Here is a 54,574-nt window from a genome sequence, read left to right as displayed (position 1 = left end):
TGTGCCAGAGGAGCGGACGGGGCCCGACCATCTGCAAGGGCTTCGGGATGTCGTCGTTGCGGTCGTTGCGCATGCGCATTCCGTAACCGCCACAGAACAGTACGACCTTCATGCCAGAGCCTCCGATGTGTCGAGCCGCCCGATGTCGGCGGTGTGGAGAACGGGGAGTGGGAACACGACGCGCCCACCCCACTCGGCGACGTAGCTCAGCTGCTCGGTGAGCTCGCTCTCGAGATTCCACGGCAGGACCAGGACCACGTCCGGACGATCCGCCGCGATGCGATCGGGATGGTGCACCGGGATTCGCGTCCCCGGTGTGAACCGACCGTGCTTGTAGGGATTGCGATCGACGGTGTACTCCACCAGGTCCGTTCGGATGCCGCAGTAGTTGAGCAGGGTGTTGCCCTTGCCCGGCGCGCCGTATCCGACCACGCGTTCACCCCGCCGGCGACAGTCGAGGAGGAACTCGAGCAACGTCGCTCGGACCCCGCGCGCCGCCTTCTCGAGCCCGCGATAGCCGACCACGTGATGCAGCCCCGCGCGCTGCTCGGCCGCGAGCAGGTCGAGGGTGCGCTCGCTGGGCGGGCCGGCGTTCGCGGACGGTGTCGCCCAGATCCGGATGGAACCACCGTGGGTGGACAGTTCCTCGACGTCCACGACGGTCAGGTCGCCTCGGGCGAGCGCCCTCGTCGCCGTCAGGACCGTCCAGTACTGGAAGTGCTCGTGGTAGACCGTGTCGAACTGTGCGTCGGCCACCAGGTGGAGGGCGTGGTGCACCTCGATGCTGACCATGCCGTGGTCCGACACCAGCGTGCGCAGCCCCTCGGTGAATCCCGCGACGTCCGGGATGTGGGCGTACACGTTGTTCGCGACGACGAGGTCCGCCGGCCCGTGCGCGGCACGCACCTGCGCCGCGGTCGTCGGATCGAGGAACGCTGTCTCCGTCGGAACACCGGACTCACGCGCTGCCGCACCGACGTTCACGCTCGGCTCGATACCGAGGCAGCGGATTCCGGCGTCCACGACGTGCTGCAGGAGATAGCCGTCGTTGCTCGCCACCTCGACCACGAACGACTCGTCGGACAGATCCAGGCGGCGCACGGACTCCTGCACGAACGTCCGGGCATGGTCGACCCAGCTGCTCGAGAACGACGAGAAGTACGCGTACTCGGTGAACGTCTCGGCCGGCGACACGAGAGCCGGAATCTGCAACAGCAGGCACTCTCGGCAGAGACGCAGGTGCAGGGGGAAGGTGGGCTCCGGATCGTCGAGCTGCGCTGCGGTGAGGAACGATTCGCACGGCGGTGTCGCGCCCAGGTCGAGGACACTCTCGAGGTCGGCGGATCCGCAGAGACGGCAGTGCATGAGCATTCCTCACTGGCAGGCCGCGCGTCCGTGTCGGGCCCCGCCGACGGGGTGGACCGAACGCGCTGCTTTGTACGATTTGCACGTATTCTGCCACAGAAAAAGACCCTGTGCCGGTTTCCGGCTCCAAATCATTCGCTCGAACTACATCTCACCTCCGCTGCGTGTTGTGAGAACACACGGGCCATAGGGAACGATCCGGTCACTCCTCCGGTTCGGTGAGCCCCGCCCGCTCGTCGCGCTCGGCCCACTCGATCAGCGGGGCGATCGAGTACACGGCATCGTCGATTCCTGCGTGCAGATCACCGAGATCCGCGAGTCGGGACGGCACGGTGTACATGGTGAGGTCTCGCGGCTCCACGTCGACGATCTCGTCCCACGTGATCGGCGTCGACACCGTCGCGTCCTGATTGCCGCGCACGGAGTACGCGCTCGCGATGGTGTGGTCGCGGGCGTTCTGGTTGTAGTCGACGAACAACTTCGTCGGGTCGCGGTCCTTGCGCCACCACGTCGTGGTCACGTCGTCCGGCGCGCGCCGCTCCACTTCCCGAGCGAACGCCAGTGCGGCCCTGCGGACATCGGCGAAGCCCTGCTCCGGCGCGATACGCACGTACACGTGCAACCCGTTGCCGCCCGACGTCTTCGGCCACCCGACGGCACCGAGTTCGTCGAGCACCTCGCGCGTCACCGCCGCCACCCGGCGCACCCGGTCGAAGGAGCAGTCCGGCATCGGATCCAGATCGATGCGCCACTCGTCCGGACTCTCCACGTCGGCGCGCCGGCTGTTCCACGGATGGAACTCCACCGTCGACATCTGCACGGCCCAGATCACGTGCGCCAGTTCGGTGACGCAGAGTTCGTCCGCGGTGCGGTTGTAGCGCGGGAAGGTGACCCGCACCGTCTCCATCCAGTCCGGAGCGCCTTTCGGCAACCGCTTCTGGTGCACCTTCTCCCCGGCGAGACCGTCGGGGAACCGGTGCATCATGCAGGGCCGCTCCCGCAGCGCGCGCACGATGCCGTCGCCGACAGACAGGTAGTACTCGACGAGATCACGCTTGGTGGCTCCGCTCGCCGGGAAGTACACGCGGTCGGGGTTGGACACCCGCACCGTGCGTCCGCGGACGTCGAGCTCGATCGCCGGTGACGTGGCTGCCATGTTCGCGATACTAGTGCGGGCCGAGGGGGTACACAGGAACACGTCGGAGTTCGTACGAGCGAAGGAGCACCCCTTGATCTTCATCACCGCCAAGTTCCGAGTGAAGGCAGAGCACGCGGACGACTGGCCCGAGATCTCGCGAGCCTTCACCGAGGCCTGCCAGGCGGAGGAGGGATGCCTCTGGTACTTCTGGTCGCGCACACTCGACGATCCCACCGAGTACGTCCTCGTCGAGGCCTTCCGCGACCCGGATGCCGGTGCGACACACGTGCAGTCGGACCACTTCAAGCAGGCGCAGAAGGATCTCCCGCCGTACCTGCAGGAGACTCCGAAGATCGTCAGCACCGAGGTGGAGGGCACCGACTGGTCGGAGCTCGGCGAACTCGCGGTCTAGTTCCGCGCGTCCACGATCTCGGCGAGCGTGCGGACGGCGTCGGCGAACACCCCCGGCAGTTCCTGCGGCGGGTTGTGGCCGGCGTCGACCGCACGCACGTCGACGAGATCCGTGAAGTGCGCGCCGTGGTCGCGCGATCCGTACAGGGCGGCGACCGTGTCCTCCGTCGGATCGAGGACGACGGTCGGCACCGTGATCGACGGCTGCCCGGCGAGCGCGTCCTGCGTGGCCGCGTACCGCGGGTCCCCCGCCGCGAGTCCGTACCGGTGTCGATACGAGTGCACCGCGACGTCGACGAAGTCCGGGTTGTCGAACGATGCTGCGGTGGCGGCGAATTCGGAGTCTCCGAACCGCCACGTCGGCGACCAGTCGGTCCACAACGTCTGCGCGATCTCGGCGCGGTAGGCAGCGAGGCCGGCGCGGCCGCGCTCCGAGTGCAGGTAGTACTGGTACCAGTACCGCTTCTCGAGGTGCGGCGGTGCCGGCGTCGTCACGGCAGCCTCGATGTCCTGCACCAGGTAGCCGGACACGCTGACCAGACCCGACACCGACTCGGGCCACAGCGCCGCCACCGCGCACGCCGCGCGGCCACCCCAGTCGTAGCCGGCGACGATCGGACGGTCGAGTGCCATCGCCCCGATGAGGTCGTGCAGATCGTGCGCCAACGCGGCCTGCTCTCCCGACCGCATCGTGGAGTCCTCGACGAACCGCGTGGGCCCGAAACCGCGCAGGTACGGCACCACCACGTCGGCACCCGTGTCGGCCAGCAGTCGGGCGACGTCGTCGTAGGACCGGGTGTCGTACGGGAACCCGTGCAGCAACACGACCGACGGGCCGCTTGGGTCTCCGTACCGCTCGACGCCCACGTCGAGCGCTCCTGCGCGCACCAGCTCCATGCCCGCCATCATGCCGTGCGTCGGTTGCTCGCAGAAAGCACCAGGTCCGTGCAGTGGTCGACGAAGTGCTGCCGTTCCACCACGATCTCGCCGTCGAGGTACGCCGTGAACAGGGCCGTCAGCGACCCGACGACACCGGTCGCAGTCAGCAGGCGGTCGACGTCGTTCGACTCGGCGGGCAGGTTGTCGCCGATGAGCGCGACGAAGATCGGCATGGTGCGCCGCCCCCAGGTGCTCAGCGCCGGATCGGCGAACGGCGCCGACAACAGCACTCGGCCGTGTTCGGGACGGTCGATCATGAGCTCGACGAACGCGGTGACGGCGCGGCGTGCGCGCTCCTCCGGGCGGCGGGCCTGACCCACCGCGCGGACCAGTGCATCGCGCCCCTCCTCGGCCACCGCGGTGTACACCGTGCGGACGAACGAGTCACGGTCGCCGAAGTTCTCGTAGAAGTAGCGCTCGGTCAACGACGCCCGCGAGCACACCGCCCGCACACTCACAGCGGGACCACCGACCGCTCCCAGCAGATCGATCCCGGCCGTGAGCAGTGCCGCGCGCCGCTGCTCGCGTCGCGCCTCGAGCGTGGTCACGTCGATGACACCTCACTGTTGACTGCCGTGCTCGCTCGACTCTACGGTGACAACATGCGTAGTCAAACGCTCGGCCCCGACTCCCTCACCTGGCGATGGTTCGGGGACTGGCGCGGGATCCTGCAGGGACCGTGGGCCGGCTCGATGCAGAACATGCACCCGGGTCTCGGCGCGGCCGTCAGCGAGCACTCGACGTTCGAGGTCGAGCGCTGGGAGCGCGTCATGCGCTCGCTCTATCCCATCGGCGGCGTCGTGTTCGACGGTGACCGCGCACCCGAGACCGCGGAACGAATCAGGCGCTACCACAACGACATCAGCGGTCTCGATGCTCACGGGCGGCCCTACCACGCCCTCGATCCCGACATCTTCTACTGGGCGCACGCCACGTTCTTCGTGGGCACCATGCGCACCGCCGAATACTTCATGGGCGGCATCACCGAGGCCGAGCGCGAGCTGCTGTTCGACGAGCACCGACGGTGGTACGGCCTGTACGGCATGAGCATGCGCCCCGTGCCCGAGACGTGGTCCGACTTCCAGGCGTACTGGGACCGGATGTGCCGCACCGTTCTCGAGGACACCCCGGCCGCGCGCCTGGTCCTCGACATGTCGTCCGTGCCGGTGCCACCGTTCCTGCCACTACCCGAGTGGCTGTGGGCCCGGATGTGCCCGGTCGTCGACCGCACCTTCCGGCGCATCACCGTCGGGCTCTACGACCCGGCTGTCCGAGACCTGCTGGGCTACACCTGGACCGATCGGGACGAGCGCTGGCTGCGGCGGCTGGGTTTCCTGGTGAACGTGGCATTCCGGGCCGTGCCGGCGCGGCGGCGCAAGCATCCGCGAGCGCGCGCCGGACTGGACCGCGCCGCCGGCCGGATCCCCCCTACCGCCCCGCTGGTCGAGACCCCCGACCGCAACCTCCCGCCCGCGGGTCGTCGGCAGAACCCGCGGCACTACGTTCCCGGGCGCTGAGGCTGAGTCGTCGGAATCGCCCTCGATTGTGCAGAACCGCGACATCGATCATCATCGTGTGGCTCCACACGCAAGCTGGTGGATCTCGTTGTGCACGAACGAGCGCTTCGTCCACAGGCGCGGACCACCGCCAGACCTCGACAGCACGCGAGCAACTCACACTCGGCCGATGGGAGTCCACACCAGACGACAGCTGATCGCCGGGGGCATCAGCGGCGCGACCGTCGATCGCAGAGCAGCGCGCGGCGAACTGCACCGACTGCTGCCCGGCGTGTACTCCACCGAACCACCCACGTACGAGGACAGGTGTGCGGCGGTCCGACTGTGGAAACCGCACGCCGTCGCCAGCCACGACACCGCAGCCTGGATCTGGGGGCTGCTGCCCGCGGAACCCTCCACGGTCCACGTGACGGTGCCGCCGACGGGGTACGCGGGTGGTCCGAACTGGGTGCGTGTTCATCGCCGGGCTCTGACGAACGTCAGATGGTTGGGGGACATACCTGTCGTGTCCCTCGAACACGCGATCCTCGACGTCGCCGGCACGTTGACCCGGCCGCAGTTCGAGAAGGTGATCGACAGGGCGCTGTCACGGGCGGTGAGCTGGCGTTCCCTGGCTCAGCTGTGCGACGAGGCTGCCGGGAAGACAGGCATGCGGATGCTGCGCGAACAGTTGCGGCGAGCATGCCCGAACACGTTGTCCGAACCCGAGCGCATGGTGGCGCGAGCTCTCACCGCCCGCAACATGCACCTGGAGATCAATGGCAAGGTCGGCCCGTACTACGGAGATCTGGTGGACCGGCGCGGGCGCGTGGTGGTGGAGATCGATGGGCGTGAGTTCCACACGGCTGCAGACGTCTTCACCAGCGATCGTCGCCGACAGAACGCACTGGTGTTGGACGGCTGGCTGGTTCTGAGATACTCCGCTGTCACGGTGAAGGCGAGCGTGGCCGCAGTCGCGGACGAGATCATCGAGACGGTGCGCCGGCGACGATCGCTCGCGCGAGGGTGAGCACACACGATCACCGGTGATTCTGCGGATGCGCGGAATCGTCGACGATCATGTGGCTACAGCCGCATCGACGCCACCACCTCCCCGACAGCACCGTCGAACTGGTGCCCACCCCGCTGGTGCTCGACCACCCGAGCGCCCGGGAGCCGCGCGGAGGCCAGTGCCAGGTGCGCGAACGGCACCACGTCGTCGTCGCGGCAGTGGTGCAGCGTCAGGGAGACCTCCGGCGAGACGGTCGGCCACTCGTACTGGTGGACGTCCCAGCCCGCGGCACTCCAGTCGGGCATCGCGAGCAACGTGGCGGCAGGAACCGGGAGCGAGGCGAGCACGTGCAGCAGGACGGTGGCGCCGAAGGAGTGGGCGATCACGACGTCGGGACTCGCCACGAGGCCGCGGCGTATCGGTCCTGCCCACGCCTCGACGCTCATGTCGTCGCTCGGGATGCGGGGCATGTCGACCGTCGCGCCGAGCAGCGCGCCGAACTCCTCCGCCATCGGCTCGTCGTCGTCCTCGCCGCCGGCGCCGTGGACGAACAGGAGTCTCGTCATACCGATACCGACTCGACGGGGCGCCGGAACTCACCGCGGAACGCCGAGAGCCGGCCACCCGTGGGGGTGACCGGCTCTCGTGCGATCAGGGAGCGGGACTCAGAAGTCCATGCCGCCCATGCCGCCGGTCGGATCGCCCGCGGGCGCTCCGGCCTTCTCCGGCTTGTCGGCGACGACGGCCTCGGTGGTGAGGAACAGAGCCGCGATCGACGCTGCGTTCTGCAGTGCCGAGCGGGTGACCTTGACCGGGTCGTTGATGCCGGCGGCGAGCAGGTCCTCGTACTCGTTGGTCGCGGCGTTGAGGCCGTGGCCGAGGGGGAGGTTGCGCACCTTCTCCGCGACGACGCCGGGCTCGAGGCCGGCGTTGAACGCGATCTGCTTCAGCGGTGCCTCGAGGGCGACGCGAACGATGTTCGCGCCGGTGGCCTCGTCGCCCGTGAGGTTGAGGTTCTCGAGTGCGGGAGCCGACTGCAGCAGCGCGACGCCACCACCGGCGACGATGCCCTCCTCGACAGCTGCCTTGGCGTTGCGCACGGCATCTTCGATGCGGTGCTTGCGCTCCTTGAGCTCGACCTCGGTGGCGGCACCGGCCTTGATGACTGCAACGCCACCGGCCAGCTTGGCCAGGCGCTCCTGCAGCTTCTCACGGTCGTAGTCCGAGTCGGAGTTCTCGATCTCGGAACGGATCTGCGAGACACGACCCGCGATGGCGTCGGCGTCGCCGGAGCCCTCGATGATGGTGGTCTCGTCCTTGGTGACGACGACCTTGCGAGCCTGGCCGAGCAGCTCGAGTCCGGCACCCTCGAGGGAGAGGCCGACCTCTTCGCTGATGACCTCGCCACCGGTGAGGATGGCGATGTCGGCGAGCTGCGCCTTGCGACGGTCACCGAAGCCCGGTGCCTTGACGGCGACGGACTTGAAGGTGCCACGGATCTTGTTCACGACGAGGGTGGAGAGCGCTTCGCCCTCGACGTCCTCGGCGATGATCAGGAGCGGCTTGCCGGACTGGATGACCTTCTCCAGCAGGGGCAGCAGGTCCTTGACGGTGGAGACCTTCGAGCTGACGAGCAGGATGTACGCGTCCTCGAGGACGGCTTCCTGACGCTCGGCGTCGGTGACGAAGTATCCCGAGATGTAGCCCTTGTCGAAGCGCATGCCCTCGGTGAGCTCGAGCTGCAGGCCGAAGGTGTTGGACTCCTCGACCGTGATGACGCCTTCCTTGCCGACCTTGTCCATGGCCTCGGCGATGAGCTCGCCGATGGACGCGTCGCCTGCGGAGATACCAGCGGTCGCAGCGATCTGCTCCTTGGTGTCGATCTCCTTGGCGGACTTCAGCAGGGACTCGGTGACAGCGGCGACGGCTGCCTCGATACCGCGCTTGAGGCCGAGCGGGTTCGCGCCGGCTGCGACGTTGCGCAGGCCTTCGCGGACGAGTGCCTGAGCGAGAACGGTCGCGGTGGTGGTGCCGTCACCTGCGACGTCGTCGGTCTTCTTGGCGACCTCTTTGACCAGCTCTGCGCCGATCTTCTCGTACGGGTCCTCCAGCTCGATCTCCTTGGCGATGGACACACCATCGTTGGTGATCGTGGGGGCGCCCCACTTCTTCTCGAGTACGACGTTGCGACCCTTGGGGCCCAACGTCACCTTGACTGCGTCGGCGAGGCTGTTCAAGCCCCGTTCGAGGCCACGGCGTGCCTCTTCGTCGAACGCGATGATCTTGGCCATTGCGAAGTGATCCTCCGGATTGGGGGTGACACACGAAGCGACCGCGGGTGGGTCGCTCCCTTTCCACATCCGGCCGAGTCGGTGCCCGCGACGGACGACCAGGGGTGTCGATGATTCCCGATCTCACCTCTTCGACCTGGCACTCACAGTACGCGAGTGCCAACCAGATTTCTAGCAGTCGAGGTGGTCGAGTGCAAGGTCGTCGTCGAGTGGTCGCGATTCACACGGTGTTCACGTGCCGGAACGACGACCGACTCACGCGTGAGAAGAATGTGTGACGCGACCAGTTGTCGCGCGCCACAACAGAATCCACGCGAATCGGACATATACACCCGCCCACCCCTGCGGACGAAAGGACCACATCGTGTCCGATGCAGTCGACACCGGTTACGACAACTCGGCGATGGCACACGAGGAGGAGGGCTACGACAAGGGCCTGAAGCCTCGGCAACTGCAGATGATCGCCATCGGCGGCGCGATCGGCACCGGCCTGTTCCTCGGCGCGGGCGGCCGCCTCGAGTCCGCGGGCCCGGGCCTGTTCATCATCTACGCCGTCTGCGGCGTCTTCGTCTTCTTCATCCTCCGAGCGCTCGGCGAGCTGGTGCTCCACCGCCCGTCCTCCGGATCGTTCGTCTCCTACGCCCGCGAGTTCTACGGCGAGAAGGCCGCCTACGCGGCCGGGTGGATGTACTTCCTCAACTGGGCGATGACGGCGATCGTCGACGTCACGGCCGTCGCGACGTACATGCACTACTGGGGCGCCTTCAAGGGCATCCCGCAATGGACCATCGCCCTGATCGCACTGGCCATCGTGCTCGCCGTGAACCTGGTGTCGGTGAAGTGGTTCGGCGAGATGGAGTTCTGGGCGGCCATGATCAAGGTCGCGGCGCTGGTGACGTTCCTGGTCGTCGGCACCGTCTTCCTCGCCGGTCGTTTCGACGTCGACGGCCAGTCGACCGGCTTCGGCGTCATCTCGGGCAACGGCGGACTCTTTCCCACAGGGGCGTGGCCGCTGGTCATCGTCACGTCGGGTGTCGTCTTCGCCTACGCGGCCGTCGAGCTGGTCGGGACCGCGGCCGGAGAGACCGAGAACCCGGCGAAGGTCATGCCGCGGGCCATCAACTCCGTCATCTTCCGCATCGCGGTGTTCTACGTGGGATCGCTGATCCTGCTGGCGCTGCTGTTGCCGTACACGACTTACCGGGCCGGGGAGAGCCCCTTCGTCACGTTCTTCTCCCGCATCGGCGTCGACGGCGCCGGCACGATCATGAACATCGTCGTGGTCACCGCGGCGCTGTCCAGCCTCAACGCCGGGCTGTACTCCACGGGCCGCATCCTGCGGTCGATGGCGATGAACGGCAGCGCGCCGTCGTTCACGGCGCGGATGAGCCGGAACGGTGTCCCCTACGGCGGCATCCTGCTCACCGGCGCCCTGACACTGCTCGGCGTGGCGCTCAACGCGTTCAAACCCGGCGAGGCGTTCGAGATCGTGCTCAACATGTCGGCCCTCGGCATCATCGCCTCGTGGGCGACCATCGTGCTCTGCCAGCTGCAGCTCTACCGGTGGAGCCGCAAGGGCATCCTCGAACGGCCGTCGTTCCGGCTCTTCGGGGCGCCGTACACGAGCTACGCGACGCTCGCGTTCCTCGCTGCGGTGCTGGTGCTCATGGCGCTCGACGCGCCGATCGGGACGTGGACCGTCGCCACACTCGTCGTCATCGTGCCGATGCTCATCGGCGGCTGGTTCCTCGTCCGGGCCCGCGTCCTCAGCGTCGCCGAGGAGCGGATGGGCTACACGGGCAAGTACCCCGTCGTCGCGAACCGGCCGACGGATCCCGAGACGCCGAGCGACTAGCGACGTCGGTACCAGGGCCGGTCGGGCTCAGGTGGCGTGTGGTCCCTCAGGGCCCGCGCCACCGCCACGCTCAGGTCGTGGCACGACGCGAACCGGTCCGGCGGCTCCTTGGCCAGCGCGCGCTGCACGACGGCGTCGAGGCGGGTCGGCAGGTCGGCCCGACGCGAGCTGACGGACGGCGGGGTCCGCCTCAGCTGGGCGTCCATGACGGCGAACGGAGTGGCCAGCGGGAACGGCGGCCGTCCCGTGAGCAGTTCGACGAGGGTGGCACCGAGCGCGTAGATGTCGGTGCGGGCGGTGAGCGTGCCGCCCCGCAGCAGTTCGGGTGCCGCGTAGCCGATCGATGTCAGCACCGTCCCGTCGTCCGACACCAGCGGTGTCGGCGAGGACGTCGACCGGGCGATTCCCCAGTCGGACAGCAGAATCTGCTCCCGGGTGTCCGCATCGGCGACACTCGCGAGCAGGATGTTGGCCGGCTTGACGTCCCGGTGGACGATCCCGAGCCCGTGCGCGTGATCGAGGGCTCTCGCCACGCCGTCGACGATGCGGGCGGCTCGGTGGACGTCGAGTGGGATCTGTCCGCGCGCGACGAGGCGGGCGGCGCTGTACCCGTCGACGTGCGACATCGACATCCACGGCCGCCCGCGGAACTCGCCGTGATCGTGCGCCGCGACGATGTTCGGGTGCTGCAGCAGGGCCCCGATCCGCACCTCGGCCGCGAACGCGTCCCGCGGGGCGTCCGCACGCAGGATCTTCAGGGTCTCCGGCGGTGCCGATCCACGTCGGGCGAGATACACCTCGGCGGTGCCGCCGTGACCGAGCAGTCTCTCGACGCGGAACCCCGCGAACTCGGATCCCGGCCGCAGGACCACTACCGACCGATCTCCAGCACCGCCGGCAGGTCCGCGACGGAGTCGACGACGAACGCCGGTTGCATCGCGTACTGGTCGCGTGCGTGCCGGTCGAGGCGTTCCTGACGGAACTTGCCCGTGCGGACCAACATGCCGCGCATGCCGACGACCTGGGCGGCGAGCACGTCGTTGTCGAGATCGTCCCCGACCATCACCACCAGGTCCGGATCGACGCCCATGCGTTCCGCCGACGTCTGGAAACCGAGCGGCGCCGGCTTGCCGACGGCCGTCGCCGTGCGGCCGGACGCCGATTCCATGCCCGTCAGATACATGCCCGTGTCGATGCGCAGCCCCTCGGCCGTGGTCCACATGAGGCTGCGGTGCATCGCGACGACGGGCACGCCCTGACACATCCAGTCGTAGACCCGGCTGAGCGCCTCGTGAGTGAACTGCTCGCCGGCGCCGCCGAGCACAACCACGTCCGGATCGCTGTCGACCCACTCCACGCCGGGCAGATCGTCGGCGATCCGGCCGCTGTTGAGGAGGACGCACCGTGCACCGGGGTACCGCGTCCGCAGGTGGTCGGCGGTGAGAGTGGCCGCGGTGACGATCTCGTCGGCGTGCACCTCGATGCCCGCATCGGTGAGCGCCTCGGAGATCTGCTCCCGCGTCTTCGACGTGGTGTTGGTCAGGAACGCGCACGCCACGTCGTTGCTGCGCAGCGTGCTCACCGTCTCCGCGGCCCCGGGCACGGGACGCCAACTGGTCATGAGCACACCGTCGATGTCGAACAGCACCCCACCGATCGGACTCATGCGACGAGCCTAGTGCCGCTACGGGTTCGGGGCAGGATGGGCGGGTTCGACGTTCTCGGCCGCGCCCGCGGACCGGGCCAGGGACACCGCCGAGACCACCACGAGAATCAGGGCGACGACCAGCACCACCGTGACCTCACGATCGGCGTCGAGGTACTCGCCCAGCACGACGAATCCCAGCAGCGACGCGACCATCGGTTCCATCACGGTCGTCGCGGGCAGCGAGGCCTGCAACGCACCCACCTGGAAGGCCGACTGCTGCAGCGAGATCGCGACCACGGCCACGGCCACGAGCGCGTACGGCTCGAACGAGGTCAGCAGCGGCTGCGGTCCGCGTCCGGCGAGGTGGACGACACTCTTCGTCAGCACGGCCGCGACGCCGAACAGCGCACCGCCGGCCAGTCCCAGCAGCAGGGCGCGCCGGGACCGGGAGCCGCTGCGCGCGCCGAGAACACAGGCGAGAACGAACGGGATTCCGACGCAGAGAACGACGACCCAGTGCCGCGTCTCGGCGCGTTCCACGCCGGGCCGCGGATCGCCCACGACGACGAGGACCGCGATGGCCGCCGTCAGCGCGGCAGCCCACAGCCAGTCCTTCGCCGACACGGTGCGGCCGGAGAACCGAGCACCCAGCGGCAGCGCGAACAGCAGGGACAACACGAGGAGCGGCTGCACCAGGAGAAGGGATCCGAGCCCCAACGCCGCCGCCTGCAGGCCGTAGCCGCCGATACCGACGACCGTGCCGATCCACCACAGCGGCTCGCGGATCAGCGTGGTGATGGGTCCCAGCCGACCGACGGACTCGTCGGGGATCGACGCCGCCGACCGCTGGCGGACGACGGTACCGACAGCGATGCACACCGCCGCCCCGACGGCGCAGAGCACCGCCAGGACGGTGGCGTTCACGACGGTTACAGACCGGCGATGCAGGACCGCCCGGTGGAGAGGTCGAGAGCGAAGGAGTTGAGACCGGCGCAGTTCACGCCCGTGACCGTGCTGGCCGTCGCGCCGCCGCCGTACCCGGCGATGGCGACGGAGGTGGCTCCGTTCGTGGCGAAGGACTGCGAGATGCCGCCACCGAGGGAGTACGAGTACGAGGTACCAGCTCCCAGAACGGCACTCAGCGCGGTGCCGAAGCCGGTGGCGTTCGACGTCGAGCGCCCGCCGTCGGCGACGCTGACCGCGGTACCGCTCTCGGACGCCGACGACGTGGCGACGCCGGCGCCGGTGGCCTTGGCTCCGCAGCTGGCCGTGTCGCTCACCTGGATGTCGTTGGCCGCGGGCGGGGACACGCAGGTGACCGGAGCCGCGGACGCCACCCCGGTACCGAGGATCGCCCCTGCGGCGATGGTGGCGCCGACCGCGATGGCTGCGCCGAATCGCGTTGCACGAGAGGAACTTCGATCCGAGCGCGTGGCGTTGGAGAAGAAGGACGAGGTGGGGATGAACGACACGGACGGCTCCTGAGGCTGTGCGAGAGAATGCATCGTGCAATGCACCGCAGACCTTACCGCCCGCTCGTCCCTACCGGCGGGTAACTCCATAACGATTCGATGTTGGGTTCAGCGGACGTGGCGCTGCCAGTCCCAGGGGACCCGAGACGACGGTCCGGGCACCGTCTGGTCCATCGGATGATGCTGTGGCGCAGCGAGTTCGGGCCCGTCGAAGCCCTCCTCGGTGACGTAGTTCCAGAACCACGTCTCCCCGGGTTCGAACGACTGCACGACGGGATGACCGCTGGTCGCGGCATGGGCACTCGCGTGCTGCGACGGTGAGGAGTCACAGCATCCGACGTGGCCGCACTGAGCGCACCGACGCAGGTGCACCCACCACCCGTCGGTGGCGTCGCACTCCACGCAGCCCGTGCCGCTGGGCGGTACCGCGGTGTCGATTCCGTTCGTGCTCATCCGACTTCCTCCTCTGCGGTCGGCATCGGCGCCCCGGCCGGGCCGTCGATCGGTATTCGTACCTGGAACCGGGTGTCTCCCGGCTCCGACAGCAACCGTAGGTCGCCGCCGTGCTTCTTCACCACGATCCGCCACGAGATGTCGAGGCCCAGACCGGTGCCCTCGCCCACAGGCTTGGTGGTGAAGAACGGTTCGAAGATGCGGGACCGGATCGCCTCCGGAACCCCCGGGCCGGTGTCCCCGATCTCGATGAGGGCCGTGTCGTTCTCCCGCGCGGTGCGCAGAGTGAGCGTTCCTCGGCCGTCCATGGCCTGTACGGCGTTGTCGATGAGGTTGGTCCACACCTGGTTGAGCTCCGCGGCGTACGCCGCGACGGGAGGCAGCGCCGGGTCGAAGTCCTTGACCACCGTGATGTCGTCGCCGATCTTGCGACCGAGCATCACCAGGGTGCTCTTGAGCAGGACGCGCAGGTCCGCGCGCTGGAAGGGTGCACGGTCCATCTGCGAATACTGCTTCGCCGCATACACCAGCGTCGACACCCGCGTCGTCGAGTCGGAGATCTCGTTCATGAGCAGCTCGGTCTCGATGGTGTAGTTGAGCCACCGGATTGTGCTCTCGAGAAGGTCCTTGCCGGTGTCCGCGGCGACGCGTTCGAGCCAGTTCGAGTCGATACCTGCCTGGACGAAGGTGGGAGCCAGATCCCAGCCGTCGGTGATCCCGTGCTCGTCGAACCACTCACCGAGCACGTCCTCGCGATCGGAGGCCTCCATCGGACTCAGATCCGGTGCCTTGCCGACCAGCTCGGCGGCCTCGTCCTGCAGACGGATCAAGCCCGTCAGCGAGTCGGTGTCGTAGACACCCGAGGCGATGACGCCGAGTTTGCGGCGCATGTGCGACACCCGGTCCCGCAGCGCCGCCGTCGCACGGACCGCCGCGGCGGCCGGGTTGTTCAGCTCATGTGTCAGACCGGCCGACAGCGACCCCAGCGCCAGCAACCGCTCCCGCTGGTCGATGACCTGCTTGCTGCTCTGCTGACCGAAGAACAGTCCCTCGAGCATGTGGACCGCCATGGGGAACCACTCTCGAACCAGGTCTCCGAACCGCTCGGCGTCGAGCACGAAGAACCGGGACGGACGCGTCACGTCCATGCCCGACATGTACTTCTGCGGGGCGCGGTCCCCGAGGTACGCCTGCCACGCACCCGCGTAGACGCCCCGCGACGACGTGCGGTTCACCTCGATCTTCTCGCCGCCGGACATCTTGGTCAGCACCAGTTCCCCGTCGAGGAGCACGTAGAAGCACGTGGCGTCGTCGCCCTCCGCGAACACGGGACCGGCCTCGATCATCTCCACGTGCCCGTTGGCACACAGTTGCTCGAGCTGCTCGTCGTCGAGCGACTCGAAGAGGAACAGCGTCTTCAGTTCCTCGGTGCTGCAGTCGAGTTCGGTCATGATGATCCAGCTTCCGGGACGCGTGCGGTGGTCAGGGTTGGGCGAGATAGCGGTGGACGAGCATGACGGCCATCGCACCCTCACCGACGGCCGACGCGACGCGCTTGGCGGAGTCCGCGCGCACGTCGCCCGCCGCGAAGATGCCGGGCACGCTGGTCTCGAGATGGTGCGGTGCGCGGTCGACCGACCAGCCCGGCGGGCGGGCCCCGTCGACCGTGAGGTCCTGACCCGAGACGACGAAGCCGTGGCGGTCGCGCACCACCACGCCGTCCAGCCACTCGGTCCGCGGCGCCGCCCCGATGAAGAGGAACAGGTAGCCCGTGTCGACGGTCTCCTCGTCGCCGGAGACCTTGTCGCGCAGGGTGATCTGTTCGAGGTGGCCGTCGCCGTGCGCGGCGGTCACCTCGGTGCAGGGGCGGACGGCGATGACGGGGTTCTTCTCGATCTGCTGCACGAGGTAGTACGACATGGAGGCCTCCAGCGACTCGGCGCGCACCACGATGGTCACCGACCGCGCCCACTTCGACAGGTACATCGCTGCCTGACCGGCGGAGTTCGCGCCGCCCACGATGTACACGTCCTGATCGGTACAGCCGACCGCCTCGGTGACCGCGGAGCCGTAGAAGACGCCGCGACCGGCGAACTCGTCGACCCCCGGCGCCGGATGCCGGCGGTAGGAGACACCCGTGGCGAGGATGATCGAGTGCGCGGCGATCGCACTGCCGTCGGTCAGACGCACCACGCGCGCCGGCCCGTCGACCTCGACACCCGCGACCTCGCGGGTGGTGACGAGTTCGGCGCCGAACTTCTCGGCCTGCCGACGTGCACGCTCGGCCAGCTGTGCGCCGGACACCCCGTCCGGGAAACCGAGGTAGTTCTCGATGCGCGAGCTCTGGCCCGCCTGCCCACCCGTCGCGGTGCGCTCGACGAGGACCGTCCGGAGACCCTCGGACGCGCCGTAGACGGCCGCGCCCAGGCCGGCGGGCCCGCCGCCCACGACGACGAGGTCGTAGAAGTCCTCCGTCGGCGTGGTGCCCAGACCGAAGTACTCGGCCAACTCGGTGTCGGTGGGGTCGAGCAGACACGACCCGTCCGCGCACACCACCACCGGCAGCGTGCGATCGTCGTGACCCGCCGCCGCCAACAGACGCGCTCCCTCGGGCTCGTCCGCGAGGAACCACCGGTACGGCAGCCTGTTGCGGGCGAGGAACTCGCGCATCTCCGACGATCGAGACGCCCACCGACCCGCGATGATCTTGGTCTCCAGGATGGGCCGGATGTCGGCGGCGTGCCACGCGTCGAGCAGCGTGTCCACCACCGGGTACAGCTTCTCCTCCGGCGGATCCCACGGCTTGAGCAGGTAGTAGTCGAGGTCGACGACATTGATCGCCTCGATGGCGGCGTCGGTGTCCGCGTACGCCGTGAGGAGCACGCGGCGCGCGAACGGGAAGATGTCCATGGCCTGCTCGAGGAACTCGAGACCGCTCATCGACGGCATGCGGTAGTCCGCGAGCAATACCGCGACCTGGTCACCGCGCAACGCGATCTCTCGCAACGCCTCCAGGGCGGACTCGCCGGACTCCGCCCGGATGATGCGGTACTTCTCGCCGTACTTGCGCCGCAGATCGCGGGCGACGGCGCGGGACACCCCGGGATCGTCGTCCACGGTGAGGATGGCCGGCTTGCTCGCGCCGGCCGAACTTCGGGGAGCTGGGTCGCTCACGAACCCGCCTTTCCACTCGTCACGACGGCGACAGTATGTCAGCGTCGTCGGCGGGGCACCTGACTTCGCTTGGCGGCCGGCCCCGGAGCAGCTGCCTTCTTCTTCTTCCTCGGCGGTGTCCCGCGTTCGGACTCGGTACGCGAGCTGTGCGCGGCCCGTCCGCGCACCACCCCCAGGAACTCCTGCGGCAGGTCGAGTGTTCCCTCCTCGGGTGCGGCGACCGATGTGGGCCAGGCCAGGAAGATCCGGGTGGGGTCCGCGTCGGTGACGGGCCGGTAGAGCAGGTCCTTGCGACTGTGCAGTCGGGCCAACGAGTGCGGCACGAGCACCGGGCCGACACCTGCGGCCACCATCTCGAGCGTCGTCGGCAGCGTCGCCTCGGATCGGTCGGAGCCGTCCTGCAGCGACTCGCCCTCGAGATCACCGAGCGTGACGGCGTCGTAGGCCGCGGCCGGATGGTCCTTGGGCACCACCACGACGGCGACCTCGGAGTACAGCGGGACGCAGTGCAGCCCCTCCCGCTCGGCGGGCTCCCGCACGAAGCACATGTCGACCACACCCGTCCGCAGCGCGTGGAGCTGGTCCGACTCCTCGACGACGACCGTCTGCAGGTCGGTGCCGGGGTGGCGATCCGCCCAGATCCGGGTCCATTTCGTGACCGTCACTCCCGGAACGAAACCGACCCGCAGCGTCGGCCGCGCCGGCGCTGCCGCAGCTTCCTCGGCGCGGCGGCGATCGTCCTCCGCCACGATGTCGCGGGCCCGGTCGAGCAGAGCCCGTCCGGCCTCGGTGAGTTCGGTGGGCCCGTCGCCCGGAACGAACAGGGGTTCGCCGACCTCGTCCTGGAGTTCCTTGACCGCGGCACTCAGTCGGAGCCGGGAGATGTTCAGCGCCTTCGCCGCGCGCCCGAACGCGAGCGTCTCGGCGACCTCGATGTACCAGCGCAGGACGGTCGCATCGTTCACCGGGCCAGCGTAGTCCCCGCTGCGCTCGGCCGACTTCCCGCTGCGCTCGGCCGACTTCCCGCTGCGCTCGGCCGTGGTCGGCCGTGCGGGCGCTACGCTGGCGCGGTGAGCCAGGACCTGAACGCCCAGACGATGAAGCCTCTGACGGCTGCTGCCAAGCTCGGGATCTTCCTGCCGGCGGCGCCGGAGGAGTTCCGCTCCCAGCCCATCACGCGAGGCGACCTCGAGGCTCTGCGCCAGAACCCGCCGCAGTGGTTGAGCGATCTGTGGACGGCGGGGCCGTTCCCCCGCGACGTCGTGGCGCGCAAACTCGGCGTCACCAACACCGCACTGGCGCGCAACGACGTGTCCGACTCGATGACGCAGGCCGAGATCGACGCGCTGTCCGCCGAGGAACCGGACTGGCTGAAGGCCGAACGCGAGAACTACGCGGAGGTGCAGCGCGAGGCCGTCCGCGTGAAGGAGAAGGAAGAGGCGCGCCGGGCGCAGACCAACAGGCCCCCGAAGAACCGCTGACGGACGCGCGGCCCGACGAGCCGGGTCAGCCGACGAAGCGCTGGGCGACCACGTCGACCTGCGGAGCCTGATGCGCCGAGCGGCGCCGCCCGACCTCGTCGATGCCGCCCATGAGCGCGGCGACCAGACCTGCGGGGTCGGTGTTCCACTGGCGCTCGATGGCCTCGATCTCACCCGGCAGGAACAGGCCGGTGAACCGCAGATCGGACACCCACTGCCCGATGTCGCCGCACGAGATGGTGGTCAGGACGTCCTGGTCCACGCCGATCTCGAACTCGTCGCAGAAGACCGCGCGGATCATCTCGGTGTGGCCGGTGTTGACCGCGTGTGAGCGGTGCGCCAGAGGGTCGTGCATGTGGTTCTCCCCGACACGAGGGGCGTCGACACGACGCCGAATCTGTGTGTAACGAAGCGGGATCGTGGAGCGATACACCATCTCGTCCGTGGGCCGAAGCGTACGCGCCGGACGAGGGTCCCGGGGCTCCTGTGACAACTTCGTGAGAAAACACAACTGGTGCTGACCCCGTGCCGTGTGGCAGGTGCGGCGCATACTGACCGGCATGACCGCCGTCGCTGCTGTTCTGGCCGCTCTCGCCGCCGCGCTCCACGTGTACATCTTCGTTCTGGAGTCCCTGGTCTTCCGCACCAAGGGCCGTCACGTCTTCGGCGTGCGGGAGGACTCCCATGTCGACGTCGTCGAGCGGTGGGCCTTCAACCAGGGCTTCTACAACCTGTTCCTCGCGGTGGGTGCCGCGGTCGGCGCGGTGAACCTGGCGGCGGGGAATCACACCGTCGGCGCCGTCCTGGTCTTCGTGTCCGCGGGATCGATGGTCGGCGCCGGCAGTGTTCTGCTCGGCACCGACCGTCGGATGATGAAGGGCGCGCTCGTGCAGATCGTCCCGGCAGGACTGGCCGTCGTGGCCACCGCACTCGCGCTCTGAGCCGCGAGGGTCAGGCCGAGAGCAGTACCCGAACGCCGACGGCACCGTCGCCGACGACCGACGCGACCGCGCTGCGCACGTCCGTCAACTTCTCCGCCACGGTGCGCAGCGATGCGGACTCCTCGGCCCGCACCACCACGGTGATCACCGGGACACGGCGACCGTCGGACCGCTCGTGACGCAGACGCGCACGCGCGGACTTCACCCCGTCGACCTCGCGGGCGGTGTCGGCCGCCCTGTGAGCGACCGATCGCAGATCGACGGTCACGCGGCCGTCGGGATCGCCGGTGACCGGCAGCGACAGGGTGCGCCCCGCTGAGGACGGCAGCCTTCGTACCAGTGAGAACACCACGAGCAGCGCGATCAGCACTCCGGCGCCGAGGAGAGCCCACGGCCACCACTGCTGGTCCTGCGCGTCGGTCACCACCGACGCGTCGACCTCGGTGAGTTCGAACGGGAGTCGATCGCGCTGCCACAGTGCGGCGCCACCGCCGACGGCCACGAGCGCGAGTCCGATGATCAGGACACCGAGGCGGTCGAAGAACACCGTGGTCCGCTTCATTTCTCGCCTCCTGCGACAGTCGGGGTGGCCGTGGTCTCGGGTGCGGCCGCCACCGTGGGTTCCGGCTCGGTCACCTTCGCCAGGTCGGCCTTGTGCACCCACACGTCGTCCGCGATCCCGCTGGACCGGTACCGACGGGCGCGCCACTTGAGCGAGGCCAGGACGACCAGAACTCCGACGACCGCCACGGCGACGCCCGCGGGGAACATCCAGGACAGGGGTGTGAGTCCGTCGATCCAGTCGAGTGCGCTCGCCGTCCACTCTCGACCGCTGATGACGGAGAATCCGACCAGCGCGTCGCGGATCAGCACACCCGCCCCGGCGAGGAGCAGCAGCGACACCACGATCGCGATCGGGGTCGCGGCCGGAGCCGCGAGCGGCCGGGTGGTCGGCGCCGGAGTCGCGCCCGACGCCGGCGCGGCGGACGAGGACACGGAACCGAAGTCGCCGACGTGTACGTCGACGGAATCCGTGCGCAGGCCCGAGTCGGTCATGCCGCGCGCGATGTCGCGGCGGAGATCGTCGGCGACGGACGCCGCCGAGCGCGGCCACGCCACGGTCACGTCGACGGCGGCGCGTACGCGGTCGTCCTGCTTCGTCACCTTCACACGGGACGGTTTGCGGCCGAAGCTCCCGCCGGAGGTGACGACACCGTCGGTGCGACCGAGGGAGGCGTCGGCGATGGACTCGACCGCGCGATCGAGGACTGTGAGCGACCCACGCTGCGCGGGGTCGATCGTCCCGGGGTCGGCTCTGTCGGACAGGTCTTTCGAGACGGTGTCCGCTCCGTCCGCAGTGTCGCTCGGGGCGGTGTCAGCCACGGCCGCGACCTCGCAGGAGTGCCTCGGGGTCGAAGTTTCCGTCGCGGTACGCGCCGACGGCGAACCCGATCGCACCCAGGACGAGAGCGACGAGGAATCCGGTGAATCCGCCGGCTGCGGCAGCGACTGCCAGAAGGAGGCCGGCGAGAAGGCCGATGGTCGAGGAAGTCATGGTGCTCCGATCGTGGAGAGCGGTCAGTTCTCCCGGGAGGGAGAACGTGGGTCCGTGGGTCTGGGTGGCCGGTCGGCCGAGCTCGTGGGCAGGTCGACGTAGGTGCGCCGCGTGGGCAGCAGTCGACGGACCCGGGACAGGCGGCGAACGGCGAGCCGTCGTCGGGAGACGCCGACGACCACCTGCGTCGCGACGGTCCCGCGGGAGAACTTCGCGTCGATGTCGCGCAACGCACGGATGAGCGACTCGGCGTCGCCCCCGGCGTCGGGGTGGTGCGCTCTCGCCGCCGCACGCCGAGCCTCGCGATAGGCGGGGTCGGCGTGCGGCGGACGAGGCTGGGTCACGGGCGGAGAGTACCCCCGGGAGCCGAGGTCGACCCCGGCTCGGAGGACTCGGTCGGTTCCGGTCCGGAGGAACCTGTGTCGGCGCCGCCGTCCGACGGCGACGCCACGTCCTCGACCACGACGTGCACCGGGGCATCGACCACCGCACGGACGGCGCGGCGAACCGCGTCGGCCGTCTCGCGTACGACGGCGTCCGGGGTCACGGCGATGTGGATCTCGGTCCCGTCGTCCCGGATCGCGACTCCAGCGACGCGCCTACCGGGAAGGTAGGTGCCGATCTCGCCGAACATCCCGCCGTGCAACGAGGCGACTCCGTCCACCGCGACGACCGCGTCCGCGACGAGATCGGCGCGATCGCTGCCCGACGGTGCCGCGGGGCTCATCGAACGCGTGCGGGTGCTGCGTCGTCGCGCTCGTCTTCTTCCTCGAACAGGAAGACGTCGTGCACGGTGATGTTGACCTCGGTGACCTGCAGGCCGGTCATCCGCTCGACCGCGTCGATCACGTTGCGACGGATGCCCGCCGCGAGATCCGCGATGGACACGCCGTAGTCGGCCACGATGTCGATGTCGACGGCTGCCTGGCTCTCGCCGACCTCCACGGACACGCCCTGCGAGTGGTTGACCCGGGCGCCGGGGATGCGCTCGCGCAGTGCACCGATGGCGCGGGTCGCGCCGCCGCCCACGTCGTGCACGCCCTGGACCTCACGGGTGGCGATGCCGGCGATCTTGGACACGACGACGTCCGCGATGGTGGTGCGGCCGTCGGACGCGACCAGTGCACCGGTGGAGTCCGTCTTCTTGTCCAGCGCACCGTTCGAGCCGGTGGCGGTGGTGGACGTGGTGGATCCCTGTGCTGTCGTCATCTACGTCATCCTTTCGGGTTCGTTGTGTCGGGAGTAGGTCGAGTCGGACCGAGGAAAACGTATGCGAATGTGATGTATGCCACACCACTGTCGTTTCACACCCGCTGGTTCGAATCTGCTCCGTGGACAGCGATGCGGCTCTCGTCGACGCTGCGGTCATCGGTGACCGCGGCGCGTTCGAGGAGATCGTCCGCACGCACGGTCCCGCGATGTTTCGGTACGCCCGCAACATGTTGCGTGACGACGGCGTCGCGGAGGAGGTGGTCCAGGACGCGTTCGTCGCGGCCTGGAAGAGCCTCGGCAACTACCGGTCCGACTCGGCGCTGCGCACATGGCTGTTCGGCATCACCGCACACAAGGCCATCGACGCCGCGCGGCGCCGCATCCCCCGTCCGCACGAGGAGTGGCTGTTCGACGACGCCGTCAGCGACGTGTCGGACGATCCGGAGGTGCGGGCGACGGAATCGGGGTTCCTCGCCGAGCTGCGCGTGGCCCTCGGGGCACTGCCACAGATGCAGCGCTCGTGCTGGTTGCTCCGCGAGGTCGAGGGAATGACTCATGTCGAGATCGGGGAGATCCTGTCCATGTCGCCGTCCGCGGTGCGCGGTCAGGTCACCCGCGCACGAACCACTCTGAGCGAGAGGATGGCGTCATGGCGTTAGACACGGCGGACGAGCCGGACGATTCCGTGCTCAGCCGCGCCGCACAGGAACTTCGCGACGAGGAGGTGCCGTCCTGGGTCGAGGCCAGCACGGCGATCCTCGCCGCACTCCGCGCGACGGCTCGGCGGACACGCGCGCTGGACGCCTCGCACCCGGGCTTCGTCGACGGCGACTCGCTCCGGGTGGGCGACCACCTGGTGCTCCTGTCCATCGCCCGCGCCCTGTCGGAACTGCCCTGCGGGGTCAAGGGCATCGATCTCGACGTCGACGGACGCCGGTGTACCGGGGTGTCCCTGGACATCGCCGTGACGTACGGCCAGGACATGGCCGCGCTGGCGGTGACACTGACCGGGAGGACGGCCGACGCGGTGAACACCACGCTCGGCACCGCTCTCACGGCGGAGGACGTCGCGGTGCACGTCGTGGACGTCCTACTACCCTGACGGCGTCACCACCCAGCCTGCCTGAACACACCGGGAGAACTCCATGGCCACACCCCTGTCCGTCAGCGTCGACATCGATGCACCGCCGAGCGCGGTCTGGTCCGTGGTGTCCGACCTGAAGCGCACGGGTGAGTGGAGCCCCCAGTGCGCGGTGATGAAGGTGTTCGGCCCACTGCGCGTGGGCACCCGCACGCTCAACGTCAATCGGCGCGGACCCCTCGTGTGGCCCACGACGTCGCGGGTCGTGCGCCTCGAGCCCGAGCGACTGCTCGCGTTCCGCATCACCGAGAACCACACGGTGTGGTCCTACTTCCTGGAACCGACCGAGACGGGCACACGCGTGACCGAGCGTCGCGAGGCACCCGGCGGCACCACCAAGGTCTCCGACACCGCGGTGCGACTGGTGCTGGGCGGCACACGCAACTTCGAGGCCGAACTCGAGCGGGGCATGGCGTCCACCCTGGCGAAGATCAAGGACGCGGCCGAGAGTTCTGCTCGTACCGTGAAGTGATGACCCCTCGCGCCCGCACGACCCGCGCCCTCGCCGGCCTCGCCCTGTCCGCTGCTCTGGCGACGACGGCGTGCTCGACCACGACCGAGTCCGACGCCTCCCCCGCGGCCGGCACCCCCGAATCGCCGACATCGCAGGCAACGACACCGGGACCGATGTCCGCGGACGCCGCGAGCGCCGTCCCGAACGTCGTCGTCTCCTCACTGGCCACCGGGCTCGATCACCCGTGGGACGTGGTCCGGGCGCCGGACGGCACCGTGATCTTCGACGAGCGCCCCGGCCGCTTCACCGCGATCCGGCCCGGTGGTGAGCCGACACCGATCAGCGCCGATCTCGGCGATCTGTTCGTCGGATCGGAGACCGGTCTGATGGGCCTCGCACTGTCACCGACCTTCGAGACCGATCGGACCCTGTACTCCTGCCAGGGCATTCGAGGCGACGACCCCACCATCGGCGTGGTCGCATGGACCGTGGCCGACGACTACGCGAGCCTCACGCGTGAGCGCACCGTCGTCTCCGGGTTCCCGGTCACCTCCGGTCGCCACGGCGGATGCCGGGTGCTGGCGAACGCCGACGGCACCCTGTTCATCGGCACCGGCGACTCGGCTCAGGGCACCGTTCCGCAGGACCCGACGTCGCTCGGCGGCAAGGTCCTCCGGGTCGACGCCGCCACGGGCGCACCGGCCGCAGGCAATCCCGACCCCGCGAGCCCGGTCTTCACACTCGGCCACCGCAACGTCCAGGGACTGGCCGCCCGGCCCGGCACCGATCAGATCTTCTCCGTCGAACAGGGCACGTCGCGGGACGACGAGGTGAACCTCCTCGCGGCGGGCGGCAACTACGGGTACCGCCCGGACCGCGGCGGCGGCTACGACGAGTCCGTCGCGATGACCGATCCGGACCGTGTACCCGGCGCCCGGAACGCGGTGTGGAGCTCGGGCCCGAGCACCATCGCCACCGCGTCGGCCACGTTCCTCGACGGTGACGCCTGGGGCGCGTGGAACGGCATGCTCGCCGTCGGCGTGCAGAAGGGCCAGGAGGTCCTGCTCCTCGATCTCTCCGACGACGGCACCACGGTGGACGCGCAGTCGACGATTCCCGCTCTCAGCGAGTACGGCCGCATCCGCACGGTGTCGGCACAACCGGACGGGACGCTGCTCGTGACGACCGACAACGGCGACACCGACCAGATCCTGCTGGTCACGCCGCAGTAGGCCCGCCGTCACGCAGTCGAGGCCGGATCGTGATGTGCCGTCGTCCGACTTAACGTTTGCTGAGTATCGGGGCCGGGTACAGGAGGTCAGTAGTCATGCCCGGTCCACGGGCAGCAAAGCTGATCTGAAAGAGGTTCCATCATGTTGGGTCTGGGCATCATCGGTTGGATCATCATCGGCGGACTCGCCGGATGGATCGGCAGCAAGATCATGAAGACGGATGCGCAGCAGGGCATCATCCTCAACATCGTCGTCGGCATCATCGGCGGCCTGCTGGGTGGATTCCTGCTCCGCGCGTTCGGTGTCGACGTCCAGGGCGGCGGCATCATCTTCAGCTTCGTCACGTGCCTCGTCGGCGCGATCATCCTGCTGTTCATCGTCAAGGCAGTCACGGGACGCGGTTCGCGCGTCTGACGCAGACCCCACCTCTCGGGGCCCCTCACGTAATCTGTGAGGGGCCCCGAGTCGTGTCCGCACATCCCTCGGGCCGTGAGAGTGTGCCCGAATCGACGTAAGAGGAGCCCGTGGCCCGCAGACCTGTCCCCCCTGGTACGCCTGAACCGACCGGAGCAGGACACATCGTGGACCTGGTGCGGCGCAGCATTCCGCCGCTGCATCCCGCCGGTACCCCGTTCGTCGCGGTGCCGTTGGCGCTCGCCGGACTCGGCCGCCGCCACCGGGTCGTCCGCACCGCCTCGCTGCTCACCGCCGGAGCCATGGCGGGCTTCTTCCGCCACCCTCCGCGCGTCCCGCCGAATCGGGCCGGGGTTGTCGTGGCCCCCGCCGACGGTGAGGTCGCACTCGTCGACCACGCGGTGCCGCCCGCCGAGTTGAACCTCGGCACCGCTCCGCTGCCGCGGGTCAGCATCTTCCTGTCCGTGCTCGACGTCCACGTCCAGCGCGTCCCGGTGTCCGGCACGGTCGAGGCCGTGGTGCACAAGGCCGGACAGTTCCTGTCGGCCGACCTCGCCGACGCCAGCGAGGTCAACGAACGCACCAGCATGCATCTGCGCACACCATCGGGTCACGACCTGGCGGTCGTACAGATCGCCGGACTGCTCGCGCGACGCATCGTCAACACCACGTCCGTGGGCGATTCGCTCACCATCGGCGACACCTACGGACTGATCCGCTTCGGTTCGCGCGTCGACACCTACTTCCCGGAGGGGTCGCGGACGGCGGTGATCGTCGGGCAGCGCGCCATCGGAGCCGAGACGGTTCTGGCCGAGCTTCCGTGAGCGCGGCACGCGAGCAGGCCGACGAGTCCACCGGCCGCCAGGGCGCGGTCCGCCTGTTGCCCAGCGCCGTCACGGTGCTGGCGATGTGCGCAGGACTGTCCGCCGTGAAGTTCGCGCTCGACGGTCGACTCGGGTTGTCGCTGGCCATGATCGGCGCAGCCGCCGTCTTCGACGCCCTCGACGGTCGCATCGCACGCATGCTCGACGCGACCAGCCGGATGGGAGCCGAGCTCGACTCGCTCGCCGACGCCATCTCCTTCGGCGTCGCGCCGGCCCTGGTGCTGTACGTGACGCTGCTCGAGGGCAGCAGCGGCGGGTGGGTCATCGCCCTCATCTACGCGGTGAGCATCGTGCTGCGCCTCGCCCGGTTCAACACACTTCTCGACGACGACTCCCGGCCCGCGTTCGCCGGCGAGTACTTCGTGGGTGTCCCCGCTCCGGCGGGGGCCCTGGTCACACTCCTCCCGCTCGTTGCGGAGGAGCAGTGGGGCAACGGCTGGTGGTCCTCGTACTACGTCGTCGCCACCTGGGTGGTGCTGTCGGCCCTACTCATCGTCAGCCGTATCCCGACGATGGCGTTCAAGACCGTCTCGGTTCCGCCGAGAATGGCGACGTTGCTGCTGATCCTCGTCGGCCTGGCGGGCGCGGCACTGATCACGTTCCCGTTCGTGCTGCTCATGGTCCTGATCGTGTTGTATCTGCTCCACATCCCGTTCGCGGTGCGGTCGCAGCGATGGGTGGCCGCGCGGCCCGAGACGTGGGAGGCCAAGCCCGCCGAGCGACGGGCCGTACGACGAGCGATGCGCAAGGACCGCCCGGCACGCACCGGTATCGCCCGGCGGCGGCGTCCCGCCCGCGCCACGGCGAGTTCGGCTCGGCTCCGACTCCGGTCACCGAGCGCCCGAGCAGCCGACGTCCCGCCCCGCGACGAGATCTAGCGGGACACTCCCGCACGAGCGAGGACCGCGTCGATCAACCGGGAGCAGGCCTCGATGGAGGCCTGCTCCCGGCGCGCGACCTCCGCGCGGATCGCGGGGACGTCCACACTCGCCTCCACCTCTGCCCGCACTCCCCGTGCGTCCCACCCCTCGATCCACGACTCGAACACGTCGACCGTGATCTCCGGGTGGAACTGCAGACCGATGTGCGGTCCCGAGACGAAGGCCTGCAGTGCGGCCGCCGTGGTCGCGAGCGGCTCGGCGCCCGGCGGGAGCGTGAACGTGTCGTCGTGGAACTGCATCCACGGACCCTGGGGGATCAGCTCGTCGGACTCCGTCCGCACGGTCACGAATCCGTGCTCCGACTCGGCCGCACGCGTGACGGTCCCGCCGAGCACCCGCGCGAGCAGCTGACCACCGAAGCACACACCGAGAACCGGAACGCGCTGCGCGACAGCGTCACCGAGCCAGGTGATCTCCTCCGCCAGCCACGGGAGCGCATCGTCGTAGGCGGCGTCGGGTGAGCCCATCAGCACGATCAGGTCGAACGACGAGGCCGTGGGCCGGTCCGCGTCGCGGCAGTCACCCTCGAACGAGAAGGTCGTCGTCTCGAATCCGCGATCGCGGAGAGCCGGGCCGATCGAGCCGACGTTCCGGACGCCGAGGGCGTGGTCACGTTCGTGGAAGACGAGGGCGGCACGGGTCATGCGCGCAGCATAAACGGGCCAGGCTGCACACGCTGGAGCGAGAGCCCGGGCCGGTCGGCTCGATAGGCTCGGGGAGTGAGCACCCCCGATCTCGCCCTGACCGTTCGCCTCACCACCTCCGCCGCCGATGCCCGCCGCGGGGTGGTCCGTGTGCACGCGGAGGTGCTCACCGCGCTCGGACTGCGCGAGTGGGACGCCGTCGAGTTGATCGGCGCGAGGCGTACCGCCACCGTGGTGGCACAGGCACCGGCCGGAACGCCCACGGGGACCGTGCTGCTCGACGACGTGACGATGTCGAACGCGGGACTGACGGAGAACGCGTCGGTCGTCGTCGCTCCCGTCTCGGTGCAGGCGGCACGCACCGTCCTGGTGCACGGATCCGCGACGACCACCGCGCTCGACGACGCGACGCTGCGCCGAGCACTGCTGGGAAAGGTGGTCGTCGCGGGCGACGCCGTGTCGCTCCTGCCCCGCGACCTGGGGCCGGGCACCTCCACCGCGTCGGTCTCGCAGACGCTCTCGCGCACGGTCGGTGTCGCGTGGACCACCGAACTGCTCACCGTCACGTCGACCGACCCGGCCGGCATCGTCAGCATCCAGCCCACGACGGCCGTGACGCGCGGCGCCGCTGCCCGCGGACAGTCGAACGACCGCGCGACACCCCGACCCGTCGAGGCTCCGCCCCAGCCCGTGATTCCGGTGGACGACCTGGTCGGTGTACGCGACCAGGCGGCGAAACTGACGGAGTGGCTCGAACTCTCGCTCGATCGCCCCGAGCTGCTCCGCACTCTCGGCGCGTCGGCCCAGCTCGGCGTCCTGGTCACCGGGCCGGGCGGCGTGGGCAAGTCCACCTTCGTCCGCGCCGTCGCCGCCGGTCGCAGGCTGGTGGAGATCGACGGTCCGTCGGTCGGGTCGCTCGCCCCCGAGGACCGGTTGGCCGCAGTGGTCGCCGCGGCCGATCGACTGACCGACAGTCCCACCGGTGCAGTGCTTCTCGTCGGTAACGTGGATGCGCTGCTCCCCCTGTCCGCCGACGGACGGGGCTCTGCGGCGGATCCGGTGTCGACTCTCGTCCTCGATCGCCTGCGACAGGTGGTGCAGACACCGGGAACCGTCCTGATCTGCACGACGTCACGGCCGGACGCCGCTGATCCGCGTCTGCGCGGACCTGATCTGTGCGATCGCGAGCTCGCACTCCCGCTTCCGGGGTCGGTCGAGCGCGCCGCGTTGCTCGAGGCGCTGCTACGTGATGTTCCGACCCGGAAGATCACCCCTGCCGAGATCGCCCTGCGCACACCCGGATTCGTCGTCGCGGACCTCGCAGCCCTGTGCCGAGAGGCAGCCGTCCGGGCCGCGGTGCGTGCCCACCGGGACTCGGCCGATCCCGTTCTCACACAGGACGATCTGGTCGGGGCCTTGTCGGTGATCCGGCCACTCTCCCGGTCGGGCACCGAGGAACTCGCGGTCGGCAGCCTGACCCTCGACGACGTCGGCGACATGGTGGAGACGAAGCGTGCGCTGACCGAAGCGGTGTTGTGGCCGCTGCGCCATCCCGACTCCTTCGCGCGGCTCGGTGTCGAGCCGCCGCGGGGCGTGTTGCTCTACGGCCCGCCGGGGTGCGGCAAGACGTTCGTCGTCCGGGCACTCGCCAGCTCGGGGCAACTCAGCGTGCACGCCGTCAAAGGCGCGGAGTTGATGGACAAGTGGGTCGGCTCGTCGGAGAAGGCCGTCCGCGAACTGTTCCGGCGAGCACGAGACTCGGCACCGTCGCTCATCTTTCTCGACGAGGTCGACGCCCTGGCACCGCGCCGCGGGCAGAGCAGCGACTCCGGCGTCGGAGATCGCGTGGTGGCCGCGTTGCTCACGGAGATGGACGGCGTCGAGCCGCTGCAGGACGTCGTGATCCTCGGCGCGACCAACAGGCCCGAGCTCATCGACCCGGCACTGCTGAGGCCCGGACGACTGGAGAAATTGGTGTTCGTACCGCCGCCCGACGCCGAGGCGCGTCGCGCGATCCTCGCGACGGCCGGAGCCTCGGTGCCGCTGGCGGACGACGTCGATCTCGACTCTCTGGCCGAGAATCTCGACGGGTACTCCGCCGCGGACTGTGCGGCACTGCTGCGCGAGGCGGCTCTCGCCGCGATGCGCCGCGACGTCGACACCGCCGTCGTGACAGCGGACGACGTCGCGACCGCGCGCGACGCCGTCCGGCCGTCACTCGATCCGGTGCAGGTGGCCGCTCTCGAGGCCTACAGCACGAGGGACTAGGTCACGCCCAGTCGGCGAGCACCTCGTTCGCGCGCTCGGCGAGCACCATCTGGAAGATGGGGCCGAAGCTGACACGACCGACACCCAGCTGCGCGAGGGCGGACTTCGAGTTCTTCACCGGGTGGCCGATGGCGTTGACCGGCAACGGGAGCTCCGCGGTGAGTCGCTTCTGATCGTCGTCGCTGTGGAAGCCGACCGGGTAGAGCACGTCGGCACCGGCAGCGGCCGCCAGCTTCAGGCGGGCGATGGCGCGATCCACGCGATCGTTCTCGTCACCGATCTGCTTGACGAAGAGGTCGGTACGGGCATTGATCACCACGTGGACGTCGGTGGCATCCGAGGCTGCGCGCAGTGCACCGACGAAGTCGGCGTGCTCCTGCGCCTCACGCAGACGGCCGCCCTCGCTGTGCACGGTGTCCTCGATGTTCAGGCCCACCGCACCCGCGTCGATCAGTCCCTCGATGAGACGCTTCGGGTCCTCGCCGTAGCCCGACTCGATGTCGACGGAGATCGGCACGTCGACGGCGGCAGTGATCTGGCGGATGCGAGTGAGCAACTCGTCGAAGGTGATGCCCTCGTTGTCCGGCTTGCCGATCGAGTCGGACACCGGGTGCGAGCCGACGGTCAGGGCAGTGAAACCCGCGCTCACCGCGAGGTTCGCCGACCAGGCGTCCCAGACGGTCGGAAGGATCACCGGGTTTCCGGGGACGTGCAGTTCGAGGAGGGTCGTGGCCTTCGTTGCGATTGTCATGCTCGGGGCAACCGAGGGGGGCCGCTGTCGATTCCCGAAACCGGATGAAGACCGATAGGTTCGCCGCGTGAGCGCATCCGGTGGACGTCTCGACGCCGTGTCGACGCCGATCGCCCTCGTCGTCGGTGCGGGCACCGCCGTGCATGCCGTGACGTCGCCCGATCTCGTCGCCGACACCGGCAACGGCCCCGCAGCGGTGGTGGCAGCCGTGGCCGTGGCCGCGCTGCTCACGGGGCGATCGAGCAGAGCCGCACCCGCGGTCCTCGCTGCCGTCGGCGGCGCAGCGCTGGTTCTGGGCACTCTCGGATCCTCGGCCGCCCTGTCCCTGCTGGGGGCGCTCGGCAGTGGCGTCGTCCTCGGCGTGCTCGCGGTCCTCGCCTCGGTCCGACGCCTGTGGGTCGCCGCGTTCGGAGTCGCGTCGACCGTCTCTCTGGTCCTGAGCATCACCGTCGTCGCGATACCGCGGCGCTACGCCTCCTACGTCGACACCGACACGACGACGTCCCGCACCATCGCACTCGTCGCCGCGATGGTGGTGACAGTGCTCGCGATCGGTCTGCAGTCGAGGACGCAGCGCTCGTCCCGGAGTTCCTCGACTCGCACCGCCCTGACGGCAGTGATCGTCGCCCTCGTCGGACTCGTCCCGGTGCTGGTCACGAACCTGACGGCCGCCGCCGGAGCAGCCGGGCTGGGCGCGGTGACCACGACGGCCGCGTGGTCGGTGTCGACGATCGTCGTCACGCTGGTGCTCGTCGGTGTCGCTCTGGCACTGCCGAGCGGCGGCGTCCTCGTCGTCGCGGGCACCGTGCTGTGGTTGTCGACGCGGCCGGCCTCCGTCGTCGTCCTCACGACGGCAGGCACAACGGCCCTCCCCCTTCTCCTCGTCGTCGGGGTCGCACTCGCCTGCGCCGTGGGCGCCGCGGCAGGCGCCCGTGCACGACCCGCGGTGGGCACACCGCTGGCCATCCTGTGCTGCGCGGCCGTGGTGGCGGCGATCCACCTCGGGACGTCCTTCACCGGAGTGGCCGTCATCGCGGCGGCGCTCGCGACCGGCGCCGTCGTCGGGGCCGGCGCCGCGTCCGTCGACGTGCCGTCACCCGCCGCCGTCGTCGGCGCCGGCCTGCTCGTCCCCCTCGCTCTGACGACCATTCCATCGTCCCCGATCTCGGCGGACTTCGGCTGGACGGCGTACACGCCCCTCACCCTGCAGTCGGGGTCCGTCACCCTCACCGAGCCCACGGCAGGGACACTGGTGACGGTGACCTGCCTCGCTCTGTGCGCCGTCGGCGCCGAACTGATCCGACGGCGCCGCGGGTGAGACACCACATCGCCCTCGCCGCCTCCCTCCTCGCAGCCGCGCTCGTCGGAGCTCTCGGCGCTCTCGCGTGGTCCGGCCCCCGCAGCGACACGTGGCCGTTCGCGGCCACCGTCGACGATCTGATCGGGTGGTCGTCCACCCAGTCCACCGCCACCGTGGTCGGGCAGGTGCTGGTGGTGGTCACCGTCGCGCTGGCCGTCGGACTGCGGATGCCGACACGCATCGCCCCCTGGGTGTGTGCGGCCCTGCTGGTCGTGGTGCTCGCCTTCACCAAGGTGGCGATTCCCGAAGCGGCGAGCCTGGCCGTCTTCACCGCACTGCACATTCTCAAGTCGTGCGTGGCCGGCGTCCTGGTCGGCCTCGTCCTGCACGCCACCCGGCGATCCGCCGCCGGATGGGTGGCCCTCGCGACCGGCGTGCTCGGCGGAACGCTGCTCGCCTCCGTCGGAACGACTGCCGCGTCCGCCGCCTTCGTGGCGACGCGTCTCGACAGCACCAGTGTGTTCGGCGAACCGGCCTGGTGGTTGATCGGCTCCGCGTTCACGGCGTGCATCGTCGCCGCCGTTCTGCATCGACCGGCCGCTGATCCCGACGAGGACCCGACCGCCCGCGAACTGGTGCGGCTCACCGTCTACGCGGTGATCGTGGCCGTCGTCTGCCGCGTGGGTGTCGAGATCGTCGGCACCGGCGAGTACGCACTGTGGAAGGCGATCGTCGTGCTGATCGTGGCACTCGTCGTCGTGGACCGCGTCGCCGCACGGTGGGAGTCGGCCGACGCACGAACGGTGCTGGTCGCGATCCTCGTCACCGCCTCTGCCGTCGCGATGTGGAACGTGGGCGCCCGCACCCTGCTCGACTCCCGGCTGCTCACCGTGGTGGGCGTGGGCGGACTGGTCCTCGGCGCCGTCCTGGCCTGGCGGCTCCCGGTCGGACGCATCACGTCGTGGCTCACCGCCCTGGCACTCACCGCGCTGCCGATGGGCGCTGCCCTCGTGAGCGTCGACGAGGTATCGGCGGCAGCACTCGGGGTGGTGGCCGCGCTCGTTCCGATCGCCCTGACCGCCGTCACCGCGGATCCGCACGCGACGGTGCGGCCATTGGCGGCGGCGCTGCCCGGGCTCGCGATCCTCGTCGCTGCGGCGGCGCCGGTACCGGCGCAGACACTTGACCCCGAGTGGCTGAATCAGCTGTCGATCGGGTCCGACCAGCCCACCGGCGACGCGTACACGGGGAGCCTGTCGGTGATCGGCGACCTCGACACTGTCATGGCCGAGTACACCTCCACCGACCTCACCTCCGCCTACCTCCTGCTCGGGGTCGCCGCGCTCTGCACGCTGCGCATCGTGTGGCTGTCCCGGCGCACAGATGCCCCCGAGCCGGACGCCGAGCCCCCTGCACCCCATGCGTGAGCACGGGTTCCTCAGATCACCAGGCCCTGCGCCTGGAGGTGCCGGAAGACACGCATCGATCCCGGCGCGACGTCCGGCATGGCGGCGTACTCGGCGACGGTGAACCACCGCAGATCAGCGATCTCGCTGGTGGCCCGAGGTTCGCCGGTGAGGTCGGCGGAGAAGCACGTCATGTGCAGATCACGGCCGAGGGGGTCGCCGAACGCCGGGCACTCGACGACACACAGCAGGTGTACCGACGACTCGACGACGTCGACGCCCAGTTCCTCCCGCACCTCGCGGTGCAGCGCCTGGAGTGGTGTCTCACCGGGATCGATCTTGCCGCCGACCATGTAGAACGCACGCTTGCCGACCGACCGGGCCTGCAGCATCCGGCCGTCACGGACGAGGGCGAGGGCGGCGGTGCGCAGTGGTTCGGTCATCGCCCGGAGACCATACCCGTACCGGGGGTGGGTATCGCTGACCGAGAGGGCGTGGACCCGCACCGGTAGTATGGAGTGAACGACGTCTCGTGCGTCCGACACCCCGCCGCCCCGACGTCCACGACGGAGTGCCTCTTGCTTTCCATTCTCGTTGCCCACACGGTGGCCGCGCTGATCGCGCCGCTTCTCGTGCGTCTGTGGGGACGACAGGCTTTTCTTCCGCTCGCCGCGGTGCCGGCCGCCTCGCTCGTCTGGGTGGCCGCGAACTGGAACACCGAGCAGCGACTGTCCATCGAGTGGGTCCCCGGACTCTCCATGAACATCGATCTGCGCTTCGATTCCCTGGCCGCGGTCATGTCCACGCTGGTGCTCGGCATCGGCGCACTGATCCTGCTCTACTGCGCTCGCTACTTCGAGGACGACGAGCCCCGTCTGGGCATCTTCGCCGCGGAGCTCGTCGCATTCGCCGGTGTCATGTTCGCGCTGGTCACCAGCGACAACATGCTGATGCTCTACATCTTCTGGGAACTGACGACGGTGCTGTCGTTCCTGTTGGTCGGGCACTACGCCGAGCGCGCCTCGAGTCGACGCGCCGCGACGCAGGCTCTGCTGGTCACCACGGCCGGCGGTCTCGCCATGCTGGTCGGCATCATCGTGCTGGGCCAGACGGTGGGCAGTTACAACCTTTCCGACGTCATCGAGGCGGCGCCCCGCGGCTGGTTGGCGGGCACCGCCCTGGTCCTGGTCCTGGTCGGTGCGCTGAGCAAGTCGGCCATCGTTCCTCTGCACTTCTGGTTGCCCGGCGCCATGGCCGCGCCGACACCCGTCAGCGGGTACCTGCACGCCGCGGCGATGGTCAAGGCCGGCATCTACCTGGTGGCGCGTCTCGCACCGGGCTTCGCCGACGCCGGGCCCTGGCGCTTCACCATCCTCACGCTCGGTCTGGCGTCGATGCTCGTCGGCGGCTACCGCGCACTGCGTGCATACGACCTCAAGCTCGTGCTCGCCTTCGGCACGGTGAGCCAGCTCGGCTTCCTCGTCGCCATCGTCGGCATCGGTTCGCGCACGGCGATGCTCGCGGGCCTCGCGATGGTCCTCGCCCACGGCTTCTTCAAGGCCGCGCTGTTCATGGTGGTGGGCATCATCGACCACTCGACCGGCACCCGAGACGTGCGCAAGCTCGCGCATCTCGGGGACCGGTCACCCGTACTCGCCGCGACGGCCGTGATCGCGGCGGCGAGCATGGCGGGCCTTCCGCCGTTCCTCGGTTTCATCGGCAAGGAGACCGCGTTCGAGTCGACGCTCGACTCGGACGCGATGGGTCCGCTCTCGTCTGCGCTGGTGCTGGCCGCGATGGTCGTCGGCTCGATCCTGACCGTCGCCTACAGCCTGCGCTTCGTGTGGGGCGCCTTCGGTCGCAAGAAGCTGCGGCAGCCCAGCGCCGCCGTCGCCTCGATGCACGCACCGGGATGGTTCTTCCTCTTCCCGCCCGTGCTGCTCGCCGTCCTCGGACTGGTGGCAGGCCTCGCCGCGCCGGTCGTCGACACCCTGATCGCGCCGTACAGCAAGACCCTGCCGTCCTACGGCGCGAAGGACTACCACCTCGCGCTGTGGCACGGCGTCAACCTCCCGCTGGGTCTGACCGTCGTCGTCATCCTCGTCGGCGTCCTGCTCTACCGAGTGCACAAGGCGATCGCGCGAACGGTCCCGGCCGTGCCGCTGAACGCCGACCGGGTGTACGACCGCGTCCTCTACCTGATGGACCTGCTGTCGCTGCGCCTCACCGGAACCACCCAGCGCGGTTCGCTTCCCGGCACGCAGGCGACCATCCTCGCCACCCTCGCTCTGTTCCCGCTCGTGTCGCTGATTGTCTACACCCGCACCGGCGTCGAGAGTCGTCTCGCCGACTCCCCGATCCAGCTCGTCGTGGGCGCCATCATGGTCGCGGCCGCGATCGGCGCCGTGGTGATGAGGAACCGTCTGGCAGCGGTGCTGCTCGTCGGTGTCACCGGCTACGGCTGCGGTGTGCTGTTCGCGGTGCACGGTGCGCCGGACCTCGCGCTGACCCAGTTCCTCGTCGAGACGCTCACGCTGGTCGTGTTCGTTCTCGTGTTGCGCAAGCTGCCGGCGGAGATCGACGAGGGGCGCGCGTTCGGCCGCAAGCCGGCACGCGCTGCCCTGGCCGTGCTCGTCGGCATCACGGTCACGCTGGTGGGAGCGTTCGCGATGAACGCACGTAGCACCCGCCCCATCGCGGAGTTGCTCCCGGACGCCGCGTACAACTTCGGTGACGGCAGCAACGTGGTCAACGTGATCCTGGTCGACATCCGCGCCTGGGACACCCTCGGCGAGATCTCGGTGCTGCTCGTCGCGGCCACCGGCGTCGCCAGCCTGGTGTTCCGCAATCGTCGCTTCGGCAGTGCGCCGCGCGTGTCCGACGCCCCGTCGGCGATGGACGGCCAGCAGGTCGCGTCCGAGATCACGTGGCTCAGCGGCAGCGATCTCATCGACCCCAAGCACCGCGTCCTGGTCCTCGAGATCACCACTCGCCTGGTGTTCCCGACGGTCATGATGCTGTCCATCTACTTCTTCTTCGCCGGCCACAACGCGCCCGGCGGCGGCTTCGCGGGTGGACTCACCGCCGGCCTCGCCCTCGTGCTGCGCTACCTCGCCGGTGGCCGCTACGAGCTCGGCGAGACGGTGCCGTTCGACGCCGGGAAGATTCTCGGCATCGGCCTCCTGTTCGCCGGCGGTACGGCCCTCGCCTCGTTGTTCCTCGGAGCACCGGTGCTGTCGTCCGCCACCTTCGAGGTGACGCTCCCGATCCTCGGCGACATCAAGATGGTGACCGCCCTGTTCTTCGACCTGGGTGTCTATCTCATCGTCGTCGGACTGGTTCTCGACGTCCTTCGAAGCCTCGGAGCGCGCCTCGACGCGCAGATCGAAATGAGCCGCCAGTGACCGCGAACATCGGAATGCTCGTGGTCGTCGCCGCGCTGATCGCGGCCGGGGTCTACCTGCTGATCGAACGCAGCATCATCCGGATGCTGCTCGGCGTGCTGCTGATGGGCAACGGGCTGAACCTGCTGATCCTCACCTCCGGCGGTGGGTCGGGCAATCCACCCGTGGTCGGACGCGTGTCCGAGGTCGCCGACGGTGACGCGGATCCGTTGGCGCAGGCCCTGATCCTCACGGCCATCGTCATCACGATGGGCATCGCCGCCTTCGTGCTGGCCCTGGCGTACCGGTCGTACACGATCAACATCGCGGACGTCGTCGAGAACGACCCCGAGGACACCAAGGTGCTCACGCGTCGCAGCCTCGCGGACGCTCCGGACCGCGACAAGTCCGACGATCCGATCACCGGCGAGCCCGGCGAGGCCGGAGACGCCTTCGACAAGGACGGAAACCCGATTCCTCTCGACCAGATCGCCAACCGCGAGGACCTCGAGTGCTACGAGGATCTCCACGAGGGCAAGTTCCGTGACCGGGACGACGTCTCCACGCCGGCGGGTGACTCCCGATGACGCTGTCGCCGACCATCATCGGAACCCTCACCCCGCTCCCGGTCCTCATCCCGCTGCTCGCGGCCGCCCTGTGCCTCGTGCTCGGTCGGAAGCCACGCGCGCAGCGGGCGGTCACCATCGTCGCGCTCGTCGCCGTGACCGCCGTCTCGTGCGTCCTGCTCTACCTGGCGGACCGGGACGGCACCACCGCGCTGCAGGTCGGCGGGTGGGAGGCGCCGATGGGCATCACCCTGGTGGTCGACCGCCTGTCCGCTCTGATGCTGGTGGTCTCGTCGATCGTGCTGCTGGCCGTCATCGTCTACGCCGTCGGGCAGGGCATCCGCGACGGTGACGCCAATCAGCCGGTGTCGATCTTTCTTCCGACGTACCTGGCGCTCACGGCGGGTGTGTGCAACGCGTTCCTCGCCGGTGACCTGTTCAACCTGTACGTGGGGTTCGAGGTCCTGCTCGTCGCGTCGTTCGTGTTGCTGACGCTCGGTGCCAGCGCCGAACGGGTGCGTGCCGGCGTCTCGTACGTCATGGTCTCCGTCGTCTCGTCGATGATCTTCCTGGCGGGCATCGCCGCCACGTACGCGGCCACGGGCACTCTGAACTTCGCCCAGCTCGCGCTGCGTTTCGACGACATCCCGCAGGGCACGCGGCTCGCGATCTTCTCGATCCTGCTCGTCGCGTTCGGCATCAAGGCCGCGGTCTTCCCGCTGTCGGCCTGGCTCCCCGACTCCTACCCGACGGCGCCCGCGCCGGTCACCGCCGTGTTCGCGGGCCTGCTCACCAAAGTGGGTGTGTACGCGATCATCCGGACCCACACGCTGCTCTTCCCGGACGGCGCCATGGACAACGTGCTACTGGTCGCCGGTCTGCTCACGATGGTCATCGGCATCTTCGGTGCCATCGCCCAGAGCGAGATCAAGCGTCTGCTCTCGTTCACGCTGGTCTCGCACATCGGCTACATGATCTTCGGTGTCGCGCTGTCGACGAAGGCCGGTCTCTCCGGGTCCGTGTACTACGTGGCCCACCACATCCTGGTGCAGACCACGCTGTTCCTCGTGGTCGGTCTCATCGAGCGCCAGGCCGGGTCGTCGTCGCTGCGCCGGCTCGGTGGTCTCGCCGCGGCCAGCCCGCTCCTGGCCATCCTGTTCCTCGTTCCCGCGCTCAACCTCGGCGGCATCCCCCCGTTCTCCGGCTTCATCGGCAAGGTGGCGCTGCTGCAGGCCGGTGCGGACAAGGCGAGCGTGCTGGCCTGGGTCCTCGTCGCGGGCGGCACGATCACCAGCCTGCTCACGCTCTACGTCGTCGCCCGTGTGTGGACGAAGGCGTTCTGGCGCGCCCGCGCCGACGCCCCGGACGGCGAGATGTCGGACGACTCCCCCACCGCGCTGCTCGACAACGCCAACGACGTCGACTTCGACAGCCGCGTCGATCCGGGCCGGATGCCGGTCGGGATGCTCGTCCCCACGGTGGGACTGGTGCTCGTCGGACTGTCGCTCACCGTGTTCGCCGGACCGTTCATCGGGATCAGCGACCGCGCCGCCGACGACCTGCGTGACCGCAACGTCTACATCTCGGCCGTGCTGGGCACCGTCGACGATCCCGTCACCTACGCGGACGGACGCGACGCACCGGAGGAGGGAGGACGATGACCCTCATGAGTCGCGACGTCGCCCTCAAGGCCGCGTTGCTCGCATGGCTCACCGGCGTGTGGGTGCTGTTGTGGGGCAACGTCTCCGCGGCCAACATCCTGGGCGGTCTCGCGGTCGGCACGTTCGTGATGACCGTGCTCGCGCTCCCGCGCGTTCCGGTCGAGGGCCGGGTGCACCCCCTGTCGGTGGTGCGACTGATCGGCGTGCTCGTCTGGTATGCGGCGGTGTCCAGCGTCCAGGTCGCCTGGGCCGCGATCCGTCCCGGACCGTCACCCGTCAACGCGGTGCTGCGCTACCCGGTGCAGATCAAGTCCGACCTGGTGCTGACGTTCATGGTGGACGCGTTGAACATGGTGCCCGGCACCATGGTGCTCGACATCGACCGCGAGGATCGGGTGCTGTACATCCACGTCCTGGACGTCGCGAAACCCGATGCGGTGGACCAGTTCCGCACCATCGTGCGTGCCTACGAGACGGCCTTCATCTCCGCGTTCGAGCGCGACCCGGAATGGCACCCGGCCACCGAGATCGAATCGATGGCGGACACCGACGTGGACAGCGTGGCCGACACCGTCGACGACATCAGCACCGACTACTCCGACAAGTCCGGCGACGAGAGTTCGTCCGCCCGCAGGTCGGACCGGAAGGAGGACCGGTCGTGACCGTCGTCCTGATCGTCTCCGGCGTGATGCTGCTGACCGCCGCCGTCATCACCGCGTATCGCCTTCTTGCCGGCCCCAACTCGCTCGACCGCCTCGTCGCCGTCGACACGCTCATCGCGCTCACGGTCTGCGGGGTGATGGTGTGGGCGGTGTACTCCCGCGACACCACGCTGGTGCCGTCCATCGTCGCGCTGTCGGTGGTGGGCTTCGTCGGGTCGGTGAGCGTGGCGCGGTTCCGCGTCGCCGACACACCCGAGACCCGGCGCGCCGCGGCCGCCGCCACGGCGCGGACCCCGCACCCACCCCGCGGAGACGAGTCCCGCGACCGACGGCAGGGGAAGTCATGACACTCGTCCTCGACATCATCAGCGGCACGATGATCATCCTGGGATCGATCCTCGCGCTCACGGCGGCCATCGGAGTCGTCCGCTTCCCGGACACGTTGTCCCGCATGCACGCCGCCACCAAGCCTCAGGTGGTGGGGTTGATCCTGATTCTCATCGGCGCGTTCATCAGCCTGCGCGGCAACGTCGACATCTGGATGATCTTCCTCGTCGGCGTCTTCACGGTGCTCACGGCGCCGATCATCGCGCACACCGTGGGCCAGGTCGCCTATCGCGAGCAGAGCAGCCGTGACGACCTCTTCATGGTCGACGAGCTGCGCGCGGACGAGCGCAACGACCGAGCCTGATCAACGACGTTCTGGTCAGCGACGTTCTGGTCAGCGGAGTTCGGAGATCAGCGAGTCGACGACGGCGATGAGGTCGCCCCCCGACCTCTCCGCCACGGCGCGCTGCCGCTGGTAGGACGCGCCCTGGCGCGGGATGTCCGCGACGCGGCCCAGCTCGTCCGCACACCCCAGCCGCACGGCGATCGGGGTGAGCTTCTCCAGGAGGTCGAACAGGTCGTCGGTCATGAGTCGCTCGTTGCTGTCGGCGTCGAGCACGATCTCGGCGTCCAGGCCGTATCGCGCGGCGCGCCACTTGTTCTCCTGCACGTGCCACGGCGGGATGGTGAGCAACGGCTCGCCGGCATCGAGCCGTTCGTCGAGATACACCACGAGGCAGTGGATCAGAGCGACCAGGGCACCGAGCTCACGCTTGGTGGACACCCCGTCGCACACCCTGATCTCGATGGTGCCGAGCCGCGGCACGGGACGGATGTCCCAGTGCATGCCGCCGAGCTGCGAGATGACGCCGGTCTTCATCTGGTCGTGCACGAAACCCTCGAACTGCGACCAGGTCTCGAACTGGAACGGCAGTCCCGCGGTGGGGAGCTGCTGGAACATGAGCGCGCGGTTGCTGGCGTAGCCGGTGTCCGACCCGGCCCACATCGGGGACGACGCGGACAGCGCGAGCAGGTGCGGGTACTGCAGCAGGATCGAGTTGAGAATCGGGAAGACCCGGTCGGCCGAGCGGAGTCCGACATGGACGTGGACGCCCCAGATCAGCATCTGCCGACCCCACCACTGTGTGCGCTCGATCAGCTCGTCGTAGTGCGGGGCCGCGGTGAGCTGTTGCGACGACCACTCGGCGAACGGGTGTGTCCCGGCGCAGAACAGGTCGACTCCCAACGGATCCGCGGCGCGGCGCACCAGATCCAGCGACTCGCTCAGATCGTCGATCGCTTCGCCGACGGTGTCGCAGATGTCGGTCACCAACTCGACCGTGTTGCGCAGGAGTTCCTTCGTCACGCGCGGCGTGTGTGCTCCCGCGAGTTCCACGACGCCGTCCATCACCTCGGACGCAGTGTTCGACAGATCCCGCGACACGCGGTCGACGAGCGCGATCTCCCACTCGACGCCGATGGTCGGACGCTCCGACCCGGCGAACGGCACCGTGGTCGAGCTCGACTCGTTCTTCAGGGGGACGTGCCCGTCTACTCGGACTCGACGACCGCGCAGGCGACGCGGCTGCCGGCGTCGCCCGTACTGAGGGTCGTCGCGTCGGGAACGGGCTGGCCGTCGGGCAGCGTGTAGCGCGTCGGGATGTTGGCGAAGTTGTCGGCGCCCGAGTGGACGATGACGGCCACGCCGCCGCGCAGGTCGTCGAGCGTGACCGAGTCGGTCGTCGTCGTGAGGTCGGCGGTGCCGTCCTCACGCACCTGCAGCGAGGTCAGGTCGCCGCTGGCCGGGTGGCCGGTGTTGCCGTTCACCTGCAGGTGACCGCCGGCGGACAGGAATGCACCGGGCTCGCCGCCGGTGGGAGCGACCGAATCGGGCTCGCACACCGGGTTCTGATGCATGTGCAGGCCGTGGAAGCCGGGGGTCAGACCCTCTGCCTCGACAGTGACCTCGAGGTGCCCGTCGACCTCGGCGAAGGAGACCGTGCCCATGGTCTCGCCCTCGGGGCTGCGCAGGTCGCCGGTCATCGCGGCCTCGGTCGCCGAGCCCCCGCCCTCGGAACCCTCGCCGCCCGCGCTGTGGGACTCCTCGCCGTGCTCGGAACCCGCGGGCGCGGCGGAGCTGGTGAAGACGGGCGGGGTCGTGCCGGCGACGTCGCTGGCTTCCTCGCCGTTGCTGCAGGCCACCATGCCGAACAGGGCTACTGCGGCGAGAGGCGCCACGACGAGGGTGCGAGGTGCGACTCGGCTGCGCTTCCAGCTGGCCATGGTGAAGGTCTCCTAGATGTGTGGGGACGTGCTGACCTGAACTCTAGTCACCCGGTGACGATGACGATGATGCCGGGCGTGGAGGACTCGATGCCCTCGAAACGTGGTTCGACACCGAAGCCCAGTGTGGTCGCGATGCGTTCGGCCTCGGCCTGCTGACCGGACACCGACGGGTCGTAGTAGACCGTGGAGGCCGCGATGGTGCCGCTGCTGTAGTTGCCGGTCTCGCCGACCGTGAAACCGGCCGACTCGAGCGTCTGCGCCACCTCGGCGGCCAGTCCGCTGACATTGCTGTTGTTGAGGACGCGCAACGACTGTGCCGCGGCCGTGGTGGAGGACGGCGCACTGGTCGTCGTCGTGGCGGCCGACCCGGCGCTCGCGTCGGACTGCGGCGCGGCGGGTGCTGCGGCAGCGGCGGTGGTGGTCACGGCCGCTGCGGTGGAGGTGGGCGTGTCCTCGTCCGAGCCCGTGAGGGAGAAGAAGCCGAGACCTGCGAAGACGACGGCCAGCGACAGCAGAACCATGGCCAGCGCTCGCAACGGTGGGCCGGACGAGTCCGGGGTCGGAGTGCTCGCGGGGGTCTGATCAGTCACGCTGCGAGCCTAGCGACTCGGCCGAACCGGGTGACCCGGGGCGGCGCGGGACGACACCCGTCAGATCTCGAAGCCGAGTCGACGCGCAGCGCGTGCCTTCTGCCGGCTCGCGCGCAGACGTCGCAGGCGCTTCACGAGCATCGGGTCCGCGGCCAGCGCCTCCGGCTTGTCCACCAGGGCGTTGAGCACCTGGTAGTAGCGGGTCGCCGACATGTCGAACAGTTCCTTGATCGCTTCTTCCTTCGCGCCGGCGTACTTCCACCATTGGCGCTCGAACGAGAGAATGTCGTGTTCCCGGCGGGAGAGTCCGTCACTCGGCTCGTCGGCCCCGTCGGCTCGCCCGTGACTTCGCGCTGCAGCGCTGTCCATCTCACTCCTGTCGTCTGTGCCGCCCTCGGCATCGGCTCTCGCGAGCTCTGCCGTCGACCTCGGGCTGTGCCGTGTGAACCCGGCCGTGACCGTGTTCTCGCGCGTCCCCCGGACCCGAAGAGGTCCGCGCACGGCGGTGAATCACATCCGTGTCGTTCGCCGCCAATCTAACCACGGACCGGGCTCCGGGATGCGGCGACACCGCGGCGCGTCTCGGCCCGGCCGACCGGACCAGAAATCGTCCACCGGGCGGGCAGTATCCTTCTGGACCATGGCAATTCTCCCCATCCGTATCGTCGGTGACCCGGTGCTGCACACCCCCACCCAGCAGGTCACGGCGTCGCCCGCGGAACTCGAGACGTTGATCGCGGACATGTACGACACGCTCGAGGCCGCCAAGGGTGTCGGACTGGCCGCCAACCAGGTGGGTGAACCGCTCCGACTGTTCATCTACGACTGCCCCGACCACAGCGAGGACGGCACGGTGACGCGCCGCCGCGGCGAGGTGATCAACCCGGTTCTCGAGACGTCGGAGATTCCCGAGACGATGCCCGATCCGGACGACGACGACGAGGGGTGCCTCTCGGTTCCCGGCGAGCAGCACCCGACGGGTCGGGCCGAGTGGGCGCGTGTCACCGGAACCGATGCGAAGGGTGAGCCCGTCGACATCGAGGGGCACGGTTTCTTCGCGCGCATGCTGCAGCACGAGGTGGGCCACCTCGACGGTTTCCTCTACGTCGACGTGCTGGTCGGACGCAACGCGCGGGCGGCGAAGAAGGCCATCAAGAAGAACGGGTGGGGCGTACCCGGGCTGAGCTGGATCCCCGGCACCGTCGCGGATCCGTTCGGCCACGACGACGACGAGTGACTCGGGACGCCCCGGTTCCGGGCTCGCGGGTGGTGCTGCGGTACCGCCTGCCGGACGGGTCGACCCCGCCGTTCACCGACGTGATCGGCATCCTCGCGGCGTCCGGCACCGCGGTGACCGTGCAGCCGGAGTCCGGTGACCCGGTGACCGTGCCGGCCGAGCGCATCGTCGCACTCAAGGCGTTGGCACCTCGGCCCGTCCGCAATTCGGAGATCCGCGGTCTCGAGAGTGCGGCGGCCGATGCGTGGCCGGGCCTCGAGCAGGAGTGGATCGGTGGATGGCTGCTCCGCGCCGGCGCCGGCGTGACCCGACGCGGCAATTCGGCGAGCCCCCTGCGTCCCGACGCGTCCGCCGTCGACCTGCCGGCCGTCGCGGCCTGGTACCGCGACCGGGACCTGCAACCCTCGCTGTCGTTGCCGGACCGACTTCTCGGGGCGCCGTCGGGATGGAGCCTGTCGGCCGAGGCACTGGTGCTGACGCTGCCGATCCCGTCGTCGACCGGGCCGGACACGGACACGGACACGGACACCGAGCGCATCGCCGCGCCCGACGACCGATGGCTGGCGCACCATCCCCGCTACCGGCATCGTCCGGACCTCCTCACCGCGGTCCACGACGGTGTCGTGACCTTTCTCCGACGAGGCGACACCGCGGTCGCCCGCGCTGCCGTCACCGCATCGCCGACCGGACGACGCTGGGTCGGCATCACCGCGGTGGCCACTCGACCCGACGAGCGTCGGCGCGGTCACGGGTCCGCGGTGTGTGCCGAAGCGATGCGGTGGGGAGCCGACCACGGCGCGACGCACGCCTACGTCCAGGTCGAGGTGGACAACGACGAGGCGCGATCGCTGTACGAGCGCCTCGGCTTCACGGAGCATCATCGCTACCGCTACGCGAGCCCGGAGGGTGTCACCGCCCCGGGCTAGGGTCGCTCACCGTGCGCCTGGCTACCTGGAACGTGAACTCCGTCCGCTCGCGAGTCGACCGCATCGTCGACTGGCTCGAGCGCTCCGATGTCGACGTTCTCGCGATTCAAGAGACGAAGTGCAAGGACGATCAGTTCCCGTACCAGCGTTTCACCGACATCGGGTACCAGGTCGCGCACGTGGGCACGAGTCAGTGGAACGGTGTCGCCATCGCGTCACGCGTCGGGCTCGACGACGTGCAGATCGGGTTCGAGAACCAGCCGGGGTTCAGCAAGGACCCGGAGGTCCCGCCCGCCGACGAGGCCCGGGCCATCAGCGCGACCTGCGGGGGCGTGCGCGTCTGGAGCCTGTACGTCCCCAACGGACGGTCCCTCGAGGACCCGCACTACCGCTACAAGCTGGACTGGCTCGCGACCCTGCGCGACGACGCCCGGTCGTGGCTCGCCGCCGATCCGCAGGCACGCATCGCGTTGGTCGGTGACTGGAACGTGGCCCCCACCGACGACGACGTCTGGGACCCGGCGCTGTTCGAGGGCCGCACGCACACCTCGGGACCGGAGCGCGACGCGTTCCGAGCCATCGTCGACGAAGGATTCGCGGACGTGGTGCGACCGTTCACCCCCGGCCCCGGTGTCTACACCTACTGGGACTACACGCAGCTGCGTTTCCCGCGCCGCGAAGGGCTCCGCATCGACTTCGTGCTGGCCTCACCCGCACTCGCGGCGCAGGTCACCGACGCCTCGATCGATCGTCAGGAGCGCAAGGGGAAGGGCGCCAGCGACCACGCGCCGGTCGTCGTCGAGCTGGGCGGGGACGCCGCGGTGACCGAGCCGGCCGGGGCCTGATCGGCCACCATGGCGAGGTACTCGATGTTCGCGCCGATGAATCGCCGCACGTAGGAACACCGGGGCCAGATCGACAGGTCACCGATACGCAGGATGTCGAGGGCGCCGCGCACGAGGACCGCTGCCCACCCGTGGTCGCCGAACTCCTCCTTGACGACGGTGTGCTGGAGCACGACCGTGTCGCTGTCGGGTGCGACCTCGTACGCGAGGATGCCGACGAGCGCATCGCCGACGGTCAGGACGAAGCGTGAGTTGCTCGGATCGTCCGACACGAGACTGGTGTCCATGACAACAGTTCATCACCGATGTTGTGACGGATGGTGTTCCTGTGACTGTTGATGCGCAATCGCGACGAAGTCGTCACGGTGTCGAGATCAGTCGGCGGTCACCATGTCGCGGTACTCGGGGTTCTCGGCGACGAAGCGCTGCACGTAGGTGCAGACCGGCTTCACCTTCCAGCCGTAGCCGCGAGCAGCGTCGAGGGAGTTGCGGACCATGATGGCGGCGAGGCCGCGATGCCCGAAGTCCTCGGTGATGACGGCGTGCATGAAGCTGACGACGGGCTGACGACGCGCACCGCGTCCGATGGAGTCGACGGGGAAGTACCCGACGATCCCGACGAGGTCACCGTTGAGCCGGAGCTCGAACCGGTTCTGGTGCGGGTTGTCTGTCACATCGGTGACGGGCGCATCCGACAGCATCATTCTTCTCCTGGCGGCCGTGGGGCTCACCCGGTTCCTGTGCGAACCCGGGCGCGGGGCGGGACACGAGCAGCCTCGTCGCCGCGGTCGTGTGCATCACATGGGTGCATGTGACGTAGACCACTATTGCACAGGATTCGCGTCTTCGCCGGGGGAGCGGGTGAATATGTGGCGAACTCACGGGAAAAGCGCTCGAGTACAGTTCGGCGTGTGACAACGCTGCCTCTGGCACCTTCCGGGACGACGCCACTGCGCGTCCTCACCATCGCCGGCACCGACTCCGGCGGCGGCGCCGGAATCCAGGCCGACTCGCGCACCATCGCTCTGTGCGGACTGCATGCCTGCGTCGCGGTCGCCGCCGTGACGGTGCAGAACACGGTGGGAGTCAGCGGTTTTCACGAGATCCCACCCGCCGTGGTGGCCGACCAGGTGCGAACGGTGGTGTCGGACATCGGCATCGGCGCGGCCAAGACCGGCATGCTGGCGTCCACCGCCATCATCGAGGCCGTCACCGACGTGTGCACCGAGGTCGGGATCGGCCGCGGTGGCTCGGTACCGCTCGTCGTGGACCCGGTCTCGGCGTCGATGCACGGCGATTCCCTCCTGCACGCCGATGCTCTGGATGCGCTGCGCACCAGACTCATTCCCCTCGCCACGATCGTCACGCCCAACCTCGACGAGGTCCGACTGCTCACCGGCATCGACGTCGAGGACGAGGTGACGGCGCGACGGGCCGCCGAGGCACTGCACGCTCTCGGCGCCCAGTGGGCCGTCGTCAAGGGTGGGCACCTGCGGACCTCGTCGTCGAGCACCGATCTGCTCTTCGACGGTGAGCGGATGCTCGAGTTCACGAACCCTCGTATCGACACGGGCAACGATCACGGCGGCGGCGACACCCTCGCCGCAGCGCTGGCGTGCGCCCTCGCCCACGGCTACGCGGTGCCGGACGCGTTCGAGTTCGCGAAGGAGTGGGTCACGAAGTCGCTCGAGGCCGCGTACGACCTCGGCCACGGGCACGGCCCGGTCTCACCGCTCTGGCGACTGCACCAGTCGGCTGATGCGTAGATCCTCCGGAACACCGGTCAGCTTCGGCGAGAACAACCCGCGCCGGTAGGGCTTGGTGGCCAGCCCGACGGTGTCCAGCACCTCGGGTGACACCAGATCCAGCGCGGCGTTCGAGATCATGACGTTGCCGTCGGCACCGGTCTGCATGACGCGCGCGGCCACGGTGACGTCGACGCCGAGCCAGTCCGATCCGACGGCGCGCGGACAGCCGGTGTGGATGCCGACGCGCATCCGCGGGGTGTAGCCGTTCACGTCGACACGCGCCAGAGCAGTCTGCGCCTCGAAGACGGCCCGCACCGCGTTGTCCGCGCTGGGGAAGACGGCCATCAGCCCGTCCCCCAGGCGTTTCACGATGTGACCGCCGCGATCGAGCATCGGCCGCTCGACCGCACGGGCGACCTGCTTGAGCAGCACCAGCGTGGTGGCGTCACCGGCGGACAGCGACCACGTGGAGAAGCCGACCAGATCGGTGAAGACGATGGTGACCTCACGTTCGCCCCGCCCGCGGCCCGCGCGTTCGAGCACCGCCTGCCACACCTGCAGCGCACCCAGCGAGAGTTCCTTCGAGGCGCCGGGAGCGTCGCCCTGCAGCCGGTCGGTGACCCGCGCGACCATGCGCGCGGCTCCGGGTCCGGCCGTCGAGAGCGGATCGCCGAACGACGGATCACCGGGCAGCACTCCGCGTACGCGGCGGACCAGTTCGACCACCCGCGGCGTCCGGTTGACGGTGCGGGCAGCGTCGGCGGCCCGACGGGCGGCGTCACCTGCGCTGATCTTCACCGCTCGACCTTATCTTGTCGTTACTCCGAGTGACAGTAAACGTCACTCGGCCTGACGGGCAGCGTCTCGATCGGCACCCACGGGGACGCCGTTCGGGCCCGTCACCGACTCGGCGTACGTGCCGATGCCGTAGGCGACGGCCTTCGAGTTGATGCCGAGAGCCTCCCGGTCGACGTTCTCGAGCGTGTCCTCGGCGGTGTGGTAGTTCGGGTCGAAGGGCTCGTTCGCCGTCCCGCCCCAGCGCGCGGCCTGCTCCTCGGTCTTCACGTCGTCGGCGCCGCTGAAGACACCGCCCGAGGGGATGCCGACCTCGATGAAGGGGCCGTAGTCCGAGCGACCGTCGAAGTCGGTGCCGTCGGCGTCCTGCGTCGTGAGCTGCTCCTCGAAGACTCGCTCGATCGCGTCCGAGCCGGTGGGGCCGGCGGGCTCGCCGACCTGATCCGAGTCGTCTCCGTCGTAGACGAGGTAGCCGGCGTTGTTCGACCCGACCATGTCGAAGTTCAGGTAGAGCGCGATCGCGGCCTTGTCCTCGTCGGACAGTCCCTCGACGTACTTCGTGGATCCGACCAGACCGAGTTCCTCCGCGCCCCAGAACCCGAACCGCACGGCGTTGGTCACGTCCGGCGAGCCACCCATCTGCAGAGCGGACTCGAGCACGGCGGCGGTACCGGTGCCGTTGTCGTTGATGCCCGGGCCCTCGGGGACCGAGTCGAGATGCGCTCCCGCCATGACGACGTTCTCGGTGGATCCCGTCGTGGTCTGCGCGAGAATGTTGCGGCTGGTCGTGGTCTCGGTCTCCGCGGCGAGCGTGATCTGCGCGGTGGTCGGGGCCGCGGCCAGAGCGGCACCGTCCTCACGGCTGACACCCACCGACGGGATGCGGGCATCCTCCTTCGCGCCGAGCGTGCCGGCGTCGAGCGGACCGTCCTCGTTGTTGGACACGATGATCGCGGCGGCGCCGCGCTCGGCGGCGATCTGCCCCTTCTGCGCGAAAGAGCACACCCCGCGCGGGACCAGAGCGACCGCGCCGGTCAGCGTGAGGCCGTCGTAGTCGGTGGACTCGCAGCCGGGTGAGTCGTCGGCAGGTGCTGCCACGATCGGACCGGAGACCCCACCGGCGGGCGTGGCCGGTGAGTACGTGAACGCGCTCACCGGCACGTCGCGGTCGGCAGCGCGCAGCGCCACCGAGTCGAGGGTGTAGCTGTCGAACGAGAACTCGGGCGTCTCGACGTCGAAGCCCGCGTCCCGCAGTGTGCCGGCCACGTAGTCGACGCTGGCGTCGTATCCGGCGGTGCCGGCGGCGCGATTCCCGTCGTGCGCGTCGGCGATGTCGGAGAGCTCCTGCAGGTGGCTCACCACCGCGTCGAGGGTGACGGCCTCGGACAGCGAGGAACCCGTGACCGGTGCGGCCACGGGTTCCTCGGACGTGGTGGCTCCTTCACCGGACGAGCCGGAGGAGCAGGACGACAGCGCGAGCACTCCCGCCGCACAGATCGCGATGGACAGGGTCGATCGTGTCGTCCGCATGAACGTCACCCTAACGAAAGAGCGGTCACGCGTCTCGCTTGTTCACCACCACCACTGCGGCGCCGAAGACGACGGCGACGAAGGCCGCGAAGTAGGCCAGGCTGCCCCACGGTCCCCAGTGGTACTCCACTCCACCGGGCGAACCGAGGAAGTTGTTCGCGTTCATGAACGGGAGGAAGGGCATGATGTCGCGCCCGATGCTGCCGAACAGGTTGAACAGCGACTCGATCAACAGCGGCCACAGGAGCAGCAGTGCGATCGCGGCGGCCGACTGTCGCAGCAGCGCACCGACTCCCACGGCGAGGACGACGCACAGGAAGGCGTAGATCGGGACACCGTAGATGGCACGCCACGCGTCCGAACCCTCGAGCACGAGTGCGGCGCCCGCATCGGGACCGGCCGTGGCCTTCGCGATGTAGAACGCGCCCAGCGTGAGCACCAGGGACAACACCGCACCGAAGACGCCGATGAGCAGTGCTTTCACGCCGAGTACCGAGGCACGGCTGGGGATGGCCTGGAACGTGGTCCGGATGATGCCGAAGCGATACTCGCTGGTGATCGACAGCGCCGCGAGAATCATGAGCACGAGAACGCCGAACCCGCTGACGCCGGCGACGGCGTCCGCGAGGGTCGGCAGGTACGGCTCGAAGCCGGGGTCGTTTCCGGCGGCGATGTCGTTCTGCACGGTGGTGACCGTCGACTTGGCCGTGATGCCGATGACGGCACCGATGCCCAGCCCGAGCGCCACGATGATGACGGTGCACCACCACGGCGACTTCGTCGAGGTGAGTTTGATTCGTTCCGCTGCAAGCACACTCATCGCAGTGCCCCTCCCATCGCGTTGTTGTCGGTACCGGCGCCGTGGTACTGCACGTCGTCACCGGTGAGTTTCATGAACGCGTCCTCGAGCGAACCGTGCTGGGACGCCAGCTCGTGCAGGACGATGTTGTGGCGCGCGGCGATCTCGCCGATCGCCTCCGTGGTGGACTCGGCCACCACGAGGGTCGGATGCACCTGATCGAGGCTGCTGGGCTCCTTGACCGTCAGACCTGCCGACGTGAGCGCGCTGCGCAGGGCGTCGAGCTGGGGGCTGCGGACGCGGACCGACGCCTCCGAGGCGCGGTCGACGAACTCCTGCACGGACGAGTCCGAGATGAGCCGGCCGCGGCCGATGACGATCAGTTGTTCTGCGGTGAGCGCCATCTCGGAGAGCAGGTGCGAGGACACCAGCACGGTCCGCCCCTCGGCGGCGAGTCGCTGCATGAACTTGCGGATCCAGACGATGCCCTCGGGATCGAGTCCGTTGACCGGCTCGTCGAACATCAGGACCTTCGGGTCACCGAGCAACGCACCGGCCAGACCGAGTCGCTGCGACATGCCGAGGGAGAACCCGCCGGCCTTCTGCTTGGCCACCTCGGACAGACCGACGAGGCGGAGCACCTCGTCGACGCGGGACGAGGCGATGCCGTTGGAGGCCGCCATCCACTGCAGGTGAGCGCGCGCGGATCTGTTGGGGTGCACCCACTTCGCGTCGAGCAGAGCGCCGACGGTACGAATGGGATTCTTCAGCTCACGGTAGGGCCGACCCTCGATGAGTGCCGTGCCGGACGTGGGCTGATCGAGCCCGAGGATCATCCGCATCGTGGTGGACTTGCCGGCACCGTTGGGGCCGAGGAAGCCCGTCACGATACCCGGGCGCACCGTGAAGGAGAGATCGTCCACGGCTTTCTTCGCGCCGAACTGTTTGGTCAAACCTGTCACTTCGATCATGTGCATCAGGATGCCCGAGCTGGACCACCGACCACATCGCTCCCGGGTCTCGACCCGGGTCATCCGAAGGGATGACGCGACCCTGAGCCGCCCCCGGGGTGGTCAGTCGACGTCGGGCGAGGACGCCTGCGCCCAGAACCGTTTCGGGATCCGGCCCGCCAGCGCCGCCGATCGTCCGCCGCGCACCGCATCGGCCATGGCGCAGGCCATCATTCGCGGATCACGAGCGCGTGTCACCGCGGTGGCGAGCAGCACCGCCGAGCACCCCAGCTCCATGGCGAGTGCCGCGTCGCTCGCCGTACCGATGCCGGCGTCGAGCACCACGGGAACCCCTGCGGCCGAGGTGATCATCTCGATGTTGTGCGGATTCGCGATGCCCAGCCCCGTCCCGATGGGCGATCCGAGCGGCATGACGGCGGCGCACCCCACGTCCTCGAGGCGACGCGCGAGCACCGGATCGTCGGTGGTGTAGGGCAACACGACGAAATCGTCGTCGACGAGTTGCTCCGCGGCGCGCACCAGCTCGATGGCGTCGGGCAGGAGGGTCCGCTCGTCCGCGATCACCTCGAGCTTGATCCAGTCGGTCTCCAGGGCCTCTCGCGCCAACTGCGCGGTGAGCACGGCCTCGGCGGCGCCGCGACATCCCGCCGTGTTGGGCAGCAGGGCGATGCCGAGGCGCGTGAGGAGATCGAGCACCCCGGTGCCGCCGGAGGCGTCGACGCGGCGCAGAGCGACGGTGGTGAGTTCCGTCCCCGATGCGACGAGGGCCTCCTCCAGCACCGCGAGGTTGGCCGCGCCCCCGGTCCCCATGATCAGGCGAGACGTGAAGGTACGGTCGGCGATGGTCAGCTGATCAGCCACCCTGCACCGCCGTCAGCACCTCGATGGTCCAGCCGCGGCCCACGTCCTCGCCCCACCGCGAGCGCGGCAGCACGATTCCGTCCACCGCCACGGCGATGCCCTTCTCGGGAAGACCCAGCTGGGTCAGCATGTCCTGCATCGTCGTGCCGGGCTCGAGGTCGTGATCCGCACCGTTGACGGTGACACCCACTGCGGTCATGTTCGTCTCCTACCGTGCCCGAGTCCGCGTGAGACTCGAAAACCGTTCGGGGAGAGCGCATGCCGCTTCCGTCAACGGCTCGCCCTCCAGTTCTGCCACCACGGCGTCCGCCGTGACGGGCGCGAGCAGCACCCCGTTGCGACCGTGGCCGGCGGCGACGATCACGCGGTCGTCCCACCGCCCGACCACGGGGATGTTGTCGGGGCTCCCCGGCCGCAGGCCCGCCGCCGTCTCCGCCAACTCGTAGTCACCGACGGCCGGGAACACGGCCTCGGCGTCCGCCAGGAGGTCGCGGACGCCGGCGACGGTCACGGCGGTGTCGTCACCGTGCTCGTACTGCGTCGCACCGACCACCAGACCGTCGCCACGGGGGACCAGGTACACCGCGCGACCGTTGACGCTCGCGCGGACGGTACGCGTCGGCGCACTCGCCGAGCCGGGGCGCGCACGCAGGCGCAGGATCTCGCCCTTCACCGGCCGCACCGGGACGTCCGGCAGCAGACGGGACGTCGACCACCCCGCAGCGACCACCACACGATCGGTGGTGAGCGCGTCGAGGTCGGTGACGGGAGCACGCTCGATCCGCACTCCCCGGTCGCGGACCGCGGACTCCAACGCGAGGACCAACGCCCGGTTGTCCACTGACAACTCCCCCGGCGCCGACAGGCCCAGACGAACGCGCGGCGAGAGTGACGGCTCCAGAGTGCGCACCTCGCTGCGCGAGAGGATCTCGAGATCGTGGCCCTGCGCACCCACCCAGTCGGCGACAGTGCGCAGGTCCGCCGCGTCGGCCGAGTCGAACGCGACGGTCAACGACCCACTCGACACGACGACGCCCCGACCCTCCAGGTCCGCGCGCAGCACCGGATCGTGCCATCGCCGCAGCGACGCGGAACCGAGTGCCAGGAGTGCGTGTTCGCCGGGCCAGCCCTCGGACAGCGGCGCGAGCATGCCGCCCGCCACCCAGCTGGCGGCGCCGTCGCCGACAGCGCGTGCACCGAACGTCGGGTCGTGCAGGGTGACGGACCATCCCGCCGCCGCGGCGGCGCGGGCGCAGAAGAGGCCGATCACCCCACCGCCCACGACGGAGACGGATCGCTGCATGAAACTCACTTCCTCCGCCGGCATGACCCGGGTCAGGTGGTTACGGTCTGGGCGGCCTCGCCCACTCTCAGCCCCGTCCGGGACTCCCGTGTTCGTTCCCCTTCACCCTAACCGGCTGATGACCCGACCGGCCTCCGGCCTTCCCGCCATCACCCGACCGGCCTCCGGCCTTCCCGCCATCACCCGACCGGCCTCCGGCCTTCCCG

63 protein-coding genes, 1 pseudogene and 1 riboswitch (1 of these 65 cut by a window edge) are annotated in these 54,574 nt (G+C 69.3%); of the genes and pseudogenes, 26 read left to right on the top strand and 38 right to left on the bottom strand.

Going from position 1 to position 54,574, the window contains the following annotated elements:
* The 3 genes from QRN16_RS00320 to ligD form a co-directional block, all read right to left on the bottom strand.
* On the bottom strand, positions 1–112 hold the start of the coding sequence (locus tag QRN16_RS00320) for a glycosyltransferase family protein (RefSeq protein ID WP_027506282.1). The gene continues 698 nt to the left of window position 1, outside the view; 112 of the gene's 810 nt are visible here — the first part of the coding sequence; its start codon is at positions 110–112; its stop codon lies beyond the left edge, outside the window.
* On the bottom strand, positions 109–1,365 hold the full coding sequence (locus tag QRN16_RS00315; protein ID WP_056442274.1) for a class I SAM-dependent methyltransferase: 1,257 nt from the start codon (positions 1,363–1,365) through the stop codon (positions 109–111). The genes QRN16_RS00320 and QRN16_RS00315 overlap by 4 nt, the downstream gene beginning before the upstream one ends.
* A gap of 202 nt (positions 1,366–1,567) precedes the next feature.
* Complete coding sequence (ligD, locus tag QRN16_RS00310) at positions 1,568–2,521, bottom strand: non-homologous end-joining DNA ligase (RefSeq protein ID WP_285184292.1); 954 nt, start codon at positions 2,519–2,521, stop codon at positions 1,568–1,570.
* A gap of 73 nt (positions 2,522–2,594) precedes the next feature.
* Between ligD and QRN16_RS00305 the strand changes: the two genes are divergently transcribed.
* Positions 2,595–2,915 carry a putative quinol monooxygenase gene (locus tag QRN16_RS00305; RefSeq protein ID WP_027506279.1) on the top strand — a complete coding sequence of 107 codons (321 nt, stop codon included), beginning with the start codon at positions 2,595–2,597 and terminating at the stop codon, positions 2,913–2,915.
* On the opposite strand, the gene QRN16_RS00300 is transcribed toward QRN16_RS00305, so the two are convergent.
* A complete protein-coding gene (locus QRN16_RS00300; RefSeq protein WP_285184291.1) occupies positions 2,912–3,811 on the bottom strand; it encodes an alpha/beta fold hydrolase in 900 nt (299 codons plus the stop codon). The two genes, QRN16_RS00305 and QRN16_RS00300, sit on opposite strands and share 4 nt — an antisense overlap.
* An 8-nt stretch (positions 3,812–3,819) precedes the next feature.
* On the bottom strand, positions 3,820–4,401 hold the full coding sequence (locus QRN16_RS00295) for a TetR/AcrR family transcriptional regulator (RefSeq protein ID WP_285184290.1): 582 nt from the start codon (positions 4,399–4,401) through the stop codon (positions 3,820–3,822).
* Positions 4,402–4,455: 54 nt separating this feature from the next.
* Between QRN16_RS00295 and QRN16_RS00290 the strand changes: the two genes are divergently transcribed.
* Both QRN16_RS00290 and QRN16_RS00285 read left to right on the top strand, forming a co-directional pair.
* Complete coding sequence (locus QRN16_RS00290) at positions 4,456–5,370, top strand: oxygenase MpaB family protein (protein ID WP_285184289.1); 915 nt, start codon at positions 4,456–4,458, stop codon at positions 5,368–5,370.
* Positions 5,371–5,539: 169 nt separating this feature from the next.
* Positions 5,540–6,379, top strand: coding sequence for a DUF559 domain-containing protein (locus QRN16_RS00285; RefSeq protein ID WP_285184288.1), 840 nt, complete (start codon positions 5,540–5,542; stop codon positions 6,377–6,379).
* Between the two features lie 56 nt (positions 6,380–6,435).
* Here the strand turns inward: QRN16_RS00285 and QRN16_RS00280 are convergent, their stop codons facing one another.
* Positions 6,436–6,927: an alpha/beta hydrolase gene (locus tag QRN16_RS00280; RefSeq protein ID WP_285184287.1), complete on the bottom strand. Its 492-nt coding sequence runs from the start codon at positions 6,925–6,927 to the stop codon at positions 6,436–6,438.
* Between the two features lie 99 nt (positions 6,928–7,026).
* Positions 7,027–8,652: a chaperonin GroEL gene (gene groL / locus QRN16_RS00275; protein ID WP_027506274.1), complete on the bottom strand. Its 1,626-nt coding sequence runs from the start codon at positions 8,650–8,652 to the stop codon at positions 7,027–7,029.
* 403 nt (positions 8,653–9,055) lie between these two features.
* Between groL and QRN16_RS00270 the strand changes: the two genes are divergently transcribed.
* The gene (locus tag QRN16_RS00270; protein ID WP_197027817.1) at positions 9,056–10,507 is read left to right on the top strand and encodes an amino acid permease; all 1,452 of its coding nucleotides are present in this window, start codon (positions 9,056–9,058) and stop codon (positions 10,505–10,507) included.
* Here QRN16_RS00270 and QRN16_RS00265 read toward each other — a convergent pair.
* The 8 genes from QRN16_RS00265 to QRN16_RS00230 all read right to left on the bottom strand — a co-directional run bounded on the left by QRN16_RS00265 (position 10,504) and on the right by QRN16_RS00230 (position 18,219).
* Positions 10,504–11,379, bottom strand: a complete 876-nt coding sequence (locus QRN16_RS00265) for a serine/threonine-protein kinase (RefSeq protein ID WP_285184286.1) — start codon at positions 11,377–11,379, stop codon at positions 10,504–10,506. The genes QRN16_RS00270 and QRN16_RS00265 overlap by 4 nt on opposite strands.
* Positions 11,379–12,173 (bottom strand): HAD-IIA family hydrolase, encoded by a 795-nt coding sequence (locus QRN16_RS00260; protein ID WP_222632042.1) that lies wholly within the window; start codon positions 12,171–12,173, stop codon positions 11,379–11,381. Before QRN16_RS00260 ends, QRN16_RS00265 begins: the two co-directional genes overlap by 1 nt.
* 18 nt (positions 12,174–12,191) lie before the next feature.
* Complete coding sequence (locus QRN16_RS00255) at positions 12,192–13,079, bottom strand: DMT family transporter (protein ID WP_285184285.1); 888 nt, start codon at positions 13,077–13,079, stop codon at positions 12,192–12,194.
* A gap of 5 nt (positions 13,080–13,084) precedes the next feature.
* Positions 13,085–13,660, bottom strand: coding sequence for a DUF6764 family protein (locus tag QRN16_RS00250; RefSeq protein ID WP_502943966.1), 576 nt, complete (start codon positions 13,658–13,660; stop codon positions 13,085–13,087).
* Positions 13,661–13,735: 75 nt separating this feature from the next.
* Complete coding sequence (locus tag QRN16_RS00245) at positions 13,736–14,080, bottom strand: UBP-type zinc finger domain-containing protein (protein ID WP_056441460.1); 345 nt, start codon at positions 14,078–14,080, stop codon at positions 13,736–13,738.
* Positions 14,077–15,531, bottom strand: coding sequence for an ATP-binding protein (locus tag QRN16_RS00240; protein WP_285184283.1), 1,455 nt, complete (start codon positions 15,529–15,531; stop codon positions 14,077–14,079). The genes QRN16_RS00245 and QRN16_RS00240 overlap by 4 nt, the downstream gene beginning before the upstream one ends.
* 31 nt (positions 15,532–15,562) lie before the next feature.
* On the bottom strand, positions 15,563–17,254 hold the full coding sequence (locus QRN16_RS00235; protein WP_285184282.1) for an NAD(P)/FAD-dependent oxidoreductase: 1,692 nt from the start codon (positions 17,252–17,254) through the stop codon (positions 15,563–15,565).
* A gap of 38 nt (positions 17,255–17,292) precedes the next feature.
* A complete protein-coding gene (locus QRN16_RS00230; protein ID WP_222646290.1) occupies positions 17,293–18,219 on the bottom strand; it encodes a LysR family transcriptional regulator in 927 nt (308 codons plus the stop codon).
* A 105-nt stretch (positions 18,220–18,324) separates the two neighbouring features.
* Between QRN16_RS00230 and QRN16_RS00225 the strand changes: the two genes are divergently transcribed.
* Positions 18,325–18,735, top strand: a complete 411-nt coding sequence (locus QRN16_RS00225) for a DUF5997 family protein (protein WP_056441446.1) — start codon at positions 18,325–18,327, stop codon at positions 18,733–18,735.
* A gap of 25 nt (positions 18,736–18,760) precedes the next feature.
* Here QRN16_RS00225 and QRN16_RS00220 read toward each other — a convergent pair whose 3' ends face one another.
* Positions 18,761–19,090, bottom strand: coding sequence for a hypothetical protein (locus QRN16_RS00220; RefSeq protein WP_285184281.1), 330 nt, complete (start codon positions 19,088–19,090; stop codon positions 18,761–18,763).
* A 205-nt stretch (positions 19,091–19,295) separates the two neighbouring features.
* Here QRN16_RS00220 and QRN16_RS00215 point away from each other — a divergent pair, with 205 nt between their 5' ends.
* Positions 19,296–19,676, top strand: a complete 381-nt coding sequence (locus QRN16_RS00215) for a DUF1304 domain-containing protein (protein ID WP_027506264.1) — start codon at positions 19,296–19,298, stop codon at positions 19,674–19,676.
* A 10-nt stretch (positions 19,677–19,686) separates the two neighbouring features.
* On the opposite strand, the gene QRN16_RS00210 is transcribed toward QRN16_RS00215, so the two are convergent.
* The 6 genes from QRN16_RS00210 to QRN16_RS00185 are packed head-to-tail and all read right to left on the bottom strand — an operon-like array spanning position 19,687 to position 22,440.
* Positions 19,687–20,238 (bottom strand): Asp23/Gls24 family envelope stress response protein, encoded by a 552-nt coding sequence (locus QRN16_RS00210; RefSeq protein WP_027506263.1) that lies wholly within the window; start codon positions 20,236–20,238, stop codon positions 19,687–19,689.
* A complete protein-coding gene (locus QRN16_RS00205) occupies positions 20,235–21,059 on the bottom strand; it encodes an Asp23/Gls24 family envelope stress response protein (RefSeq protein ID WP_285184280.1) in 825 nt (274 codons plus the stop codon). Before QRN16_RS00205 ends, QRN16_RS00210 begins: the two co-directional genes overlap by 4 nt.
* On the bottom strand, positions 21,052–21,231 hold the full coding sequence (locus QRN16_RS00200; protein WP_027506261.1) for a DUF2273 domain-containing protein: 180 nt from the start codon (positions 21,229–21,231) through the stop codon (positions 21,052–21,054). The genes QRN16_RS00205 and QRN16_RS00200 overlap by 8 nt, the downstream gene beginning before the upstream one ends.
* A 23-nt stretch (positions 21,232–21,254) precedes the next feature.
* On the bottom strand, positions 21,255–21,575 hold the full coding sequence (locus tag QRN16_RS00195; RefSeq protein ID WP_037186113.1) for a hypothetical protein: 321 nt from the start codon (positions 21,573–21,575) through the stop codon (positions 21,255–21,257).
* The gene (locus QRN16_RS00190; RefSeq protein ID WP_231476392.1) at positions 21,572–21,958 is read right to left on the bottom strand and encodes a hypothetical protein; all 387 of its coding nucleotides are present in this window, start codon (positions 21,956–21,958) and stop codon (positions 21,572–21,574) included. The genes QRN16_RS00195 and QRN16_RS00190 overlap by 4 nt, the downstream gene beginning before the upstream one ends.
* A complete protein-coding gene (locus QRN16_RS00185; protein ID WP_056441439.1) occupies positions 21,955–22,440 on the bottom strand; it encodes an Asp23/Gls24 family envelope stress response protein in 486 nt (161 codons plus the stop codon). The genes QRN16_RS00190 and QRN16_RS00185 overlap by 4 nt, the downstream gene beginning before the upstream one ends.
* A 122-nt stretch (positions 22,441–22,562) precedes the next feature.
* Between QRN16_RS00185 and QRN16_RS00180 the strand changes: the two genes are divergently transcribed.
* The 7 genes from QRN16_RS00180 to QRN16_RS00150 all read left to right on the top strand — a co-directional run bounded on the left by QRN16_RS00180 (position 22,563) and on the right by QRN16_RS00150 (position 27,446).
* The gene (locus QRN16_RS00180; RefSeq protein ID WP_285184279.1) at positions 22,563–23,102 is read left to right on the top strand and encodes an RNA polymerase sigma factor; all 540 of its coding nucleotides are present in this window, start codon (positions 22,563–22,565) and stop codon (positions 23,100–23,102) included.
* Positions 23,093–23,545 (top strand): Asp23/Gls24 family envelope stress response protein, encoded by a 453-nt coding sequence (locus tag QRN16_RS00175; protein WP_285184278.1) that lies wholly within the window; start codon positions 23,093–23,095, stop codon positions 23,543–23,545. The genes QRN16_RS00180 and QRN16_RS00175 overlap by 10 nt, the downstream gene beginning before the upstream one ends.
* A gap of 43 nt (positions 23,546–23,588) precedes the next feature.
* The gene (locus tag QRN16_RS00170; RefSeq protein WP_285184277.1) at positions 23,589–24,056 is read left to right on the top strand and encodes an SRPBCC family protein; all 468 of its coding nucleotides are present in this window, start codon (positions 23,589–23,591) and stop codon (positions 24,054–24,056) included.
* Positions 24,056–25,270, top strand: a complete 1,215-nt coding sequence (locus tag QRN16_RS00165; RefSeq protein ID WP_285184276.1) for a PQQ-dependent sugar dehydrogenase — start codon at positions 24,056–24,058, stop codon at positions 25,268–25,270. Before QRN16_RS00170 ends, QRN16_RS00165 begins: the two co-directional genes overlap by 1 nt.
* A gap of 141 nt (positions 25,271–25,411) precedes the next feature.
* Entirely contained in the window at positions 25,412–25,684 is a 273-nt protein-coding gene (locus tag QRN16_RS00160) for a GlsB/YeaQ/YmgE family stress response membrane protein (RefSeq protein ID WP_056073977.1), read from the top strand.
* A gap of 110 nt (positions 25,685–25,794) precedes the next feature.
* Positions 25,795–26,508: a phosphatidylserine decarboxylase gene (locus tag QRN16_RS00155; protein ID WP_285184275.1), complete on the top strand. Its 714-nt coding sequence runs from the start codon at positions 25,795–25,797 to the stop codon at positions 26,506–26,508.
* Positions 26,509–26,591: 83 nt separating this feature from the next.
* Positions 26,592–27,446, top strand: a complete 855-nt coding sequence (locus QRN16_RS00150; protein ID WP_285184671.1) for a CDP-alcohol phosphatidyltransferase family protein — start codon at positions 26,592–26,594, stop codon at positions 27,444–27,446.
* Here QRN16_RS00150 and QRN16_RS00145 read toward each other — a convergent pair.
* Positions 27,443–28,153 carry a type 1 glutamine amidotransferase gene (locus tag QRN16_RS00145; protein ID WP_285184274.1) on the bottom strand — a complete coding sequence of 237 codons (711 nt, stop codon included), beginning with the start codon at positions 28,151–28,153 and terminating at the stop codon, positions 27,443–27,445. The genes QRN16_RS00150 and QRN16_RS00145 overlap by 4 nt on opposite strands.
* Before the next feature lie 75 nt (positions 28,154–28,228).
* On the opposite strand from QRN16_RS00145, the gene QRN16_RS00140 reads away from it, so the two are divergent.
* Positions 28,229–30,421 carry an AAA family ATPase gene (locus QRN16_RS00140; protein WP_285184273.1) on the top strand — a complete coding sequence of 731 codons (2,193 nt, stop codon included), beginning with the start codon at positions 28,229–28,231 and terminating at the stop codon, positions 30,419–30,421.
* Between the two features lies 1 nt (position 30,422).
* Here QRN16_RS00140 and QRN16_RS00135 read toward each other — a convergent pair whose 3' ends face one another.
* The gene (locus QRN16_RS00135) at positions 30,423–31,172 is read right to left on the bottom strand and encodes an isocitrate lyase/PEP mutase family protein (protein ID WP_285184272.1); all 750 of its coding nucleotides are present in this window, start codon (positions 31,170–31,172) and stop codon (positions 30,423–30,425) included.
* Positions 31,173–31,239: 67 nt separating this feature from the next.
* Between QRN16_RS00135 and QRN16_RS00130 the strand changes: the two genes are divergently transcribed.
* Positions 31,240–32,490: a hypothetical protein gene (locus QRN16_RS00130; RefSeq protein WP_285184271.1), complete on the top strand. Its 1,251-nt coding sequence runs from the start codon at positions 31,240–31,242 to the stop codon at positions 32,488–32,490.
* Positions 32,487–33,899, top strand: a complete 1,413-nt coding sequence (locus QRN16_RS00125; RefSeq protein WP_285184270.1) for a hypothetical protein — start codon at positions 32,487–32,489, stop codon at positions 33,897–33,899. Before QRN16_RS00130 ends, QRN16_RS00125 begins: the two co-directional genes overlap by 4 nt.
* An 11-nt stretch (positions 33,900–33,910) precedes the next feature.
* Here QRN16_RS00125 and QRN16_RS00120 read toward each other — a convergent pair whose 3' ends face one another.
* The gene (locus QRN16_RS00120) at positions 33,911–34,321 is read right to left on the bottom strand and encodes an NUDIX hydrolase (protein ID WP_027506248.1); all 411 of its coding nucleotides are present in this window, start codon (positions 34,319–34,321) and stop codon (positions 33,911–33,913) included.
* Between the two features lie 135 nt (positions 34,322–34,456).
* On the opposite strand from QRN16_RS00120, the gene QRN16_RS00115 reads away from it, so the two are divergent.
* The 6 genes and pseudogenes from QRN16_RS00115 (at position 34,457) to mnhG (ending at position 40,841) form a co-directional block, all read left to right on the top strand.
* Positions 34,457–37,282: a Na+/H+ antiporter subunit A gene (locus QRN16_RS00115; protein WP_285184269.1), complete on the top strand. Its 2,826-nt coding sequence runs from the start codon at positions 34,457–34,459 to the stop codon at positions 37,280–37,282.
* Entirely contained in the window at positions 37,279–37,848 is a 570-nt protein-coding gene (locus QRN16_RS00110) for a Na(+)/H(+) antiporter subunit C (protein WP_027506246.1), read from the top strand. Before QRN16_RS00115 ends, QRN16_RS00110 begins: the two co-directional genes overlap by 4 nt.
* On the top strand, positions 37,845–39,488 hold the full coding sequence (locus tag QRN16_RS00105; protein ID WP_285184267.1) for a Na+/H+ antiporter subunit D: 1,644 nt from the start codon (positions 37,845–37,847) through the stop codon (positions 39,486–39,488). Before QRN16_RS00110 ends, QRN16_RS00105 begins: the two co-directional genes overlap by 4 nt.
* Positions 39,485–40,150 (top strand): Na+/H+ antiporter subunit E, encoded by a 666-nt coding sequence (locus tag QRN16_RS00100; RefSeq protein WP_235578870.1) that lies wholly within the window; start codon positions 39,485–39,487, stop codon positions 40,148–40,150. Before QRN16_RS00105 ends, QRN16_RS00100 begins: the two co-directional genes overlap by 4 nt.
* Positions 40,147–40,398 (top strand): annotated as a pseudogene (locus QRN16_RS00095) (monovalent cation/H+ antiporter complex subunit F); the annotation flags it as partial. The gene QRN16_RS00100 and the pseudogene QRN16_RS00095, both read left to right, overlap by 4 nt.
* 95 nt (positions 40,399–40,493) lie before the next feature.
* Positions 40,494–40,841 carry a monovalent cation/H(+) antiporter subunit G gene (gene mnhG / locus QRN16_RS00090; RefSeq protein WP_027506245.1) on the top strand — a complete coding sequence of 116 codons (348 nt, stop codon included), beginning with the start codon at positions 40,494–40,496 and terminating at the stop codon, positions 40,839–40,841.
* 30 nt (positions 40,842–40,871) lie between these two features.
* Here the strand turns inward: mnhG and QRN16_RS00085 are convergent, their stop codons facing one another.
* From QRN16_RS00085 to napA, 4 genes are all read right to left on the bottom strand, one after another.
* Positions 40,872–41,987 carry a glutamate--cysteine ligase gene (locus QRN16_RS00085; RefSeq protein ID WP_037186102.1) on the bottom strand — a complete coding sequence of 372 codons (1,116 nt, stop codon included), beginning with the start codon at positions 41,985–41,987 and terminating at the stop codon, positions 40,872–40,874.
* A gap of 41 nt (positions 41,988–42,028) precedes the next feature.
* Positions 42,029–42,760: a superoxide dismutase[Cu-Zn] gene (gene sodC / locus QRN16_RS00080; RefSeq protein WP_027506243.1), complete on the bottom strand. Its 732-nt coding sequence runs from the start codon at positions 42,758–42,760 to the stop codon at positions 42,029–42,031.
* Between the two features lie 47 nt (positions 42,761–42,807).
* Positions 42,808–43,284 carry a LytR C-terminal domain-containing protein gene (locus QRN16_RS00075; protein WP_222632640.1) on the bottom strand — a complete coding sequence of 159 codons (477 nt, stop codon included), beginning with the start codon at positions 43,282–43,284 and terminating at the stop codon, positions 42,808–42,810.
* A 129-nt stretch (positions 43,285–43,413) separates the two neighbouring features.
* Positions 43,414–43,722 carry a nucleoid-associated protein NapA gene (gene napA / locus QRN16_RS00070; RefSeq protein WP_027506241.1) on the bottom strand — a complete coding sequence of 103 codons (309 nt, stop codon included), beginning with the start codon at positions 43,720–43,722 and terminating at the stop codon, positions 43,414–43,416.
* Positions 43,723–43,993: 271 nt separating this feature from the next.
* On the opposite strand from napA, the gene QRN16_RS00065 reads away from it, so the two are divergent.
* From QRN16_RS00065 to QRN16_RS00055, 3 genes are read left to right on the top strand one after another with little or no spacing between them, the layout of a single operon-like run.
* Positions 43,994–44,590 carry a peptide deformylase gene (locus QRN16_RS00065; RefSeq protein WP_027506240.1) on the top strand — a complete coding sequence of 199 codons (597 nt, stop codon included), beginning with the start codon at positions 43,994–43,996 and terminating at the stop codon, positions 44,588–44,590.
* Positions 44,587–45,516 carry an N-acetylglutamate synthase, CG3035 family gene (locus QRN16_RS00060; RefSeq protein ID WP_285184265.1) on the top strand — a complete coding sequence of 310 codons (930 nt, stop codon included), beginning with the start codon at positions 44,587–44,589 and terminating at the stop codon, positions 45,514–45,516. The genes QRN16_RS00065 and QRN16_RS00060 overlap by 4 nt, the downstream gene beginning before the upstream one ends.
* A gap of 11 nt (positions 45,517–45,527) precedes the next feature.
* Entirely contained in the window at positions 45,528–46,361 is an 834-nt protein-coding gene (locus QRN16_RS00055) for an exodeoxyribonuclease III (RefSeq protein ID WP_285184264.1), read from the top strand.
* On the opposite strand, the gene QRN16_RS00050 is transcribed toward QRN16_RS00055, so the two are convergent.
* Together QRN16_RS00050 and QRN16_RS00045 are read right to left on the bottom strand one after the other, a co-directional pair.
* A complete protein-coding gene (locus QRN16_RS00050) occupies positions 46,268–46,648 on the bottom strand; it encodes a GNAT family N-acetyltransferase (protein WP_285184263.1) in 381 nt (126 codons plus the stop codon). The genes QRN16_RS00055 and QRN16_RS00050 overlap by 94 nt on opposite strands.
* Before the next feature lie 87 nt (positions 46,649–46,735).
* Entirely contained in the window at positions 46,736–47,062 is a 327-nt protein-coding gene (locus QRN16_RS00045; protein WP_027506238.1) for a GNAT family N-acetyltransferase, read from the bottom strand.
* Between the two features lie 210 nt (positions 47,063–47,272).
* On the opposite strand from QRN16_RS00045, the gene thiD reads away from it, so the two are divergent.
* Positions 47,273–48,127: a bifunctional hydroxymethylpyrimidine kinase/phosphomethylpyrimidine kinase gene (thiD, locus tag QRN16_RS00040; RefSeq protein WP_027506237.1), complete on the top strand. Its 855-nt coding sequence runs from the start codon at positions 47,273–47,275 to the stop codon at positions 48,125–48,127.
* On the opposite strand, the gene QRN16_RS00035 is transcribed toward thiD, so the two are convergent.
* The 7 genes from QRN16_RS00035 to thiO form a co-directional block, all read right to left on the bottom strand.
* Positions 48,089–48,907 (bottom strand): adenylate/guanylate cyclase domain-containing protein, encoded by an 819-nt coding sequence (locus QRN16_RS00035; RefSeq protein ID WP_197027813.1) that lies wholly within the window; start codon positions 48,905–48,907, stop codon positions 48,089–48,091. The genes thiD and QRN16_RS00035 overlap by 39 nt on opposite strands.
* Positions 48,908–48,949: 42 nt before the next feature.
* Positions 48,950–50,434 (bottom strand): M28 family peptidase, encoded by a 1,485-nt coding sequence (locus QRN16_RS00030; protein ID WP_285184262.1) that lies wholly within the window; start codon positions 50,432–50,434, stop codon positions 48,950–48,952.
* Positions 50,435–50,459: 25 nt separating this feature from the next.
* Positions 50,460–51,254, bottom strand: a complete 795-nt coding sequence (locus QRN16_RS00025) for an ABC transporter permease (protein WP_027506235.1) — start codon at positions 51,252–51,254, stop codon at positions 50,460–50,462.
* Positions 51,251–52,204, bottom strand: a complete 954-nt coding sequence (locus tag QRN16_RS00020; protein WP_222638009.1) for an ABC transporter ATP-binding protein — start codon at positions 52,202–52,204, stop codon at positions 51,251–51,253. Before QRN16_RS00020 ends, QRN16_RS00025 begins: the two co-directional genes overlap by 4 nt.
* A gap of 102 nt (positions 52,205–52,306) precedes the next feature.
* Positions 52,307–53,065 carry a thiazole synthase gene (locus QRN16_RS00015; protein WP_285184261.1) on the bottom strand — a complete coding sequence of 253 codons (759 nt, stop codon included), beginning with the start codon at positions 53,063–53,065 and terminating at the stop codon, positions 52,307–52,309.
* Entirely contained in the window at positions 53,058–53,264 is a 207-nt protein-coding gene (gene thiS / locus QRN16_RS00010) for a sulfur carrier protein ThiS (protein ID WP_285184260.1), read from the bottom strand. The genes QRN16_RS00015 and thiS overlap by 8 nt, the downstream gene beginning before the upstream one ends.
* Positions 53,265–53,273: 9 nt before the next feature.
* The gene (gene thiO / locus QRN16_RS00005; RefSeq protein ID WP_082544296.1) at positions 53,274–54,368 is read right to left on the bottom strand and encodes a glycine oxidase ThiO; all 1,095 of its coding nucleotides are present in this window, start codon (positions 54,366–54,368) and stop codon (positions 53,274–53,276) included.
* A riboswitch (TPP riboswitch) is annotated at positions 54,361–54,468 on the bottom strand. It overlaps the preceding gene by 8 nt.
* Between the last annotated feature and the right edge of the window lie 106 nt (positions 54,469–54,574).

The sequence above is a fragment of the Rhodococcus sp. MEB041 genome (assembly GCF_030208955.1).
Lineage (GTDB): Bacteria > Actinomycetota > Actinomycetes > Mycobacteriales > Mycobacteriaceae > Rhodococcoides.
The sequence above is the reverse complement of the archived record's forward strand: the minus strand, read 5'-3'. Positions and strand labels throughout refer to the sequence as shown.

Coding starts and splice junctions, on each gene's coding strand:
- groL (WP_027506274.1), bottom strand. CDS start 8,652: ATGGCCAAGATCATCGCGTTCGACGAAGAGGCACGCCGTGGCCTCGAA.
- QRN16_RS00045 (WP_027506238.1), bottom strand. CDS start 47,062: ATGCTGTCGGATGCGCCCGTCACCGATGTGACAGACAACCCGCACCAG.
- QRN16_RS00020 (WP_222638009.1), bottom strand. CDS start 52,204: ATGATCGAAGTGACAGGTTTGACCAAACAGTTCGGCGCGAAGAAAGCC.
- QRN16_RS00165 (WP_285184276.1), top strand. CDS start 24,056: ATGACCCCTCGCGCCCGCACGACCCGCGCCCTCGCCGGCCTCGCCCTG.
- sodC (WP_027506243.1), bottom strand. CDS start 42,760: ATGGCCAGCTGGAAGCGCAGCCGAGTCGCACCTCGCACCCTCGTCGTG.
- QRN16_RS00270 (WP_197027817.1), top strand. CDS start 9,056: ATGGCACACGAGGAGGAGGGCTACGACAAGGGCCTGAAGCCTCGGCAA.
- QRN16_RS00075 (WP_222632640.1), bottom strand. CDS start 43,284: ATGGTTCTGCTGTCGCTGGCCGTCGTCTTCGCAGGTCTCGGCTTCTTC.
- QRN16_RS00250 (WP_502943966.1), bottom strand. CDS start 13,660: ATGCATTCTCTCGCACAGCCTCAGGAGCCGTCCGTGTCGTTCATCCCC.
- QRN16_RS00285 (WP_285184288.1), top strand. CDS start 5,540: ATGGGAGTCCACACCAGACGACAGCTGATCGCCGGGGGCATCAGCGGC.
- QRN16_RS00025 (WP_027506235.1), bottom strand. CDS start 51,254: ATGAGTGTGCTTGCAGCGGAACGAATCAAACTCACCTCGACGAAGTCG.
- QRN16_RS00065 (WP_027506240.1), top strand. CDS start 43,994: ATGGCAATTCTCCCCATCCGTATCGTCGGTGACCCGGTGCTGCACACC.
- QRN16_RS00160 (WP_056073977.1), top strand. CDS start 25,412: ATGTTGGGTCTGGGCATCATCGGTTGGATCATCATCGGCGGACTCGCC.
- QRN16_RS00120 (WP_027506248.1), bottom strand. CDS start 34,321: ATGACCGAACCACTGCGCACCGCCGCCCTCGCCCTCGTCCGTGACGGC.
- QRN16_RS00105 (WP_285184267.1), top strand. CDS start 37,845: ATGACGCTGTCGCCGACCATCATCGGAACCCTCACCCCGCTCCCGGTC.
- QRN16_RS00150 (WP_285184671.1), top strand. CDS start 26,592: ATGTGCGCAGGACTGTCCGCCGTGAAGTTCGCGCTCGACGGTCGACTC.
- QRN16_RS00200 (WP_027506261.1), bottom strand. CDS start 21,231: ATGACTTCCTCGACCATCGGCCTTCTCGCCGGCCTCCTTCTGGCAGTC.
- thiO (WP_082544296.1), bottom strand. CDS start 54,368: ATGCAGCGATCCGTCTCCGTCGTGGGCGGTGGGGTGATCGGCCTCTTC.
- QRN16_RS00100 (WP_235578870.1), top strand. CDS start 39,485: ATGACCCTCATGAGTCGCGACGTCGCCCTCAAGGCCGCGTTGCTCGCA.
- QRN16_RS00215 (WP_027506264.1), top strand. CDS start 19,296: ATGACCGCCGTCGCTGCTGTTCTGGCCGCTCTCGCCGCCGCGCTCCAC.
- QRN16_RS00190 (WP_231476392.1), bottom strand. CDS start 21,958: ATGAGCCCCGCGGCACCGTCGGGCAGCGATCGCGCCGATCTCGTCGCG.
- QRN16_RS00135 (WP_285184272.1), bottom strand. CDS start 31,172: ATGACAATCGCAACGAAGGCCACGACCCTCCTCGAACTGCACGTCCCC.
- QRN16_RS00050 (WP_285184263.1), bottom strand. CDS start 46,648: ATGGACACCAGTCTCGTGTCGGACGATCCGAGCAACTCACGCTTCGTC.
- QRN16_RS00245 (WP_056441460.1), bottom strand. CDS start 14,080: ATGAGCACGAACGGAATCGACACCGCGGTACCGCCCAGCGGCACGGGC.
- QRN16_RS00185 (WP_056441439.1), bottom strand. CDS start 22,440: ATGACGACAGCACAGGGATCCACCACGTCCACCACCGCCACCGGCTCG.
- QRN16_RS00300 (WP_285184291.1), bottom strand. CDS start 3,811: ATGGAGCTGGTGCGCGCAGGAGCGCTCGACGTGGGCGTCGAGCGGTAC.
- QRN16_RS00030 (WP_285184262.1), bottom strand. CDS start 50,434: ATGCGGACGACACGATCGACCCTGTCCATCGCGATCTGTGCGGCGGGA.
- QRN16_RS00175 (WP_285184278.1), top strand. CDS start 23,093: ATGGCGTTAGACACGGCGGACGAGCCGGACGATTCCGTGCTCAGCCGC.
- QRN16_RS00210 (WP_027506263.1), bottom strand. CDS start 20,238: ATGAAGCGGACCACGGTGTTCTTCGACCGCCTCGGTGTCCTGATCATC.
- QRN16_RS00145 (WP_285184274.1), bottom strand. CDS start 28,153: ATGACCCGTGCCGCCCTCGTCTTCCACGAACGTGACCACGCCCTCGGC.
- QRN16_RS00290 (WP_285184289.1), top strand. CDS start 4,456: ATGCGTAGTCAAACGCTCGGCCCCGACTCCCTCACCTGGCGATGGTTC.
- thiS (WP_285184260.1), bottom strand. CDS start 53,264: ATGACCGCAGTGGGTGTCACCGTCAACGGTGCGGATCACGACCTCGAG.
- QRN16_RS00220 (WP_285184281.1), bottom strand. CDS start 19,090: ATGCACGACCCTCTGGCGCACCGCTCACACGCGGTCAACACCGGCCAC.
- QRN16_RS00260 (WP_222632042.1), bottom strand. CDS start 12,173: ATGAGTCCGATCGGTGGGGTGCTGTTCGACATCGACGGTGTGCTCATG.
- ligD (WP_285184292.1), bottom strand. CDS start 2,521: ATGGCAGCCACGTCACCGGCGATCGAGCTCGACGTCCGCGGACGCACG.
- napA (WP_027506241.1), bottom strand. CDS start 43,722: ATGGACAGCGCTGCAGCGCGAAGTCACGGGCGAGCCGACGGGGCCGAC.
- mnhG (WP_027506245.1), top strand. CDS start 40,494: ATGACACTCGTCCTCGACATCATCAGCGGCACGATGATCATCCTGGGA.
- QRN16_RS00280 (WP_285184287.1), bottom strand. CDS start 6,927: ATGACGAGACTCCTGTTCGTCCACGGCGCCGGCGGCGAGGACGACGAC.
- QRN16_RS00170 (WP_285184277.1), top strand. CDS start 23,589: ATGGCCACACCCCTGTCCGTCAGCGTCGACATCGATGCACCGCCGAGC.
- QRN16_RS00240 (WP_285184283.1), bottom strand. CDS start 15,531: ATGACCGAACTCGACTGCAGCACCGAGGAACTGAAGACGCTGTTCCTC.
- QRN16_RS00315 (WP_056442274.1), bottom strand. CDS start 1,365: ATGCACTGCCGTCTCTGCGGATCCGCCGACCTCGAGAGTGTCCTCGAC.